Annotated in this window: 47 protein-coding genes; 28 read left to right on the top strand and 19 right to left on the bottom strand. The window is 55.8% G+C overall.

Annotated elements, in window-relative coordinates:
• Positions 1-96: 96 nt before the first annotated feature.
• Entirely contained in the window at positions 97-246 is a 150-nt protein-coding gene (locus tag HMPREF1144_RS33580) for a hypothetical protein (protein ID WP_227500434.1), read from the bottom strand.
• A gap of 392 nt (positions 247-638) precedes the next feature.
• Positions 639-1,226 (bottom strand): NAD(P)H-dependent oxidoreductase, encoded by a 588-nt coding sequence (locus HMPREF1144_RS10430; RefSeq protein WP_004097882.1) that lies wholly within the window; start codon positions 1,224-1,226, stop codon positions 639-641.
• A 115-nt stretch (positions 1,227-1,341) separates the two neighbouring features.
• Between HMPREF1144_RS10430 and HMPREF1144_RS10425 the strand changes: the two genes are divergently transcribed.
• A complete protein-coding gene (locus tag HMPREF1144_RS10425; RefSeq protein WP_009652723.1) occupies positions 1,342-1,938 on the top strand; it encodes a TetR/AcrR family transcriptional regulator in 597 nt (198 codons plus the stop codon).
• A 33-nt stretch (positions 1,939-1,971) separates the two neighbouring features.
• Here the strand turns inward: HMPREF1144_RS10425 and HMPREF1144_RS10420 are convergent, their stop codons facing one another.
• Positions 1,972-2,754 carry a DsbA family protein gene (locus HMPREF1144_RS10420; protein ID WP_004097879.1) on the bottom strand — a complete coding sequence of 261 codons (783 nt, stop codon included), beginning with the start codon at positions 2,752-2,754 and terminating at the stop codon, positions 1,972-1,974.
• Positions 2,755-2,977: 223 nt separating this feature from the next.
• On the opposite strand from HMPREF1144_RS10420, the gene HMPREF1144_RS10415 reads away from it, so the two are divergent.
• The 3 genes from HMPREF1144_RS10415 (at position 2,978) to cbpM (ending at position 5,034) form a co-directional block, all read left to right on the top strand.
• On the top strand, positions 2,978-3,658 hold the full coding sequence (locus HMPREF1144_RS10415; protein WP_009652704.1) for a TerC family protein: 681 nt from the start codon (positions 2,978-2,980) through the stop codon (positions 3,656-3,658).
• Between the two features lie 150 nt (positions 3,659-3,808).
• Positions 3,809-4,729, top strand: a complete 921-nt coding sequence (gene cbpA / locus HMPREF1144_RS10410; protein ID WP_009652714.1) for a curved DNA-binding protein — start codon at positions 3,809-3,811, stop codon at positions 4,727-4,729.
• Entirely contained in the window at positions 4,729-5,034 is a 306-nt protein-coding gene (cbpM, locus tag HMPREF1144_RS10405) for a chaperone modulator CbpM (protein WP_004097873.1), read from the top strand. Before cbpA ends, cbpM begins: the two co-directional genes overlap by 1 nt.
• 145 nt (positions 5,035-5,179) lie before the next feature.
• Here the strand turns inward: cbpM and proP are convergent, their stop codons facing one another.
• On the bottom strand, positions 5,180-6,682 hold the full coding sequence (proP, locus tag HMPREF1144_RS10400; protein WP_004097871.1) for a glycine betaine/L-proline transporter ProP: 1,503 nt from the start codon (positions 6,680-6,682) through the stop codon (positions 5,180-5,182).
• A gap of 540 nt (positions 6,683-7,222) precedes the next feature.
• Here proP and HMPREF1144_RS10395 point away from each other — a divergent pair.
• From HMPREF1144_RS10395 to phnP, 12 genes are all read left to right on the top strand, one after another.
• On the top strand, positions 7,223-7,558 hold the full coding sequence (locus HMPREF1144_RS10395; protein WP_004097870.1) for a zinc ribbon domain-containing protein YjdM: 336 nt from the start codon (positions 7,223-7,225) through the stop codon (positions 7,556-7,558).
• Between the two features lie 136 nt (positions 7,559-7,694).
• Entirely contained in the window at positions 7,695-8,129 is a 435-nt protein-coding gene (gene yjdN / locus HMPREF1144_RS10390; RefSeq protein WP_004097869.1) for a VOC family metalloprotein YjdN, read from the top strand.
• Positions 8,130-8,346: 217 nt separating this feature from the next.
• Entirely contained in the window at positions 8,347-9,072 is a 726-nt protein-coding gene (gene phnF / locus HMPREF1144_RS10385; protein WP_004097868.1) for a phosphonate metabolism transcriptional regulator PhnF, read from the top strand.
• Complete coding sequence (gene phnG, locus HMPREF1144_RS10380) at positions 9,073-9,525, top strand: phosphonate C-P lyase system protein PhnG (protein WP_004097867.1); 453 nt, start codon at positions 9,073-9,075, stop codon at positions 9,523-9,525. It begins immediately after the preceding gene.
• Positions 9,522-10,106, top strand: coding sequence for a phosphonate C-P lyase system protein PhnH (phnH, locus tag HMPREF1144_RS10375; RefSeq protein WP_004097865.1), 585 nt, complete (start codon positions 9,522-9,524; stop codon positions 10,104-10,106). Before phnG ends, phnH begins: the two co-directional genes overlap by 4 nt.
• Positions 10,106-11,170: a carbon-phosphorus lyase complex subunit PhnI gene (locus tag HMPREF1144_RS10370; RefSeq protein ID WP_009652726.1), complete on the top strand. Its 1,065-nt coding sequence runs from the start codon at positions 10,106-10,108 to the stop codon at positions 11,168-11,170. The genes phnH and HMPREF1144_RS10370 overlap by 1 nt, the downstream gene beginning before the upstream one ends.
• Positions 11,163-12,011: an alpha-D-ribose 1-methylphosphonate 5-phosphate C-P-lyase PhnJ gene (locus tag HMPREF1144_RS10365; RefSeq protein ID WP_009652725.1), complete on the top strand. Its 849-nt coding sequence runs from the start codon at positions 11,163-11,165 to the stop codon at positions 12,009-12,011. The genes HMPREF1144_RS10370 and HMPREF1144_RS10365 overlap by 8 nt, the downstream gene beginning before the upstream one ends.
• Positions 12,008-12,766, top strand: a complete 759-nt coding sequence (gene phnK / locus HMPREF1144_RS10360; RefSeq protein ID WP_009652710.1) for a phosphonate C-P lyase system protein PhnK — start codon at positions 12,008-12,010, stop codon at positions 12,764-12,766. The genes HMPREF1144_RS10365 and phnK overlap by 4 nt, the downstream gene beginning before the upstream one ends.
• A gap of 196 nt (positions 12,767-12,962) precedes the next feature.
• Positions 12,963-13,649 (top strand): phosphonate C-P lyase system protein PhnL, encoded by a 687-nt coding sequence (gene phnL, locus HMPREF1144_RS10355; RefSeq protein WP_004097859.1) that lies wholly within the window; start codon positions 12,963-12,965, stop codon positions 13,647-13,649.
• Positions 13,646-14,782 carry an alpha-D-ribose 1-methylphosphonate 5-triphosphate diphosphatase gene (gene phnM / locus HMPREF1144_RS10350; protein WP_009652728.1) on the top strand — a complete coding sequence of 379 codons (1,137 nt, stop codon included), beginning with the start codon at positions 13,646-13,648 and terminating at the stop codon, positions 14,780-14,782. The genes phnL and phnM overlap by 4 nt, the downstream gene beginning before the upstream one ends.
• Positions 14,782-15,345: a ribose 1,5-bisphosphokinase gene (gene phnN, locus HMPREF1144_RS10345; RefSeq protein WP_004097857.1), complete on the top strand. Its 564-nt coding sequence runs from the start codon at positions 14,782-14,784 to the stop codon at positions 15,343-15,345. Before phnM ends, phnN begins: the two co-directional genes overlap by 1 nt.
• A 15-nt stretch (positions 15,346-15,360) precedes the next feature.
• Positions 15,361-16,119, top strand: a complete 759-nt coding sequence (phnP, locus tag HMPREF1144_RS10340; RefSeq protein ID WP_009652707.1) for a phosphonate metabolism protein PhnP — start codon at positions 15,361-15,363, stop codon at positions 16,117-16,119.
• 33 nt (positions 16,120-16,152) lie between these two features.
• Here the strand turns inward: phnP and yjdP are convergent, their stop codons facing one another.
• Both yjdP and rpiB read right to left on the bottom strand, forming a co-directional pair.
• Positions 16,153-16,485 carry a DDRRRQL repeat protein YjdP gene (gene yjdP, locus HMPREF1144_RS10335; protein ID WP_042927480.1) on the bottom strand — a complete coding sequence of 111 codons (333 nt, stop codon included), beginning with the start codon at positions 16,483-16,485 and terminating at the stop codon, positions 16,153-16,155.
• Between the two features lie 69 nt (positions 16,486-16,554).
• Entirely contained in the window at positions 16,555-17,004 is a 450-nt protein-coding gene (gene rpiB, locus HMPREF1144_RS10330) for a bifunctional allose-6-phosphate isomerase/ribose-5-phosphate isomerase RpiB (protein WP_004097854.1), read from the bottom strand.
• A gap of 364 nt (positions 17,005-17,368) precedes the next feature.
• On the opposite strand from rpiB, the gene HMPREF1144_RS10325 reads away from it, so the two are divergent.
• The 6 genes from HMPREF1144_RS10325 (at position 17,369) to alsK (ending at position 23,410) form a co-directional block, all read left to right on the top strand.
• The gene (locus HMPREF1144_RS10325) at positions 17,369-18,256 is read left to right on the top strand and encodes a MurR/RpiR family transcriptional regulator (protein ID WP_004097852.1); all 888 of its coding nucleotides are present in this window, start codon (positions 17,369-17,371) and stop codon (positions 18,254-18,256) included.
• 60 nt (positions 18,257-18,316) lie between these two features.
• A complete protein-coding gene (gene alsB, locus HMPREF1144_RS10320; protein ID WP_009652711.1) occupies positions 18,317-19,252 on the top strand; it encodes a D-allose transporter substrate-binding protein in 936 nt (311 codons plus the stop codon).
• Between the two features lie 65 nt (positions 19,253-19,317).
• Complete coding sequence (gene alsA, locus HMPREF1144_RS10315) at positions 19,318-20,850, top strand: D-allose ABC transporter ATP-binding protein AlsA (RefSeq protein ID WP_004097850.1); 1,533 nt, start codon at positions 19,318-19,320, stop codon at positions 20,848-20,850.
• Positions 20,829-21,809: a D-allose ABC transporter permease gene (gene alsC / locus HMPREF1144_RS10310; protein WP_004097849.1), complete on the top strand. Its 981-nt coding sequence runs from the start codon at positions 20,829-20,831 to the stop codon at positions 21,807-21,809. Before alsA ends, alsC begins: the two co-directional genes overlap by 22 nt.
• Positions 21,810-21,819: 10 nt before the next feature.
• A complete protein-coding gene (alsE, locus tag HMPREF1144_RS10305; protein WP_009652717.1) occupies positions 21,820-22,515 on the top strand; it encodes a D-allulose 6-phosphate 3-epimerase in 696 nt (231 codons plus the stop codon).
• Positions 22,499-23,410, top strand: a complete 912-nt coding sequence (gene alsK / locus HMPREF1144_RS10300; RefSeq protein WP_009652706.1) for an allose kinase — start codon at positions 22,499-22,501, stop codon at positions 23,408-23,410. The genes alsE and alsK overlap by 17 nt, the downstream gene beginning before the upstream one ends.
• On the opposite strand, the gene HMPREF1144_RS32935 is transcribed toward alsK, so the two are convergent.
• Positions 23,407-23,574: a hypothetical protein gene (locus HMPREF1144_RS32935; RefSeq protein ID WP_157214909.1), complete on the bottom strand. Its 168-nt coding sequence runs from the start codon at positions 23,572-23,574 to the stop codon at positions 23,407-23,409. The two genes, alsK and HMPREF1144_RS32935, sit on opposite strands and share 4 nt — an antisense overlap.
• Positions 23,575-23,667: 93 nt before the next feature.
• On the opposite strand from HMPREF1144_RS32935, the gene fdhF reads away from it, so the two are divergent.
• Positions 23,668-25,815 (top strand): formate dehydrogenase subunit alpha, encoded by a 2,148-nt coding sequence (fdhF, locus tag HMPREF1144_RS10290; RefSeq protein WP_077598876.1) that lies wholly within the window; start codon positions 23,668-23,670, stop codon positions 25,813-25,815.
• 205 nt (positions 25,816-26,020) lie between these two features.
• Positions 26,021-26,704, top strand: a complete 684-nt coding sequence (locus HMPREF1144_RS10285) for a tetratricopeptide repeat protein (protein WP_004097841.1) — start codon at positions 26,021-26,023, stop codon at positions 26,702-26,704.
• A 36-nt stretch (positions 26,705-26,740) separates the two neighbouring features.
• Here HMPREF1144_RS10285 and gltP read toward each other — a convergent pair whose 3' ends face one another.
• Positions 26,741-28,054, bottom strand: coding sequence for a glutamate/aspartate:proton symporter GltP (gene gltP / locus HMPREF1144_RS10280; protein WP_009652722.1), 1,314 nt, complete (start codon positions 28,052-28,054; stop codon positions 26,741-26,743).
• A gap of 411 nt (positions 28,055-28,465) precedes the next feature.
• Here gltP and acs point away from each other — a divergent pair, with 411 nt between their 5' ends.
• The 3 genes from acs to actP all read left to right on the top strand — a co-directional run bounded on the left by acs (position 28,466) and on the right by actP (position 32,565).
• Positions 28,466-30,424, top strand: coding sequence for an acetate--CoA ligase (gene acs, locus HMPREF1144_RS10275; protein WP_004097835.1), 1,959 nt, complete (start codon positions 28,466-28,468; stop codon positions 30,422-30,424).
• Between the two features lie 180 nt (positions 30,425-30,604).
• The gene (locus HMPREF1144_RS10270; RefSeq protein ID WP_004097833.1) at positions 30,605-30,919 is read left to right on the top strand and encodes a DUF485 domain-containing protein; all 315 of its coding nucleotides are present in this window, start codon (positions 30,605-30,607) and stop codon (positions 30,917-30,919) included.
• Positions 30,916-32,565, top strand: a complete 1,650-nt coding sequence (gene actP, locus HMPREF1144_RS10265; RefSeq protein ID WP_004097832.1) for a cation/acetate symporter ActP — start codon at positions 30,916-30,918, stop codon at positions 32,563-32,565. The genes HMPREF1144_RS10270 and actP overlap by 4 nt, the downstream gene beginning before the upstream one ends.
• Before the next feature lie 44 nt (positions 32,566-32,609).
• Here actP and HMPREF1144_RS10260 read toward each other — a convergent pair whose 3' ends face one another.
• From HMPREF1144_RS10260 to HMPREF1144_RS10230, 7 genes are all read right to left on the bottom strand, one after another.
• Positions 32,610-33,710, bottom strand: a complete 1,101-nt coding sequence (locus tag HMPREF1144_RS10260) for a type 1 fimbrial protein (RefSeq protein WP_009652720.1) — start codon at positions 33,708-33,710, stop codon at positions 32,610-32,612.
• Positions 33,711-33,733: 23 nt separating this feature from the next.
• The gene (locus tag HMPREF1144_RS10255) at positions 33,734-34,348 is read right to left on the bottom strand and encodes a fimbrial protein (protein WP_009652713.1); all 615 of its coding nucleotides are present in this window, start codon (positions 34,346-34,348) and stop codon (positions 33,734-33,736) included.
• Positions 34,345-36,933 carry a fimbria/pilus outer membrane usher protein gene (locus tag HMPREF1144_RS10250; RefSeq protein WP_009652724.1) on the bottom strand — a complete coding sequence of 863 codons (2,589 nt, stop codon included), beginning with the start codon at positions 36,931-36,933 and terminating at the stop codon, positions 34,345-34,347. The genes HMPREF1144_RS10255 and HMPREF1144_RS10250 overlap by 4 nt, the downstream gene beginning before the upstream one ends.
• Entirely contained in the window at positions 36,887-37,573 is a 687-nt protein-coding gene (locus tag HMPREF1144_RS10245; protein WP_004097828.1) for a fimbrial assembly chaperone, read from the bottom strand. The genes HMPREF1144_RS10250 and HMPREF1144_RS10245 overlap by 47 nt, the downstream gene beginning before the upstream one ends.
• 60 nt (positions 37,574-37,633) lie before the next feature.
• The gene (locus HMPREF1144_RS10240) at positions 37,634-38,173 is read right to left on the bottom strand and encodes a fimbrial protein (protein ID WP_009652719.1); all 540 of its coding nucleotides are present in this window, start codon (positions 38,171-38,173) and stop codon (positions 37,634-37,636) included.
• A 588-nt stretch (positions 38,174-38,761) separates the two neighbouring features.
• Positions 38,762-39,451 (bottom strand): LrgB family protein, encoded by a 690-nt coding sequence (locus HMPREF1144_RS10235; protein WP_004097824.1) that lies wholly within the window; start codon positions 39,449-39,451, stop codon positions 38,762-38,764.
• Positions 39,444-39,854 (bottom strand): CidA/LrgA family protein, encoded by a 411-nt coding sequence (locus HMPREF1144_RS10230; RefSeq protein WP_009652716.1) that lies wholly within the window; start codon positions 39,852-39,854, stop codon positions 39,444-39,446. Before HMPREF1144_RS10230 ends, HMPREF1144_RS10235 begins: the two co-directional genes overlap by 8 nt.
• A gap of 103 nt (positions 39,855-39,957) precedes the next feature.
• On the opposite strand from HMPREF1144_RS10230, the gene HMPREF1144_RS10225 reads away from it, so the two are divergent.
• Positions 39,958-40,839 carry a LysR family transcriptional regulator gene (locus HMPREF1144_RS10225; protein ID WP_009652712.1) on the top strand — a complete coding sequence of 294 codons (882 nt, stop codon included), beginning with the start codon at positions 39,958-39,960 and terminating at the stop codon, positions 40,837-40,839.
• Positions 40,840-40,948: 109 nt separating this feature from the next.
• Here the strand turns inward: HMPREF1144_RS10225 and HMPREF1144_RS10220 are convergent, their stop codons facing one another.
• The 4 genes from HMPREF1144_RS10220 to soxR all read right to left on the bottom strand — a co-directional run bounded on the left by HMPREF1144_RS10220 (position 40,949) and on the right by soxR (position 45,866).
• On the bottom strand, positions 40,949-42,595 hold the full coding sequence (locus HMPREF1144_RS10220; RefSeq protein ID WP_004097819.1) for a Na+/H+ antiporter: 1,647 nt from the start codon (positions 42,593-42,595) through the stop codon (positions 40,949-40,951).
• Positions 42,596-42,742: 147 nt separating this feature from the next.
• On the bottom strand, positions 42,743-44,092 hold the full coding sequence (locus tag HMPREF1144_RS10215) for an NCS2 family permease (protein WP_004097818.1): 1,350 nt from the start codon (positions 44,090-44,092) through the stop codon (positions 42,743-42,745).
• A gap of 389 nt (positions 44,093-44,481) precedes the next feature.
• A complete protein-coding gene (locus HMPREF1144_RS10210; protein WP_004097816.1) occupies positions 44,482-45,150 on the bottom strand; it encodes a glutathione S-transferase family protein in 669 nt (222 codons plus the stop codon).
• Positions 45,151-45,407: 257 nt separating this feature from the next.
• Complete coding sequence (gene soxR / locus HMPREF1144_RS10205) at positions 45,408-45,866, bottom strand: redox-sensitive transcriptional activator SoxR (RefSeq protein ID WP_004097815.1); 459 nt, start codon at positions 45,864-45,866, stop codon at positions 45,408-45,410.
• Between the last annotated feature and the right edge of the window lie 85 nt (positions 45,867-45,951).

The following is a 45,951-nucleotide window of genomic DNA, read 5'->3' as shown; positions in this document are numbered from 1 at the left end:
CGTTTATAATTACTCGCTGTTAAATCATTACCCAAAAACGTGCTTTATTACTACCAGCTAAAAAATGCAGCGTATATTAATACGCTGCAAAAAAATTCACATAATCTTTATAGCATTATCAATCACTGCCTGCCAGCCTTCACGCGAGTATTCATTTGCCCGGCTATAGTCGGCAAAGCTATCGATTGCGCCAATAAAAAGATTATCAGTCACTTTCTTGATTTCACCTGGAGCTGAACTTTCCACGTTACTTTTCACGTAAAGTATTTTACTGTTACCGTGCTTCTTAAACTCTTTTGCTAAAGCGAATACTATATCATCAAGATTATTGCCATTACTTTTTACGACAAAAATTTTATTTTCATCAACAAGGCTTTTCTTAAATTTGCTTATCAGGTAATTAATCTTCTCTACTTATTTTTTATAAATAAGATCATTTTCCTGTTCAGAATAACGCCAGACCCAGCTATCATTTTTATTATCGCTATACATTTCAGTATGAAAACAAATATCATACTGTTGATCAAGCACCATATCCTGCCAGAATGGTGTGAGATTATCATAGATAATATATTTTTACAGGCCGGGCCCGGATAAAGCCGCCCGGCGGAAACCCAGGCTCGGGAGCGAAGCGAGCCTCAGGCAAACATCTTTCTTCCCAGCTGGCGCCCCGCCTCCAGATGCGCCTCCGCCGTTTTCAGGGCCGGCAACAGCAGCATCTGCGAACTGGCTACCGTCGCCCCGCAGTAATCAAAAATCCCGTGGACAATCTGCGCATTAAAAGCATCGGTAAATCCGTGCTTGTCATACGTTTGTTGACTCGCTGCGCCTAATGCCACCAGATGCACCCGCAGGTGGCCCAGCTTCTTCACGACATCGCCGTCGGCGGTCTCCTCATAGGCCCAGCCGTTTGAAAACACGCGGTCAACCCAGCCCTTTAACAGCCCAGGCATCGACCACCAGTAAACGGGAAAAACCAGCACCAGCGCGTCGGCGTTATCAATTCTGGCCTGCTCGGCCATCACGTCGGGCGGCGTGTCGCCGGTTTGCAGAAATGCGGCGATATCCTGCTCGGCAAATACCGGGTTAAAGCCTTCCTGCGTTAAATCCGCTATGTCAGCCGTATGCTGCGGGCCGGATTCGGCAATTCCTTGCGCAATCGCCGTCGCTACGCTGTGAGTCAGCGACGTCTTGAGAGGATGAGAAACCACGATTAATGCATGCATGACGAATACCCCAGTTGCGCTATAACGATATTGGACGTAGTCTTATATACCAACAGTAACCTACCATTAGTAAGTTACCTTTAGTATATTAATATGTCAACGGGAGAATGTTTCCATGTCTGAACCACTCGTACGTCAGCGTTTAACGCGAGAAGAGCGGCGCAAGCAGCTGATTGATGTCGCCTGGCATATTATTCGGCAAGAAGGGACCGATGCTCTGACGTTGGGTTATCTGGCGACGCAGGCAGGCGTGACTAAACCCGTGGTTTACGATCACTTTGACAGCCGTTCAGGGCTTTTCGCGACGCTTTATCGCGAATACGACCAACGCCAGACGGCGCGAATGGATGAGATACTGCGTAATACCGAACCGAATGCGGAGAAGCTGGCTTCAGCGATCGCCAACGCCTATATCGAGTGCGTGCTGCTTCAGGGGCGCGAGATGCCCAGCGTCATGGCCGCGCTGACCGGGACGCCAGAGCTGGAGAAGATCAAACAAGAGTGCATCGCCACCTTTACCGGAAAATGTCGGGACTATTTTTCGCCGCTTTGCGAGAGTGAGAATCTCAGCGAGGCGGCCATTCTCGCCATGCTCGGCTCCGCCGACGGGCTATCGGCCGCGGTAGTGAGCGGCGTCATCACGGAGCAGCAGGCTAAAGATGAGCTCTTTCAGGTGATTATGTCGATGCTGCAGCGCTGCTGTCATCGCTAAATCGCGCCCGCCCTCCGGCGGACGCGTTGATTATCAGCCGCCCGCTTTCTTGATCGCCGCATCCAGCGAGGCTTTATCCGCCAGCCCCGGGAATACGGTGATCGTCGCTTCCGTGGCGCCGGTAGTCGGCATCACGATAACGCCCGGCGTCCCGCTCAGGCCAATTTCCTGCGCCAGCTGATTGGTGCTTTCCAGTACCGGCTCAACGTCCGCCGCTTTCCCGGCATCGAAATTCACTTTCTTCGCCTGCTGCTGGATGTCGGCAGCCGTCAGCTTGCCTTCGTTATGTCCGGTGGAATAGATCCCGTTATGGTAGGTCAGATAAGCCTCTGCGCCCTTCTGCTGATAAATCTGCAGGCCGGTTTTGGCCGCTTCAAGCGAGGTTTCCCAACGGCTGCCAAAAATCGGCCACTCTTTAAAGGCAAAGCGGGTCTGCGGGTTCTCTTTAATCACCTGTTCCATTACCGGCGCCAGACGACTGCAGTAAACGCACTGATAATCAAAGAATTCAATGACCGTGACTTTACCCTCTTTCGGGCCGTAGGTTGGCGTATTTTTATCCTGGGTCAGCGCGGTCGCATTCTTCAGTACCGCCTGGGTCGCGGCGCTGGCCTGCTGCTGTTGCTGAATTTGCTGTAGCTTCTGGCTGGCCTGCAGCAGCACTTCCGGATGCGCGACTAAGTAATCCGCAGCGATTTTGCCAATACGGGCCTCTTGTTCAGGCGTAAAAGTCGGCGCATCAGCAGCGGTCGCTATAAGCGGAAACAGGGTAGCGCCGATAAAGGCAAATGTGAGTAAATTCTTATGGCCGGGCATGTAGTTAGTCCTTGCGATAGGTGAACGGCAGATGTATTTCTACGAACAAAATATCATCCTTTGCCTGCGAATCATTGCCGGACCATGCAATGATTGGTAACGATATTTTTCAATCACTCGCTGCGCGCGGTCTCTCTGTAAGATGGCCAGAGTGCCCGAACGAGAGTACGCTTCGCCCCTGCGTTTTTTCGTAGGTTCTCTTTTTTGGTTCGATGAGTTGGGTATGAATGCGTTTTTCAGTCAGTGGGACGTGGCGGTTATTCTGCTGCAAATTATTGCTATCGATCTGTTATTGGGTGGCGACAACGCGGTGGTGATCGCGATGGCCTGCCGTAAACTGCCGCCTCAGCAGCGTACCAAAGCGATTATCATCGGCACAGTCGGCGCAATAGCGGCGCGCGTGCTGCTGCTGGCCATCGCGATCTATTTACTCTCATTGCCGTGGCTTAAAGTGGTCGGCGCGCTGATGCTACTGTGGATTGGCATCAAGCTGGTGATCAATCAGGAAGAAGAGAATGATGTCAGCAGCTCCAGCAGCCTGTGGCGTACCGCGGTCACCATTACCGTTGCCGATGTCATTATGTCGCTGGATAACGTGCTGGCGGTGGCCGCCGCAGGAAAAGGCCATCTGCTGCTGGTCGCGCTGGGCGTATTGATCAGCATTCCGATTATCGTCCTCGGCAGCAAGCTGGTGCTGGCTATCCTCAACCGCTTCCCGTCCGTGGTGATGCTGGACGGTGCGCTCATAGGCTGGATAGCCGGTTCCATGATGGTGACCGATGTGACCATCGTTCATCTGTTCCCCAACGCGCCCGCCGCGCTCCCCGTGATGGGCGGAGCCATTGGCGCCGCCCTTGTGCTGCTGGAAGGGCTGCGCAGAAACCGCAGGCGCTCCAGCGAATAGCTGGCGTTCACGATTGGCCGCCGTCAATCCCGACGGCGTCAAGTTTGCGCCATTTTTCCCCCACATCCGCCCTCATTTGCCCTACGCTTAGTAAAGACACCTGATCCAGGGATCTGTAACCATAATATTGCGCATAAATGAGATAACATCATGGAATTAAAGGATTATTATGCCATTTTAGGGGTTCAGCCAACGGACGATCTGAAAACCATTAAGACCGCCTATCGCCGTCTGGCACGTAAATACCACCCCGATGTCAGCAAAGAAAACGATGCCGAAGCCAAATTCAAAGATCTCGCCGAAGCATGGGAAGTGCTTAAAGATGACCAGCGCCGCGCCGAATACGACCAGCTCTGGCAGCACCGTAACGATCCGCAGTTTGGCCGTCAGCAGCAGCATTCCCACGAGCAGAGCTATAGCCAGCAGGACTTCGACGACATCTTCTCCTCCATGTTTGGCCAGCAGACGCACCATAGCCGCCGCCAGCACGGCGTTCGCGGTCATGACTTAGAGATAGAAGTCGCGGTATTCCTTGAGGAGACCCTGGCCGAGCAGACGCGCACCATCAGCTATAAGCTGCCGGTTTATAACGTCTTTGGCATGGTCGAAAGCGAAACGCCGAAAACCCTGAACGTGAAAATTCCCGCGGGCGTCGTCGACGGCCAGCGGATCCGCCTGAAAGGCCAGGGCACCCCCGGCGAAAATGGCGGCCAGAACGGCGACCTGTGGCTGGTGATTCATATCGCCCCGCATCCGCTGTTTGATATCGTCGGACACAACCTTGAAATCGTCCTGCCGCTGGCACCGTGGGAAGCAGCGCTAGGCACCAGGGTCACTATCCCGACGCTGAAAGAGAGCATCCTGCTGACCATTCCGCCGGGCAGCCAGGCCGGTCAGCGGCTGCGGGTGAAGGGCAAAGGGCTGACCAGCAAAACCACCACCGGCGACCTGTATGCGGTGATCAAAATCGTCATGCCGCCAAAACCAGATGAGAAGAGCCGTGAGCTCTGGCAGCAGCTGGCGGATGCACAATCCAGCTTCGAGCCGCGTAAGACATGGGGGAAAGCCTGATGGCTAAGATAACAGTGACGTTCACGATTACCGAGTTTTGTCTCCACACCGGACTTTCCGAAGAGGAGCTTAACGAGATTGTCGGCCTCGGCATGATCGAGCCGCGCCAGCCGCAGCGGGAAAACTGGCTGTTTGACGATAGCGCGGTGACCATCGTTCACCGCGCCGTACGCCTGCGCAAAGAGCTGGAGCTGGACTGGCCGGGCATCGCTGTGGCCTTAACGCTGCTGGACGAGAACGCGCGCCTGAGCCGCGAAAATCAAATTTTGCAGCAGCGGCTGGCGCGCTTTCTGACGCATAGTTAAACCGTAGGCCGCACTCTTCCTGTGCATCGCCCGGTCCCTACCGGGCCTGGGCGGTCCGCGAATGACCTCAAGCCCGTAGCCGCTCAGGACATAAAAAATGCCGCCGGGGGAAGCCCGCGGCGGCATGAATTACTGGCAAAACGATTTAGTCGTTGATGCGCGGATGCTGCTGCACCAGACGAGAACGTTTTTCCTGCAGATCGGCGATTTCCTGATCGATATCTTCGATTTTATGTTCGATGTTATCGTAGTGCTCGCCGAGAATTTCTTTCGCTTCCTGAATATCCGAAGCCGCTGGCGTCGCCCCTTTCAGCGGACGATTAGCGGTCTCTTTCATCGACAGGCCGGTAATCAGACCAATCAACGCCACCACCATCAGATAGTAAGCCGGCATCATCAGGTTCTGCGTGCTTTCCACCAGCCATGCCGCCAGAGTCGGCGTCAGACCGGCAATCAGCACCGAGATGTTAAAGGCGCTGGCCAGGGCGCTAAAGCGGATGTGGGTCGGGAACATCGCCGGCAGCGACGAAGCCATTACCCCGATAAAGCAGTTCAGCACCACCGCCAGCACCAGCAGACCGGCGAAAATCAGGCCAAGGACGTTACTGTTAATCATGATAAAGGCCGGAATTGACAGCGCGAACAGCGCCACGCTACCAATCAGAATGAACGGACGACGGCCAAAACGGTCGCTGAGCATACCGATAACCGGCTGAACGAACAGCATCCCGACCATGATGGCGATGATGATCAGCACCCCGTGGTCTTCAGAATAGTGCAGGTTATGCGACAGGTAGCTCGGCATGTAGGTCAGCAACATGTAGTAGGTCACGTTGGTGGAAATCACCAGACCGATACAGGTCAGCAGGCTACGCCAGTGTTTGGTCGCAATCTCTTTGAAAGAGACTTTCGGCCCATCCTGAAGGCCCTCGCGGTCGCCCTGCTCCATTTTATCAACGTGCTGCTGGAACGCCGGCGTCTCTTCCAGCGCATGACGCAGATAAAGACCGATAATCCCTAACGGCAGCGCCAGGAAGAACGGAATACGCCAGCCCCAGTCGAGGAAGTTCTCTTCGCCCACCACGCTGGAAATCAGCACGACTACGCCCGCGCCCATGACAAAACCGGCTATCGAACCGAAGTCCAGCCAGCTGCCCATAAAGCCGCGTTTACGGTCAGGCGAGTACTCTGCAACAAAGATAGAAGCACCGGTATATTCACCGCCCACCGAGAAGCCCTGTGCCATTTTACACAGCAGCAGCAGGATCGGCGCCCAGATACCAATCGTGGCATACGAAGGAATAAGGCCAATACAGAATGTACTTATCGACATGATAACGATGGTTATCGCCAGAATCTTTTGTCGACCGTATTTGTCGCCCAGCATCCCGAAGAACAGGCCGCCTAATGGACGAATTAAGAAGGGAACCGAGAAAGTACCGAGCGCGGCAATCATCTGCACGCTGGGGTTGGCATCGGGGAAAAAGACCTTACCAAGCGCATATGCAACAAAACCATATACCCCAAAATCGAACCATTCCATCGCGTTACCCAGCGACGCTGCGGTAATCGCTTTCTTCAGTTTGCTATCATCAATGATGGTCACATCCCGAAGCGTGATGGGTTTTACTTTTTTCCTTTTAAGCATAATTATCCTCTTTTGCTCTCGCCTTGAGCGCACGAATCTCCGCCGAATGACAAGGTCATTCGCGTCATGCGTTGGGAGCGGCGAATTGCTGTGCTCCACATTTCAAGCGTAGCAGGTTTGCCTGCACTGTCTGCTGACAGTCTGTACAACCGAACCTGTTGACGCCTGCTCTGGCCATAATCAAATAAGCGGTACCGCTAATAAGTGAAGTGAATTTGCGTTCTCGCCTTTTTACCCTAACAGCGTTTAAATTTGGGATCAACTTCACAAAAATTTACCTACCCTTAAACAGAGTCATCCAAAACCAATAAGTTCAATGAATATTGGAACTTAGCGATACATTTCCGCAAATATTCTGCGTTTTTTATGAAAATAAGCCCGCCAGGCCTCACGATATATATCCTCTTTCTCCGCTGCGGTAAGTCATAAAAAAGGCCCGACAAAAGTGCGGGATTGCGCTATAATCAGCATTACTTTCGGCTATCAGCCGCCATTTAAAGGACCAACGTCCTGTTTTACCCAGTAATCGCGAGGAACGTCATGCAACTGCCACACTGCCCAAAATGCCATTCTGAATACACTTATGAAGACGGCGGCATGTTTATCTGCCCGGAATGCGCCCACGAATGGAACAATGCCGAGCCTGCGGACGATAACGACGCGCTGGTGGTCAAAGACGCCAACGGTAATTTACTCGCCGACGGCGACAGCGTCACCGTGGTAAAAGATCTGAAGGTTAAAGGCAGCTCTTCGATGCTAAAAATCGGCACTAAAGTGAAGAATATCCGCCTGGTTGAAGGCGATCATAATATTGACTGTAAAATAGATGGTTTTGGCCCGATGAAGCTAAAATCCGAATTTGTTAAAAAGAACTGATTTTATTCCCCCGACGCCCGTTGTCGGGGGGAAATATATTTTCCCGTGGTCTCCCGGAATCCTTCGCTGCCGCCTGGCTTAATTCTGCAATCCCCTTCTACGCTTAATGGAATATTCGTTACCTGAGGTAATGGTTATGCCCTTAAGTCCCTATATCGCTTTTAGCGGCAACTGCGCTGCCGCCATCGCTTTCTACCAGCAGGCGCTGGGCGCGGAGCTCATCCACAAAATCACCTGGGGTGAAATGCCGCAGAATACGCAGGACGCCGAAGATGGCTGCCCTTCCGGCCAGCATCTGGCTGCCGACGGTATCGCGCACGCCAGCCTGCGCATTGCCGATAGTATCCTGATGCTCAGCGACAGCCCCTCCAGCAACATGGAGCGCTACGCCGGATTTACCGTCGTGCTGGACTCGCAGGATGTTATTGAGGGTAAACGCTGGTTTGACGGCCTCGCCGACGGCGGGCAGATTGAGATGGCCTGGCAGGAAACCTTCTGGGCGCACGGCTTCGGTAAAGTTATCGACCGCTTTGGCGTCCCGTGGATGGTCAACGTGGTGAAAGAGCCTTAACGCTGGCCTTTTCCCCTCACCCTGTGCTCACCCCGAAAGGGAGAGAGGGCGGAGTGAGGGCATCTGTGCATTCATTCCCCCTTACCCTGTCATTCCACCGGCATCAACTCTTCATCCCCCGGTCATCATGAGTTAACCGAAATGTAACAAAAAACCGTCAGGATCGGCCCACGCTCAGAGGGAAATACTTCCTTGTCCTTAGTGAGGCTCGATTAACATGTACTTATCCAGACATCCGACCAGTTATCCAACACGATATCAGGAAATTGCCGCCAAACTGGAGCAAGAGCTTCGCCATCATTACCGCTGCGGCGACTATCTGCCCGCCGAGCAGCAGCTGGCATCCCGCTTTGAGGTTAACCGCCACACCCTGCGCCGGGCCATCGATCAGCTCGTCGAACGCGGCTGGGTCCAGCGCCGTCATGGCGTCGGTGTGCTGGTGCTGATGCGCCCGATAGATTATCCGCTCAACGCCCAGGCGCGCTTTAGCCAGAATCTTCTCGAACAGGGCAGCCACCCGACCAGCGAGAAGCTGCTGTCGGTGGTGCGTCCGGCCAGCAGCCACGTTGCCGAGGCGTTTGCTATCAGTGAAGGCGATAACGTCATTCACCTGCGCACCCTGCGCCGCGTGAACGGCGTCGCCCTGTGTCTGATCGACCACTACTTTACCGACCTGCAGCTGTGGCCGGTTCTGCAAACCTTTACCCACGGCTCTCTCCATGACCTGCTGCGCGATCGGCTGGATATCGAACTGACCCGCGTGCGCACCAAAATCAGCGCCCGCCGCGCGCAGGCCAAAGAGAGCAATATTCTCGGCATTCCCAACATGGCGCCGCTGTTGTGCGTGCGCACCCTGAATCATCGCCAGGGCGAGCAGAGCGCGACGGAGTACTCCGTCAGCCTGACCCGCGCCGACATGATTGAATTCACCATGGAGCACTGAATGCACTTTGATACCGCAACCCGCCAGCGCTGGATGTCCGTGCTGGCCCACAGTGAACCACAAGAACTGGCGGCGCGGATGCAGACGCTGCAGCTCGCGCCGCAGTATGAGCTGATTCGCGCCCCGGAGACCGGGCTGGTACAGCTGCAGGCGCGTATGGGCGGCATCGGCGACCGATTCTTCGCCGGAGACGCCACCTTAACCCGCGCCGCCATTCGCCTGGCCGACGGCACCCTCGGCTATAGCTGGATTCTGGGCCGCGACCGCCCGCACGCTGAACGCTGCGCGGCCATTGATGCCCTGATGCAGTCGCCACACCATTTTCACACCCTGATGGAAACCCTGATAACCCCGCTGGAAGAACAACGCAGCGCGCGCATTGAAGCCCGACGCGCCGAAGTCAACGCCAGCCGGGTCGACTTCTTTACTCTGGTTCGCGGAGATAACGCATGACATTACAACCCGCCTTTACCCTGGCTGTGCAGGATGCCCAGCACAGTTTCCGCCGCCTGCTGAAGGCGATGAGCGAGCCGGGAGTGATTGTCTCCCTGCAGCAGCTTCAGCACGGCTGGCAGCCGCTGAACGTCGCCTCCACCAGTCTGCTGCTGACGCTGGTGGATCACGACACGCCGGTCTGGCTCGCTCCCGCGCTGCATAACGATCTTGTCGGCCAGAATCTGCGCTTCCATACCGGCGCGCCGCTGGTTGAGCAGCCGCAGCAAGCGACCTTCGCCGTCGCCAGCGACAGCATCAGCGCCGAGCAGCTGAACGTGCTTTCCGCCGGTACCGTCGTCGCCCCGGAAACCGGCGTCACGCTGGTGGTTCAACTTGCCAGCCTGAGCGGCGGCCGGATGCTACGGCTGACCGGCGCGGGGATCGCCGAAGAGCGGATGATCGCCCCGCAGCTGCCGGAATGCATTATTGAAGAATTGACCGAGCGTCCGCATCCGTTCCCGCTGGGAATCGATCTGATCCTCACCTGCGGCGAACGCCTGCTGGCGATTCCGCGCACCACCCATGTCGAGGTCTGCTAATGTACGTAGCCGTCAAAGGCGGCGAGAAGGCGATCGTCGCCGCTCACGCCCTACAGGAACAGAAACGCCGAGGCGAGGGACGGCTTCCTGAAATCAGCATTGATCAGATTAGCCAACAGCTTAATCTGGCGGTGGACCGGGTCATGACCGAAGGCGGCATCGCCGACCGGGAGCTGGCGGCGCTGGCGCTGAAGCAGGCCAGCGGCGACAGCGTCGAAGCGATTTTTCTGCTGCGCGCTTATCGCACCACCCTGCAAAGGCTGGCGGTCAGCGAGCCTGTCGACACCGCCGGTATGCGCCTTGAGCGCCGTATCTCGGCGGTCTATAAAGATATCCCCGGCGGCCAGATGCTCGGCCCGACCTACGATTACACCCACCGTCTGCTCGATTTTACCCTGCTGGCCAACGGCGAAGCGCCGCCGCTGGCGACCGATAGCGCACCGCAGGAAGCGACGCCGCACGTCTTTAATCTGCTCGTCCAGCAGGGGCTGGCGAAGGCGGAGCGGGATACCGAGGCGCAGCCCGACGATATCACCCGCCATCCGCCGGTTTATCCCTGTTCGCGCTCTTCGCGCCTGCAGCAGCTGGTGCGCGGCGACGAGGGCTACCTGCTGGCGCTGGCCTACTCCACCCAGCGCGGCTACGGACGCAACCATCCGTTTGCCGGTGAAATTCGCAGCGGCTACGTCGCGGTGGAGATCGCACCCGAAGAGCTGGGCTTCACCGTCACTATCGGCGAACTGCTGATGACCGAATGCGAGATGGTCAACGGCTTTGTCGACCCTCAGGATGAACCGCCGCACTTTACCCGCGGCTACGGCCTGACGTTCGGCATGAGCGAGCGCAAAGCGATGGCGATGGCGCTGGTTGACCGCGCGCTCCAGGCGCCGGAGTACGGCGAAGAGGTGGCGGGCCCTGCCCAGGATGAAGAGTTTGTGCTGGCCCATGCCGATAACGTCGAGGCCGCCGGTTTCGTTTCGCACCTTAAACTTCCCCACTATGTCGATTTCCAGGCCGAACTGGCGCTACTTAAACGCCTGCAACGGGAGAATCAACGTGGCTAACGCACTGACCGGCTATAACTTTGCTTATCTCGACGAGCAAACCAAACGCATGATCCGCCGCGCCATCCTGAAAGCGGTGACCATCCCCGGCTACCAGGTGCCCTTCGGCGGTCGCGAGATGCCGATGCCCTACGGCTGGGGAACCGGCGGTATCCAGCTTACCGCCAGCGTCATCGGGGAAAATGACGTGCTGAAGGTGATCGACCAGGGCGCCGACGACACCACCAACGCGGTATCGATTCGTCAGTTTTTTAAACGCGTGACCGGCGTCGCGACCACCGAGCGCACCGAAGACGCCACGCTGATCCAGACCCGCCACCGGATCCCGGAAACGCCGCTGACTGACGATCAGATCCTGATCTTCCAGGTGCCGATCCCGGAGCCGCTGCGCTTTATCGAGCCGCGCGAAACCGAAACCCGCACCATGCATGCGCTGGAGGAGTACGGCGTGATGCAGGTGAAGCTGTACGAAGATATTGCCCGCTTCGGCCATATCGCCACCACCTACGCCTACCCGGTGAAGGTCAACGGCCGCTACGTGATGGATCCGTCGCCGATTCCAAAATTCGATAATCCGAAGATGCATATGATGCCTGCGCTACAGCTGTTCGGCGCCGGACGCGAAAAACGCATCTACGCGGTACCGCCGTATACCCCGGTTGAGAGCCTCGATTTCGACGATCATCCGTTTACCGTTCAGGAGTGGGATGAACCCTGCGCCATCTGCGGATCTCGCCATAGCTATCTTGATGAAGTGGTGCTCGACGACAGCGGCAAACGGATGTTTGTCTGCTCCGATACCGATTATTGCCGCCAACAGAGCGAGGAGCAGAAAAAATGAGTCATCCGTTACTGGCGGTGAACAACCTGACCCACCTCTACGCGCCGGGCAAAGGCTTCAGCGACGTCTCGTTTGAGCTGTGGCCGGGGGAGGTGCTGGGTATCGTCGGCGAATCCGGCTCCGGAAAAACCACGCTGCTGAAAGCGATCTCCGCCCGCCTGGCCCCGCAGCAGGGAGAAGTGCTGTATCAACAGCGCTCGCTATACGCCATGAGCGAAGCGGATCGCCGACGTCTGCTGCGCACCGAATGGGGCGTGGTGCATCAGCATCCGATGGACGGCCTGCGCCGCCAGGTCTCGGCCGGCGGCAATATCGGCGAACGCCTGATGGCCACCGGGTCCCGTCACTACGGCAATATTCGCGCCACCGCCGGACAGTGGCTGCAGGAGGTGGAGATCCCGCCTTCGCGCATTGACGACCTGCCCACCACCTTTTCCGGCGGGATGCAGCAGCGCCTGCAAATCGCCCGCAATCTGGTGACGCAGCCGAGGCTGATGTTTATGGATGAGCCCACCGGCGGGCTGGACGTATCGGTGCAGGCGCGCCTGCTCGATCTGCTGCGCGGCCTGGTCGTCGAGCTGAACCTGGCGGTGGTGATTGTGACCCACGACCTCGGCGTCGCCCGCCTGCTGGCTAACCGTCTGCTGGTGATGAAGCAGGGCCAGGTAGTCGAAAGCGGCTTAACCGACCGGGTGCTCGACGATCCCCATCACCCCTATACCCAACTGCTGGTGTCGTCGGTGTTGCAGAACTGAGTGAATGTCCACTCCCCGGTGGCGCTGCGCTTACCGGGGCTACGGATCCCGGGCCGTCTGCAAGCCGGTAGCCCGGACAGGCGCAACGCGCCGCCTCCGGGAACTCCGGTCGCGCTTCGTGAGTTAATGCATCAGGTAGCCCGGATAAGGCGTTCACGCCGCGATCCGGGGAAATTCAGGCACGATGAGGCTAAAAATGAACGCTATCCGCGTTGAAAACATCCATAAAACCTTTGTTCTGCACCAGCAGCACGGCGTCCGTCTGCCGGTACTCGCCGACGCCTCGCTGACCGTGAATGCCGGTGAATGCGTGGTGCTGCACGGCCATTCCGGCAGCGGAAAATCGACCCTGCTGCGTTCGCTGTACGCCAACTATCTCCCCGATAGCGGCCACATTCATATTCGCCACGGCGATGAATGGGTGGACCTGGTCACCGCCACGCCGCGTAAAGTGCTGGAAGTGCGCAAAACCACCATTGGCTGGGTCAGCCAGTTTCTGCGGGTGATCCCGCGCATTTCCGCCCTCGACGTGGTGATGCAGCCGCTGCTCGAACTGGGCATCCCGCGCGAAGAGAGCGCCGCGAAAGCCGCCCGCCTGCTAACGCGGCTGAACGTACCCGAACGCCTGTGGCACCTCGCCCCCTCGACCTTTTCCGGCGGCGAACAGCAGCGGGTTAACATCGCCCGCGGCTTCGCGGTTGACTACCCGATTTTGCTTCTCGACGAACCCACCGCCTCGCTGGATGGCAAAAATAGCGCCGCGGTGGTGGAACTGATCCATGAAGCCAAAGCCCGCGGCGCGGCGATCGTCGGTATTTTTCACGACGAGGCCACGCGCAACCAGGTCGCCGACCGTCTGCACCCGATGGGGATTTCAGCATGATTATCAATAATGTAAAGCTGGTCCTCGAAGACGAGGTGATTAACGGCTCGCTGGAAGTCCAGGACGGCAGAATTTCGGCCTTTGCCGAAAGCCAGAGCCGACTGGCGGAGGCCATAGATGGAGAGGGCGGCTGGCTGCTGCCGGGGCTTATCGAGCTGCATACCGACAACCTGGACAAGTTTTTCACCCCGCGACCGAAAGTGGACTGGCCCGCCCACTCGGCGATGAGCAGCCACGACGCGCTGATGGTCGCCAGCGGCATCACCACCGTGCTGGATGCCGTGGCTATTGGCGATGTGCGCGACGGCGGCGATCGCCTGGAAAATCTCGAAAAAATGATCAACGCCGTGGAAGAGACGCAGAAGCGCGGCCTCAACCGCGCTGAACATCGGCTGCATCTGCGCTGCGAACTGCCGCATCACACCACCCTGCCGCTGTTTGAGAAGCTGGTTGGCCGCGAGCCGGTGAGCATGGTCTCCCTGATGGATCACTCCCCTGGCCAGCGCCAGTATGCCGACCGCAGCAAATACCGCGACTACTATCAGGGCAAATATCACCTGACCAACGAAGAGATGGACAAATTCGAAGAGGAGCAGATGGCGCTGGCGGCGGCCTGGTCTCAGCCTAACCGGCAGCGCATCGCCGCCATCTGTCGCGAACGGAATATCGCGCTGGCCAGCCACGATGACGCCACCTGCGAACATGTGCTCGAATCGCGCCAGCTTGGCAGCGTCATCGCCGAATTTCCCACCACCATCGCCGCAGCGCAGGCGTCGCGCCAGCACGGGATGAACGTTCTGATGGGCGCGCCGAATATCGTACGCGGCGGCTCGCACTCGGGGAACGTCGCCGCCCACCATCTGGCGGCCAGCGGCCTGCTGGACATTCTCTCCTCCGACTATTATCCCGCCAGCCTGCTGGATGCCGCTTTTCGCATCGCCGACGACGAGGGCAACGCCTTTACCCTCGCGCAGGCCATTCGTCTGGTGAGCAAAAACCCGTCCCAGGCGCTGGGACTGCACGACCGCGGGACGATTGCCGAAGGTAAGCGGGCGGACCTGGTGCTGGCGCGCCGTCACGGCGAGCATATCCATATTGATCACGTCTGGCGGCAAGGCAAGAGGGTCTTCTGATGACAGGGAAACTGATTTGGCTGGTCGGCCCCTCCGGCTCCGGCAAAGACAGCCTGCTGGCGGCGCTGCGCCAGCGGGAGCATCCGCAGCTGCTGGTAGCGCACCGCTACATTACCCGTCCGCACAACGCGGGCTGTGAAAACCATATCGCCCTCAGCGAGCATGAGTTTTTTACCCGTGCCGAACAGCATTTGTTTGCTCTTAGCTGGCATGCTAACAACAATTACTATGGCATTGGCATCGAGATTGACCTGTGGCTGCACGCCGGATTCGACGTGGTCGCTAACGGTTCACGCGCCCATCTGCCGCAGGCGCAGGCGCGCTATGCCGACGCGCTGCTGCCCATCTGTCTGCAGGTTTCTCCGGCTGTGCTGCGGCAGCGCCTGGAGCAGCGCGGACGGGAGAACGAGACGGAAATCGCCCAGCGCCTGGCGCGCGCGGCGCGCTATACGCCGAACGAGTGTCTGATGCTGAATAACGATGGCCGGCTTAGCCAGTCGGTGGATGCCCTGGTTTCGCTGATTCGTATTCACGGCAACCGGCGCGAACAGCAGACTGCCTGAACGCGAGGGGAAGAGATGAGCCTGACTATCCGCTTAACCGGCACCGGCAGCGCGCAGCTGGTACCGGTTTTCGGCTGCAACTGCCCCGCCTGCCGCCGCGCCCGCGTCGACGAAGCGCATCGTCGCCGTCCCTGTAGCGCGGTCGTCAAATTCAACAACGCGGTGACCCTGCTCGATGCCGGGCTACCGGAGCTGATGACCCAGTGGCCCGCCGGCAGCTTTCAGCAGTTTCTGCTCACCCATTATCATATGGATCACGTGCAGGGCCTGTTCCCGCTGCGCTGGGGCGTGGGCGAACCTATCGCGGTATACGGCCCCCCGGATGAACAGGGCTGCGATGATCTGTTTAAGCATCCTGGCCTGCTGGATTTCAGCCATACCGTCGAACCCTTTGTAAGATTTGAACTTCAGGGATTGCGCGTTACGCCGCTGCCGCTGAACCACTCAAGGCTCACGTTTGGCTATCTGCTGGAGTCGGCCCACAGCCGGGTCGCCTGGCTATCCGATACCGCCGCGCTGCCGGAGAAAACGCTGAAGTTCCTGCTGAATAACCAGCCGCAGCTTATCATTATCGACTGTAGCCACGAGCCGCGCCCGCAGCCGCCGCGCAACCACTGCGACCTGAACACCGTGCGGGCCATTAACCAGATCATCGGCTGCCCGCGGGTGATCCTCACCCACATCAGCCACCGCTTCGATGCGTGGATGATGGAGAATGCTCTACCGGCGGGATTTGAAGCGGGATTTGACGGCATGGAGATAGCGCTGGATTAAGCGGGCGCGGCGAAAGCCGCGGGTCGTGCCGCATCAATAATCATCATCCAGCCTGCGCTGGTCACTTTCCAGCTGACGGCGGTCCCGATCAAGCTGGCGCTGGCGTTCGTCAAGTTCGCGTCGGCGATCCTCAAGCTGTCGCCGCCGGTCGTCATACTGCCGCTGGCGATCGGCGCTCTGCTGGCGGCTACCCTGATAGCGCCCATCATCATAGTCATCATCGTCAGACCGGCTATCGCCCGGATGGTAAGCATCATTAATGGCCTGCTGAATATTGCCGATCGCGTCGTCAATCATATCGGCGTGCGCCAGCTGGCTGGCGAGGGAAAGAACGCAGAAAAGCAAAGCAGTAGAGTAACGTTTCATAAAGCCAGTCTCATCGGGGGGCTGGCTCTACGTTAATCAAGGGCTATCGCCGGGAGTAGCGGAGGAATCTCAAATCCGCTGCTGTTCAATCGCGCCGATGGCGTCCACTCGCCCCTGATGTCGCCCGCCTTCAAATTCAGCAGCCAGCCAGGCATCGACGATCATTTTCGCCAGTTCAAGGCCGATCACCCGCGCGCCAAAGGCCAGAATATTGGTGTCGTTATGCTGTCGTGAAAGCTGCGCCGAGTAGGGCTCGCTGCACACCACCGCACGAATACCCGGGTGCTTATTGGCGGCGATAGAGATGCCGACGCCGGTGCCGCAGATCAGGATCCCGCCGTCGACCTCGCCGGCGGCAACGGCCTGAGCGACGGCGCTGGCATAGCGCGGATAGTCGGTACGTTCCGTGGACCATGCGCCTTTATCTACGACGTCAATGCCGCGCTGGCGCAGATGCGCAAGAATATCGTCTTTCAGGATAATACCGACGTGATCGCAGCCAAATGCAATCCTTTTCATACTTAGCCTCACCTGTTGTTAACTTTACAAGGATGACTGGCGTTGTGATTTAAACGCCTAAAAATGCCCCAGGAAACGCTGAAAACAGCATCGTCAGGCTCCTTTCTACACGGGCAAATTTTACAAATCAAGACGAAATCGTTATTTAACCTGATTTTCACCTTGCAGAAAAAGAATCGAAATAAAACAATAAAGCGCTGATTTATAATGAATTTATAAGAAATCAAGATGAAATCAACATTAACAAAACTTCACGATAAACATAACTTTATAAAAAATATAATTTTGTGAAGTTGGTAGTATCTTTTTTGTTTCGCCTGTGGTGATATAGTGTCGTCTTCATTTTATGGACAATGAGAAAGCGATGAGTCAGACAGAATCCAGTTCGCTCCCTAACGGCATCGGCCTTGCCCCCTGGCTTCGCATGAAGCAGGAAGGGATGACCGAAAACGAGAGCCGTATCGTCGAATGGTTGCTTACCCCCGGCAATCTCAGCGATGCGCCGGCAATCAAGGACGTCGCGGAAGCGCTGTCGGTTTCAGAAGCCATGATCGTTAAGGTTTCTAAGCTGCTGGGGTTTAGCGGTTTTCGTAACCTGCGCAGCGCGCTGGAGGCCTACTTTTCGCAGTCTGAACAGGTGTTACCAACCGAACTCTCCTTTGATGATGCGCCGCAGGATGTGGTGAATAAGGTGTTCAACATCACTCTGCGCACCATTATGGAAGGCCAGTCGATCGTGAACGTTGACGAAATTCACCGCGCGGCGCGCTTTTTTGCCCAGGCCAACCAGCGCGACCTGTACGGCGCGGGCGGCTCCAACGCCATCTGCGCCGACGTGCAGCATAAGTTTTTACGCATCGGCGTGCGTTGCCAGGCCTACCCGGACGCGCATATCATGATGATGTCCGCCTCGCTGCTGAAGGAAGGCGATGTCGTGCTGGTAGTCTCGCACTCCGGGCGCACCAGCGATATCAAATCAGCGGTTGAGCTGGCGAAAAAGAACGGGGCGAAAATTATCTGTATCACCCATAGCTATCATTCGCCGATTGCCAAGTTAGCTGATTTTATTATTTGTTCGCCAGCACCAGAGACGCCTTTATTAGGGCGTAACGCCTCAGCGCGTATATTACAACTCACATTATTAGATGCGTTTTTTGTTTCCGTTGCACAGCTCAACATTGAGCAAGCGAATTTAAATATGCAAAAAACTGGCGCGATTGTTAATTTCTTTTCACCCGGCGCGCTTAAATAAAAAAACCGATCCCACACTGGTGGGATCAATATTACTGTATCCTAAACTGAGAATACTGCCATGAATAAATATCTGAAACTTTTCAGCGGCACGCTCATGGGCGTAATGTTATCCACCAGCGCCTTTGCCGCCGCCGATTATGCTGTGGTATTAAAAACCTTATCCAATCCATTTTGGGTGGATATGAAAAAGGGTATTGAGGACGAAGCCAAAACGCTGGGCGTAAGCGTCGATATTTTTGCCTCTCCTTCCGAAGGGGATTTTCAGTCGCAGCTGCAGCTGTTTGAAGACCTGAGCAACAAAAACTACAAAGGTATCGCCTTTGCGCCGCTCTCCTCGGTAAACCTGGTCATGCCAGTGGCCAAAGCGTGGAAAAAGGGCATCTTTCTGGTCAACCTCGATGAAAAAATCGATATGGATAACCTGAAGAAAGCCGGCGGCAACGTCGAAGGTTTCGTCACCACCGATAACGTGGCGGTGGGGGCAAAAGGCGCGGAATTTATCATCGACAAGCTCGGCGCGGAAGGCGGTGAAGTCGCCATTATCGAAGGCAAAGCCGGTAACGCCTCCGGCGAAGCTCGCCGCAGCGGCGCCACCGACGCCTTCAAAAAAGCGAGCCAGATCAAACTGGTAGCCAGCCAGCCTGCCGACTGGGACCGCATCAAAGCGCTGGACGTCGCCACCAACGTGCTGCAGCGTAACCCGAACGTTAAAGCGATTTACTGCGCCAACGACACCATGGCAATGGGCGTCGCCCAGGCCGTCGCGAACGCCGGCAAAACCGGCAAGGTGCTGGTGGTGGGTACCGACGGTATTCCGGAAGCGCGCAAAATGGTCGAAGCCGGGCAAATGACCGCCACTATCGCGCAGAACCCGGCGGATATTGGCGCTACGGGTCTTAAGCTGATGGTCGACGCCGAGAAGAGCGGCAAAGTCATCCCGCTGGATAAAGCCCCGCAGTTTACGCTGGTGGATTCCATTCTGGTGACGAAATAGGTCTGTGCATCCCCTCTTTCTTTGGGAGAGGGGAAATCACGCAGCGGTAATAAAGGAAATTTTCTATGCTCACGCCATATATTTCAATGGCGGGGATCGGCAAATCCTTTGGCCCGGTTCACGCATTAAAATCGGTTGATTTAACTATTTACCCCCATGAAATACATGCGTTACTAGGGGAAAACGGTGCCGGTAAATCAACGCTGATGAAAGTATTGTCGGGAATACATGAACCGACCAAAGGCACCATTACGATTAATAACGTTAACTATGACAAGCTTGACCATAAATTAGCGGCCCAGCTCGGCATTGGTATTATTTACCAGGAGCTCAGCGTCATTGATGAATTAACGGTGCTGGAGAATTTATATATTGGCCGCCATCTGACGAAAAAAGTCTGCGGCGTCAACGTTATCGACTGGAAGGAAATGCGCGTACGGGCGGCGATGATGCTGCTGCGCGTCGGGCTGAAGATCGATTTAGACGAAAAGGTGGCGAATCTCTCCATCAGCCACAAGCAGATGCTGGAGATTGCCAAGACGCTGATGCTCGACGCTAAAGTGCTGATCATGGATGAACCGACCTCCTCGCTGACCAATAAAGAGGTGGACTATCTGTTCCTGATCATGAACCAGCTGCGTAAAGAGGGCACCGCCATTGTTTATATCTCGCACAAGCTGGCGGAAATACGCCGCATCTGCGACCGCTACACGGTGATGAAAGACGGCAGCAGCGTCTGCAGCGGGAAGGTCAGCGAAGTGAATAACGACGACATCGTACGCCTGATGGTCGGCCGCGAGCTGCAAAACCGCTTCAACGCCATGAAAGAGAGCACCGGCAACATCGCCCGCGAGACGGTGTTCGAAGTGAAAAACGTCACCAGCCATGACAAGAAAAAGGTACGCGATATCTCATTTAGCGTGAATCGCGGCGAAATTCTCGGTTTTGCCGGGCTGGTCGGCTCGGGGCGCACCGAGCTGATGGACTGCCTGTTTGGGGTCGATAAGCGTAGCGGCGGTGAAATTTATCTCAACGGCAAAGCGATCTCCCCCCGCTCGCCGCTGGACGCCTTAAAGAAAGGCATGGGCTACATCACCGAAAGCCGTCGGGAAAACGGCTTCTTCCCCAATTTTTCCATCGCTCAGAATATGGCGGTCAGCCAGAGCCTGAAGCGCGGCGGCTACAAAGGGGCCATGGGGCTGTTCCGCGAAGGCGACGAACGCAGAACGGCGGAGGAGCAGCGCAAGCTGCTGGCGCTGAAGTGCCATTCGGTCGATCAGAACATCACCGAGCTCTCCGGCGGCAACCAGCAGAAGGTACTGATTTCCAAATGGCTATGCTGCAGCCCCGAAGTGATCATTTTTGACGAGCCGACGCGCGGTATCGACGTGGGCGCAAAAGCCGAAATTTATAAAGTGATGCGCCAGCTGGCCGATGACGGAAAAGTCATCCTGATGGTGTCGTCCGAACTACCTGAAATTATCGCCGTCTGCGACCGCATTGCCGTGTTCTGCGAAGGGCGACTGACGCAAATCCTGACCAATCGCGACGACATGAGCGAAGAGGAGATTATGGCATGGGCACTACCACAAGAGTGAAAGGCGAGATGGGCGAGAAAAAACCGTTTAACTTCGCGCTGTTCTGGGATAAATACGGCACCTTTTTTATTCTCGCCATCATCGTCGCCATCTTCGGCACCCTGTCGTCAGAGTACTTCCTGACGACCAACAATATTACGCAGATCTTCGTCCAGAGCTCGGTCACCGTCCTGATCGGCATGGGCGAGTTCTTCGCGATCCTCGTCGCCGGGATCGACCTGTCAGTCGGGGCGATCCTCGCGCTCTCCGGGATGGTCACCGCGAAGCTGATGCTGGCGGGCGTCGACCCGTTCCTCGCGGCGCTGATTGGCGGCGTGCTGGTCGGCGGCGCGCTGGGGGCCATCAACGGCTGCCTGGTCAACTGGACCGGCCTGCATCCGTTCATTATTACCCTCGGCACCAACGCCATCTTCCGCGGTATCACCCTGGTGATCTCTGATGCCAACTCGGTGTACGGGTTTTCGTTTGATTTCGTTAACTTTTTCGCCGCCACGCCACTGGGCATTCCAGTTCCGGTGATCTTCTCGCTGATTGTGGCGGTGATCCTGTGGTTCCTGACCACCCGCATGCGCGTTGGCCGCAACATCTACGCGCTGGGCGGCAACAAGAACTCCGCTTTCTACTCCGGCATCGACGTCAAATTCCACATGCTGCTGGTGTTCATTATCTCCGGCATTTGCGCCGGGCTGGCCGGCGTGGTCTCCACCGCCCGTCTCGGGGCGGCGGAACCGCTGGCCGGCATGGGCTTTGAAACCTATGCCATCGCCAGCGCCATCATCGGCGGCACCAGCTTCTTCGGCGGTAAAGGACGCATCTTCTCGGTAGTCATCGGCGGCCTGATTATCGGCACTATCAACAACGGACTGAACATCCTGCAAGTACAAACCTACTACCAGCTGGTGGTAATGGGCGGATTAATCATCGCGGCTGTCGCCCTCGACCGTCTTATCAGTAAGTAAGGAATTTATCATGAAAATTGCTCCCTCTTTAATGTGTATGGATCTGCTGAAATTCAAAGAACAGATCGAGTTTATCGACCAGCACGCAGACTATTTTCACATCGACATTATGGACGGTCATTTTGTACCGAACCTGACCCTGTCGCCGTTTTTCGTCAGCCAGGTCAAAAAGCTGGCCAGCAAACCGCTGGACTGCCATCTGATGGTCACCCGCCCGCAGGACTACATTAGCCAGCTGGCGCAGGCGGGGGCGGATTTTATCACCCTGCATCCGGAAACGATTAACGGCCAGGCCTTCCGCCTGATCGAAGAGATCCGTCGCCACGGCATGAAGGTCGGACTGATCCTTAACCCGGAAACGCCGGTGGAGGCGATGAAGTACTACATTCATAAAGCCGACAAAATCACGGTGATGACCGTCGATCCGGGCTTCGCCGGGCAGCCGTTTATCCCGGAGATGCTGGAAAAAATCGCCGAACTGAAAGCCTGGCGCGAGCGCGAGGGGCTGAGCTACGAGATCGAAATCGACGGCTCCTGCAATAAAGCCACCTATCAAAAACTGATGGCGGCGGGTGCGGACGTGTTTATCGTCGGTACCTCAGGCCTCTTCAATCACGCCGATAAGATAGAAGACGCGTGGCAGATCATGGCAGAGCAGATCCTGACGGCAAAACACGAGGTACTGCCTCATGCAAAAACAGCGTAACGTCGTCGCGGGCGTAGATATGGGTGCGACCCATATCCGGCTTTGCCTGCAAACGGCGCAGGGCGAAGCGCTGCACTGCGAAAAGCGGCGCACCGCCGACGTAATTAGCGCCGACGGCCTGGTCAACGGTATTAAAAACCTGCTACAGCAGCAGCTGACCCAGTACGACGCCCACTGCTGCGGGCTGGTGATGGGGTTTCCGGCGCTGGTGGCAAAAGACAAGCGGACGATTATCTCCACGCCCAATCTGCCGCTGGCCGCCGACGACCTGTATAACCTGGCCGAGCGGCTGGAAGCGGCGCTGGGCTGCCCGGTGGAGTTTTCCCGCGATGTGAATCTGCAGCTCTCTTTTGATGTGCAGCAGAACGGCCTGCAGGAGCAGGAGGTGCTGGCGGCCTATCTTGGCACCGGTATGGGCTTCGCGGTCTGGCTGAACGGCGGACCGTGGACCGGCGCCCACGGCGTGGCGGGCGAGCTGGGGCATATTCCGCAGGGCGATGACGCCCTCACCTGCGCCTGCGGCAACCCCGCCTGTCTGGAAACCGTCTGCTCCGGGATTGCGCTAAAGCGCTGGTATGAACAGCAGCCGCGCGCCTATGAACTGGGCGAGCTGTTCGTTCACGCCGCGCGGGAGCCGTTTGTGCAGCAGCTGCTAAACCACGCCGCCCGCGCGATCGCCACCAGCATCAACCTGTTCGACCCCGATGCGGTGATCCTCGGCGGCGGCGTGATGGATATGCCCGCCTTCCCGCGTGAAGCCGTCATCGCGATGGTCAAAACCTACGTCCGCCGTCCGCTGCCGTATCAGGCCGTACGCTTTATCGCCGCCTCCTCTTCCGCGTTTAACGGCGCTCAGGGCGCGGCGGCGCTGGCGAGAAGCCGGTATTTAAACTAGCCCAGCAATACCTGTAAGCGCGCTGCCCCGCGATCTTCTCCGGGGGCGGTGCTGCGCGCCTGTCCGGGCTGCCCGACCCGCGTCACATCCTTTCGCGTCGACACGTCAAAACTGACGATAGGCTGTTTTTCGTCAGCATTTCGCCCAAAAAAACGACGTATCATCAGTCAATACCCACAGTGAAAACATGGCATAGAAGATGCATAGTGACGGCGCGATAGCGCGTATGCGCCAATTGATTAACTGGAGCAAGACCGATGAAAAAAGTCGTCACGGTTTGCCCGTATTGCGCATCAGGTTGCAAAATCAACCTGGTGGTCGATAACGGCAAAATCGTTCGGGCGGAGGCGGCGCAGGGGAAAACTAACCAGGGAACCCTGTGTCTGAAAGGCTATTATGGCTGGGACTTCATTAACGATACCCAGATCCTTACCCCGCGCCTGAAAACCCCGATGATCCGTCGCCAGCGCGGCGGCAAGCTGGAATCCGTCTCCTGGGATGAGGCGCTCGATTACGTCGCCACTCGCCTCAGCGCCATTAAAGAGAAGTATGGCCCGGACGCGATTCAGACTACCGGTTCGTCCCGCGGCACGGGTAACGAAACCAACTATGTGATGCAAAAATTCGCGCGCGCCGTTATTGGTACCAATAACGTCGACTGCTGCGCTCGCGTCTGACACGGCCCATCGGTTGCAGGTCTGCACCAATCGGTCGGTAACGGCGCTATGAGTAATGCCATCACCGAGATCGACAACACCGATCTGGTGTTTATCTTCGGGTATAACCCGGCAGATTCACACCCAATCGTGGCGAATCACGTGATTAACGCCAAACGCAATGGGGCGAAAATCATCGTCTGCGATCCGCGTAAAATCGAAACCGCGCGCATCGCCGATATGCACATTGCGCTGAAGAACGGCTCGAATATCGCGCTGCTCAACGCTATCGGGCACGTGATCATCGAAGAGGATCTCTACGATAAATCCTTCGTCGCCAGCCGTTCCGAAGGCTTCGAAGAGTATCGCAAAATCGTCGAAGGCTATACGCCGGAGTCGGTGGAAGAGATTACCGGCGTCAGCGCCCAGGAGATCCGCGCCTGCGCCCGCATGTACGCCAGCGCGAAATCCGCCGCCATCCTGTGGGGCATGGGTGTCACCCAGTTCTACCAGGGCGTGGAGACCGTACGTTCGCTGACCAGCCTGGCGATCCTCACCGGCAACCTCGGCAAGCCGAGCGTCGGCGTCAACCCGGTGCGCGGCCAGAACAACGTTCAGGGCGCCTGCGACATGGGCGCGCTGCCGGATACCTATCCGGGCTATCAGTACGTTAAGTTCCCGGAAAACCGCGAGAAGTTCGCCAAAGCCTGGGGCGTCGACAGCCTGCCGGCGCACACCGGCTACCGTATCAGCGAGCTGCCGCACCGCGCGGCGCATGGCGAAGTACGGGCGGCGTACATCATGGGGGAAGATCCGCTCCAGACCGACGCCGAGCTGTCCGCCGTGCGTAAGGCTTTCGACGATCTGGAACTGGTTATCGTCCAGGATATTTTCATGACCAAAACCGCCTCAGCGGCCGACGTTATCCTGCCCTCCACCTCGTGGGGCGAGCACGAAGGCGTTTATACCGCAGCGGACCGCGGCTTCCAGCGCTTCTTTAAAGCGGTAGAGCCGAAGTGGGACCTGAAAACCGACTGGCAGATCATCAGCGAAATCGCCACCCGGATGGGTTACAAGATGCACTACAACAACACCCAGGAAATCTGGGACGAGTTGCGTCATCTGTGCCCGGATTTCTACGGCGCCACCTACGAGAAAATGGGCGAGCTGGGCTACGTCATGTGGCCGTGCCGCGATGAGTCCGACGCCGACCAGGGGACCTCTTATCTGTTTAAAGAGAAGTTCGATACCCCGAACGGTCTGGCGCAGTTCTTCACCTGCGACTGGGTCGCGCCAATTGACAAACTCACCGACGAGTATCCAATGGTGCTGTCGACGGTGCGTGAAGTCGGCCACTACTCGTGCCGCTCGATGACCGGCAACTGTGCGGCGCTGGCCGCGCTGGCGGATGAACCGGGCTACGCGCAGATCAATACCGCCGATGCCGAACGTCTGGGCATTGAGGATGAGGCGCTGGTGTGGGTGAACTCGCGTAAGGGCCGTATTATCACCCGCGCGCAGGTCAGCGATCGTCCGAACAAAGGGGCGGTCTATATGACCTACCAGTGGTGGATTGGCGCCTGTAACGAGCTGGTTTCCGAGAACCTGAGCCCGATAACCAAAACGCCGGAGTACAAGTACTGCGCCGTCAACGTTGAGCCGATTGCCGACCAGCGGGCCGCCGAGCAGTACGTGATTGACGAGTACAATAAGCTGAAAACCCGCCTGCGCGAAAGCGCGATGGGCTAATCAGGCCGCCTCCCCGGAGGCGGTGCTTCGCACCTGTCCGGGCTACACAATCGGTAGCCCGGGTCAGGCGTTTACGCCGCAACCCGGGAAACAGACGGCACGGATTGTTCGAGTAAAACGTTCATATCCCCCACTCGTTCCCGTCGTTTTCTTCTCCTTCACCTGCCTTTATACTGCTCGCTATGTCCTCTACCGATAATAAAAAATGAAATACCTCTCTTTACTGCTGGTGATAGCAAGCGTCGCCGCAGGCGCCATGGAACCCGGCAGCCAGTACAAAGCGCAGGCCGAAGCGGGCGACCCGCGCGCGCAGTATTACCTGGCCGACACTTACGTCAGCTTCGGCGATTTTCCGCAGGCTGAATACTGGGCGCAGAAAGCGGCAGACAAGGGCGACGGCGATGCGCTGGCGCTGCTGGCCCAGCTCAAAATCCGCAACCCGCAGCAGGCTGACTATATCCAGGCGAAAGCGCTGGCGGAAAAATCGGTGAAAACCGGCAGCAGGGCGGGAGAAATTGTCCTCGCCCGGGTGCTGGTGAACCAGCAGGCCGGTACGCCAAACTATCCGCACGCCATCTCCCTGTTACAGCATGCCGCCCAGGATCCGGAAAGCGATTCAGCCGTCGACGCCCAGATGCTGCTGGGGCTTATCTACGCCAGCGGCGTTCATCCCCCGGAAGATGACGTAAAGGCGACGCAGTATTTTAAAGAGAGCTCTGCCCTCTCCCGCACCGGCTACGCTGAATACTGGGCCGGGATGCTTTTCCAGCAGGGGGAAAAAGGCTTTATCGAACCGAACAAGCAGAAAGCGCTGCACTGGCTCAACGTCAGCTGTCAGGAGGGGTTTGATACCGGCTGTGAAGAGTTCGACAGGATCAGTAAAAGATAAGAAAAAGCCCGGTGCGATGTCGCCGGGCTTTCTGTTTTATTGCGCCGTTTTATCAAATTTTCCCAGCACTTCACGCTCGTACGCCAGCGCTTTTTTGCGGTCAAATTTGTGCTCCCATTTGGCGATAACCAGCACCGCCAGCGCGTTGCCTACCACGTTCAGCGCGGTACGCGCCATATCGAGGATACGGTCAACGCCGGCGATAAACGCCAGACCTTCCAGCGGAATGCCCACGCTGCCCAGCGTCGCCAGCAGCACCACGAAGGAGACGCCCGGCACGCCGGCAATTCCTTTCGACGTCACCATCAGCGTCAGCACGAGGGTAATTTCCTGCCAGATGGAAAGGTCGATACCGTACAACTGGGCAATAAAGATCGCCGCAATGCTCTGATACAGCGTTGAGCCATCGAGGTTAAACGAGTAGCCGGTAGGCACCACGAAGCTGGTGATTGACGCCGGCGCGCCATAGGCTTCCATCTTCTCAATAATACGCGGCAGCACGCTCTCGGAGCTGGCGGTAGAGTAGGCCAGAATCAGCTCATCCTTCAGAATGCGGATCAGGGTCCAGATGCTCAGCCCGCACACCCGCGCCACGATGCCTAATACCACCAGCGCAAAGAACAGAATGGCGAAATAAACCAGAATCACCAGCTTAGCCAGCGGCCACAGCGAGGCGAAGCCGAAGGTCGCCACGGTCACCGAAATCAGCGCGAACACGCCCACCGGCGCATAGCGCATGACCATGTGCGTCACTTTGAACATGGTTTCAGAAATAGAACGGAATACCGTCACCAGCGGTTCGCGGTGTGTAGCGGGCAGCGAGGAGAGGCCGAGACCAAACAGCACCGAGAAGAAAATAATCGGCAGCATGTCGCCTTTCGCCATTGAGGCCACGATATTGGTCGGGACCAGCGAGAGGATCGTGCCCATCAGGCCATGCGCGTGGCTCTGCACTTCCGCCGTGGTGTTTTGATATTTCGAAATGTCCACCGCCGCCAGCTGCGACATATCGATTCCGCTCCCCGGCTGGAAGACGTTAGCCAGGGTAATCCCCAGCACGATCGCCACCGTGGTGATCACTTCAAAATAGATAATGGTCTTCGCGCCGATACGGCCCAGCTGCTTCGCATCGCCCACGCCCGCAATACCGACCACCAGGGTCGAAATGACGATCGGTACGACGATCATTTTAATCAGATGGATAAAGATATCGCCTGCCGGGGTCAGCAGGTTTGAGATTAGCCAGTCACGACTTTCGGCATGGTAATGCAGGTAACTGCCCAGAAGTATGCCCAGCACCAGAGCCAGCAAAATTTGCCAGGCCAGGCTGACTTTTGTTTTGTTCTTCACTACAGACTTCCTCGATGAAAAGCGCCATTCCGGGAGGTAATGGCGCCCACTGAAAGGGGTATGAATTGTGTTGCGTTGCTTTATAGGGTTATTTAACGCGCAATATCAGTATCATTTGCACGGCATGCTGCGCAAGTCTTTAAGAACAGCGGTTTACTCTGGTTTTATGCATAAACCCGCTAATATCCGCACCTTATGTTGCATAAGTATTTGTTATAAAAAATATTTAATATATTCATTTTCTATAAATCCACTTCAGAAATTATTTCACATCAAAGTTTCATTTGATTGCTTTTCATTCAATTTAATTATTGCGTGATCTGCCCCCCAAATAGCAAACAAAGCCGCCAAAGCCCCTACTATTAACGTTTATTTGACATATATTTAACAACCTACAGGAGAAAAAAAGCCATGAGCCAAATACATAAACACTCTATTCCCGCTAATATTGCGGAACGTTGCCTGATTAACCCGGAACAGTACCAGGCGCAGTATCAGCAGTCCGTTACCGATCCTGATGCCTTCTGGGGCGAGCAGGGCAAAATCCTTGACTGGATAAAACCCTATACGCGCGTGAAAAACACCTCGTTCGCGCCGGGCAATATTTCCATTAAGTGGTATGAAGACGGTACGCTGAACCTTGCCGCCAACTGCCTCGATCGCCATCTGGCGGAGCGCGGCGACCAGACGGCCATCATCTGGGAAGGCGATGATGCCAGCCAGAGCAAAAACATCACTTATCGCGAGCTACATCGCGATGTCTGCCGCTTTGCCAACGTCCTGCTCGATCTGGGCATTAAAAAGGGCGATGTCGTGGCTATCTATATGCCGATGGTGCCGGAAGCGGCGGTGGCCATGCTGGCCTGCGCGCGCATCGGCGCTATCCATTCGGTCATTTTCGGCGGCTTCTCGCCGGAGGCGGTCGCCGGCCGTATCATCGATTCCAACTCTCGCCTGGTGATCACCTCGGATGAAGGGCTGCGCGCCGGCCGCGCGATCCCGCTGAAGAAGAACGTCGACGACGCGTTGAGAAATCCGAATGTCAAAAGTATCGAAAACGTGGTGGTGCTCAAGCGTACCGGCGGCAAAATCGACTGGCAGGAGGGGCGCGACCTGTGGTGGAGCGATCTGATTGAGAAGGCCAGCGCGGAACACCAGCCTGAAGAGATGAACGCCGAAGATCCGCTGTTCATCCTTTATACCTCCGGTTCCACCGGTAAGCCAAAAGGCGTGCTGCACACCACCGGCGGCTACCTGGTCTATGCGGCCTCGACCTTTAAATACGTGTTCGACTACCATCCGGGCGACATCTACTGGTGTACCGCCGACGTCGGCTGGGTCACCGGCCACAGCTACCTGCTGTACGGCCCGCTGGCCTGCGGCGCGACGACGCTGATGTTCGAAGGCGTACCGAACTGGCCAACCCCGGCGCGTATGTGCCAGGTGGTCGATAAGCATCAGGTCAACATTCTTTATACCGCCCCTACGGCGATCCGCGCGCTGATGGCGGAGGGCGATAAGGCCATCGAAGGCACCGACCGCTCTTCCCTGCGTATTCTCGGCTCCGTCGGCGAACCGATTAACCCGGAAGCCTGGGAGTGGTACTGGAAAAAGATCGGCAACGAGAAGTGCCCGGTGATGGACACCTGGTGGCAGACCGAAACCGGCGGCTTTATGATCACCCCGCTGCCCGGCGCCATCGAGCTGAAGGCCGGTTCCGCCACGCGTCCCTTCTTCGGCGTCCAGCCGGTGCTGGTGGATAACGAAGGCACGCCGCTGGAAGGCGCGACCGAAGGTAACCTGGCGATTGCCGATTCCTGGCCGGGCCAGGCGCGCACGCTGTTTGGCGACCACGAACGCTTCGAACAGACCTACTTCTCCACCTTTAAAAATATGTACTTCAGCGGCGACGGCGCGCGCCGTGACGAAGATGGCTACTACTGGATCACCGGCCGCGTCGATGATGTGCTGAACGTTTCCGGCCACCGTCTGGGTACCGCCGAAATTGAATCGGCGCTGGTGTCGCATCCGAAAATCGCCGAAGCCGCGGTGGTCGGCATTCCGCATAACATTAAAGGCCAGGCCATCTACGCCTACGTGACCCTCAACCATGGCGAAGAGCCGACGCCGGAGCTGTACGCCGAAGTACGCAACTGGGTACGTAAAGAGATTGGCCCGCTGGCGACGCCGGACGTGCTGCACTGGACCGATTCGTTACCGAAAACCCGTTCGGGCAAAATCATGCGCCGCATTCTGCGCAAAATTGCTGCGGGCGATACCAGTAACCTCGGCGATACCTCAACGCTTGCCGATCCTGGCGTGGTGGAAAAACTGCTCGAAGAGAAGCAGGCCATCGCTATGCCATCGTAAACCAACGATCCCCTACCCCCTCTCCCCACCAGGGGAGAGGATATAATTACGACTCCCCAAGGATTTCAGGTAGCAGGAAAGCGGTAAACAGGCTGATTCCCGACAGTTAACTGTCGGGCGGATGAGTGTTGCCGACGACCGGCGCGTGAATGACGAAAGGGAACCTCTGGAGACGCTACGATGAACGAACAGATTTGTCAGCGGATAGAAAATAGTGCGCATTTTAAGGAGCTTGTTGCAGCCCGGCAAAGGTTTGCCGCCATCCTGTCACTGATTATGCTGGTGATTTATGTGGGCTTTATTCTGCTTATCGCCTTCGCCCCCGGCTGGCTGGGCACGCCGCTGCATGCGGGAACCAGCGTCACCCGGGGTATTCCGATTGGTATCGGCGTGATCGTCATCTCTTTCGTATTAACCGGAATATACGTCTGGCGGGCAAATGGTGAATTTGATCGGCTGACGAAGAGCATTCTCAGCGAGGTTAAAGTATCATGAAGAAAGTCCTGACGGCGCTCGCCGCCACGCTCCCTTTTACCGCCAATGCCGCGGATGCTCTCACCGGCGCGGTACAGCGCCAGCCGACCAACTGGCAGGCGATTATCATGTTCCTGATTTTCGTCGCTCTGACCCTGTATATCACTTACTGGGCGTCAAAACGCGTACGTTCGCGCAGCGACTACTACACCGCGGGCGGCAATATCACCGGTTTCCAGAACGGGCTGGCGATTGCCGGCGACTTTATGTCGGCGGCCTCGTTCCTCGGCATTTCCGCGCTGGTTTACACCTCCGGCTACGATGGGCTGATCTACTCGCTCGGCTTCCTCGTCGGCTGGCCGATTATTCTGTTTCTTATCGCCGAACGCCTGCGTAACCTCGGGCGCTACACGTTTGCCGACGTAGCGTCCTATCGTCTTAAGCAGGGGCCGATCCGCACCCTCTCCGCCTGCGGTTCGCTGGTGGTGGTGGCGCTCTACCTCATCGCCCAAATGGTCGGCGCGGGTAAGCTTATCCAGCTGCTGTTCGGCCTCAACTACCACGTTGCGGTCGTGCTGGTCGGCGTGCTGATGGTGCTTTACGTCCTCTTTGGCGGCATGCTCGCCACCACCTGGGTGCAGATTATCAAAGCCGTCCTGCTGCTGTTCGGCGCCAGCTTTATGGCCTTTATGGTGATGAAGCACGTCGGCTTCAGCTTCAATAATCTGTTCACCGAAGCGATGGCGGTCCACCCGAAAGGCGCGGCGATTATGAGCCCAGGCGGGCTGGTAAAAGACCCGATATCAGCGCTATCGCTCGGCCTCGGTCTGATGTTCGGCACCGCTGGCCTGCCGCATATTTTGATGCGTTTCTTCACCGTGAGCGACGCCAAAGAAGCGCGTAAGAGCGTGTTCTACGCCACCGGCTTTATGGGCTACTTCTATATTCTGACCTTTATCATCGGCTTCGGCGCCATCATGCTGGTGGGGGCGAATCCGGCGTTCAAAGATGCGGCCGGGCAGCTTATCGGCGGTAACAATATGGCGGCGGTGCATCTGGCGGACGCGGTCGGCGGTAACCTGTTCCTCGGCTTTATCTCCGCCGTGGCCTTCGCCACTATTCTGGCGGTGGTGGCCGGTTTGACGCTGGCGGGCGCGTCGGCGGTCTCTCACGACCTGTATGCGAACGTGTTCCGTAAAGGGGCGACCGAGCGACAGGAGCTGAAGGTGTCGAAGATTACCGTGCTGATCCTCGGCGTGGTGGCGATTCTGCTGGGCATCCTGTTCGAGAATCAGAACATCGCCTTTATGGTCGGCCTCGCGTTCTCCATCGCCGCCAGCTGTAACTTCCCGATTATCCTGCTGTCGATGTACTGGTCGAAACTGACCACCCGCGGGGCGATGATTGGCGGCTGGCTGGGTCTGCTGACCGCGGTGATTCTGATGATCCTCGGCCCAACAATCTGGGTACAGATCCTCGGTCACGAGAAGGCGATATTCCCGTATGAATATCCGGCGCTGTTCTCTATCGCCGTGGCCTTTATCGGTATCTGGTTCTTCTCCGCCACCGATAGCTCAGCGGAAGGCGCGCGCGAGCGCGAGCTGTTCCGCGCTCAGTTTATCCGTTCGCAGACCGGTATCGGTATTGAGAAGGGTCAGGCGCACTAACGATGGCTCACTCCCCGGTCGGCTGACCGGGGAATTTTCATACGCTAGTTGTAGGTAAACGTAATCGTTCCGCTCGCGTTGGCGGTTCCCGGCGTCACTTCAGAACCCGTTTTGTAATAGTTGGTCGAAAAGTACAGCGTGTTTGTCCCTGACGCCCCACCGGGGTTATTTGGATCGGTAAACACAGTGTAGCTAGCCTCAGCGCCAGAGTTTGTCACCGTCGTTCTGTTGACCGGATCAAAAACCCTGTAGGTGGTATTCGCAGATAACGGCGCGCCATTGATATTCAACTGAACCCCTACACCGGTCGCCACGTTTTCGCCAGGTGTTAGAGCAATCACCGTGTGATCCGGATTATCGCCCTCCGCTTCCGTCGCCGTAATACGCATTGTCACGTGAGTCCCTGGCTCACAGGTCAGCGCCAATGTTTGCTGGGCGGAGCCCGCTTTTCTGGAGAGATTAAATTCACTCGTTTTAACTGAGCCCATCGGGAAATTCAGCGCAGTCGAACTCGCCGTGCAGCCCATCGGCGTCAACTGGATTTTTGTCGTTCCGGTCACGTGCAGTTGGGAAATAACCATCGTTCCAGAACTATCTTTCATAGAAACGGAGGAGACGGGATCCTTCAGCGTCAGGGAGCTATTGCTGGCGATCGCGCCGCCAGTGGCGACAAGCTGCAACTGGTATGTTGGCGTATAATATGTGCCTGCCCAGTAATCAAGAAATCCGTTTGGCTTGCCCAGGTAGAAGTCCGCATCGCCGATATAATGTTGACTATAATCCGCATTGAAATCATCAGTATCACCATCATATTCCCCGGTAACATTCAGCCAAACTTTAACTCTGAGACCGATACCTGGCACGCTAGTTGTATATATTCCATTGCTAACAGATGAAATGGTATTCCCGGAAGACCATGCAAACTGAGCATATATATTACCCTGGCAGTTAGTAACCATGGTTTGCGAGCGGGTGATTTGGCCAGAGTCATAAAGAACAGTCCCAGCCGAGTAACTCCCTGCATTAATCAATATTTGTTCCGGAAGATTCGCCATCGACACATCACCATAATTGGTGCCGCTGGCACATGACCAACCATAAATTGGAAAGAGACAAACCAGCAATAGTAAAATATATTTTTTCATAAATCTCCCTGACGGAAAATAATTCACTTATATGACACATTAAAAGTGACTGTATAGGCGACATTTCCCGCCGTTATGCGCCCATTCGGTGTATACATTCTGGCGCTCATATTAAAGGAATGTCCTTCAGGGCTATCACTGAATACGTAGGTATAGCTATCGTTCGGCCCCAAAGTTTTCTGTTCATTTGCACTAAGAAGCTTTAGCCCAACGCTCTTGGCACCATAAATCAGTTCATTTTCATAAATCGAGGTATAGGTGCTATCAAATGGAGTACCATTAAACGTTATCGTGACTGAGGCCGTACCTGTTGAGCAGTTATCAAAGACAAGTGACACTGCTGTGGCTTCACTCGTCGCCCCCGGTTTTCCGGTCAGATATTGATAGGAAACCGTGCCCAGGTCGATAGCATTGGATGGTTTCACGGACACGTCACATACTGGCTCTTCAATCGTACCAGTAACATTAAAATAAACGGTATTCGCCGCATCATAAGCCCAGGCTGGCATAGTGCCGCTCAGCAGAAGCCCTGTAATCAATAATAGCGTTAGGGATTTCATCGATGGTTTAGCGTGATTTACCTGCATCGCTACCGTTCTGATTTTCTGGTTTAAATCGAATATATTGATATTCATCATCGGCAATCCGCTTCATAAAAAATAATATCATCAACTGATTTATTGGACGACAAATCATACTTGAGATAGCACTGGGTATTTTGAGCATCACCCCACTTCACAAATAGCCGACCTTTTTCCGGGAGCCCGGTAAGATAGGCTTGCCCGGCATCGCCCACAATTGAACTACGGTGCTCTTTATCATTCAGATTTTCATCATCTAGCGTCACCACGGCGCCAAAAGGCACCGCTTTATTTTTGTAGCTTACGGTGATCATGGCCTTATAGCCGATCCAGGTATCGTATTTGACTTTAACAACCGCATTACGCGTCGGTACTACCGTTTTGACAATATTATCAATTTCCGCACCAGAGACCTGCTGCTCATCAAGAGAGAGATTGTTTTCATGGTAAGGTCGTACAAAAGGCACAACGGCGTATCCGAAAGCATCGGTCGTAATATTCGTCTGCCCGCGCACTGCCACATCGCTAACGCCAGGCGCTTCGACCAGCGCCACGCTCTCACCCAGATAGCGAGAAAGGGTTACCCCGCCGGAATGGGCAACCATCCCACCGCGCAACGAGTAGTTGTAGTGCGAGCTATAGCTGTCATATCCGTATCCGGCGGCGACTTCGCCTCGTGAACCCTGATAGTTCAGATTGACATTTCCCGAGGTGCCTTTGTCGCTGGCGTTGTAGCCTTCCTGCACGTTCCAGCTCAGGGAACGGTCCGCAAAAGCCGAACCGCTCAGCCCCAGATTATGGGTCGTGTCGCCCATCCGGCTGCTGTTCATGTTGTAGCTGGCCGAGATATCTGTACCAAAAGGCACGCTCACCGTGAGTGAAATAAGATTATCGCTGGTCTGGGAACTATCGCTATTCTGGCCTGAACTCTGGACATTTCGGCTATAGGAGTAGTTAACGAAATAGGAAATGCGGCCAAAGGTATTGCTGTAGCTCACGCCCAGCGACTCCATGCGTGAATTATCCCAATAAGATTCACTGACCAGCGAGAGGGAGAGAGAACCGAACCCGGAGAAAATCTGGGAAGCCGAAGCATCAAAACGATCCTTAGTCCGCCCCGTTGAGGAACAGCACCCGCTATGCGCATTCGCCCTATCAATAAAATTCTGCAGAGAATAATAGCCATGGGTCGAATAACGATATCCGGCAACGGAGAAGTTGGTACCCGTCTGCGGAATATCTTTACTAAAGCGCACGCGATAAGATTGCCCTTCGCTGGATGACATGCGATCCGACGTTGGCGTCTCTTTTATATCCGCCCGGGACTGGGATGCATCAAAGGAGAGCGCGCCGATCGTGCCAAGGTTGAGTCCGGCACCGAGGAGAAAGTTACTGTATTTATTCTCCAGCTGCTGAAAACCGCCATACAGCGTGACGTTGCTCGATACCCCCCAGGCAATGTTAGATTGCAGGAAGTGATATTCTTTGCCGCCGGAACTCCCCGATCGCGTTTTACCACTGCTCAGGGCGTAATCTACCTGGCCCTCGCGCTGCAAAATCGCCAGCGAAGCGAAAGGCACCACAAAGCTCTGTTCACTGCCATCGGACTCTTTCACCGTCACATACAGATCGCCCGCGCTGCCGGTTGGATAAAGATCGTTTATCTCAAACGCGCCGGGGGAGACCGTGGTTTTATAGATGCTGTATCCGTTCTGATAAACCGTCACATCGGCGGTCGAGCGGGCGATGCCTTTAATGACCGGCGCAAAACCATTCATACTGTCCGGCAGCATCTCTTTATCTGAATTCAGCTGTAGCCCGGTGAAGCTAATGCTGTCGAACACGCTTGATGAAGTATAGGTTTGACCCACGATCAGCTGGCCTTTCAGGGCGTGTATGTCTCGCGCAATATAGCTGTAGACCGAGTCCCACTGGTTGCCGTCATCATTATGGTTGAGGGTACTGTAATTCCGTAAACGCCACGGCCCGACGTTCAAACCCGGCTGCAGGCTCACAAACTGGCTGGACGTCGCTTCGCCGCCGTGCCGCGGATCGGTCTTTTGCCCGGAGAGACTATAGTTGAGCAGCCCTGCGTTAATGCCCTGTTGCCATCGGCTTTCAGGGACATATCCCCGCGGATGATGCATCACCGCAACCTGAGGCACGTTAAAATCAATGCGCTGTTGTGAAAGTAATACCGTAGTTCCCCAACCGGGGATTGCGGATAGTCGGGCACAGCGGGAACCCGCAACCGTGAGCTCGGGGTAATTATTCGTTTTGACTGACCACGCTTTCAGCTGCGCGACGCTGATACAGGGTGAAGAAGCGTCACGATCTTCATTCTTTTGCGTGAAACTGACCGATTCGGAAGCAATAAATTCGTCGTTAATATAAACATCAAGGTTATATTCGCCCGGTGGCACGGTTTCCTGGGAAATATAGCTCAGGTCGACAGCCGTTGTACCGGTTTCATTAACCTCCAGCAGATGAGGATTGAAATACTCACCGGCGATAGCGGGTAACGGAATGGGAGCAAAGCAGGAAATAATAGCAACGTAGCCACTCTTCAACAAGAATGTAAAATTCTGCCCAACGTTATTGAATGATGGCGGTATATTTTGGTCCTGACATTCCATAGTCATTTATCACGCTCCATGTGATTTTCTTTTTCCCTGGTGAAGATGCGTTCGCTACCGGTATTTTTATTGTTGAGAAGGGGGCAACAAACCATGCTTCAGGGACTGATTTACCATTAACTGTTATTTCTGAAAAATTCATATATAGCGGCGAAGCGTTTTTTACTTTAATTTCTCGACCTTCAGTAGACCACTGCAGCTTTTCGGCAAAATTTTCCGGAATGGCATTTTTTAATGCCGCCGGGCGAAAAATAAGTTTAATCCGCGAGTTAATGGCAAACTGCACCATATTTTTGTCCGGCGCGCTATCCATAGCGGGAATGCCTTTAATATTCAGCCAAAACATCGACTCTCGCTCCTCGGGCAGCGGTTTACCTGAGCGAAGAATGCGCACAAACCCTTTTTCTCCCGCCTTCAGGCGAAATAGCGGAGGAGTGGTAATAAAGGAATCTTTTGCCGGTGATGCTTCATCCACAACAGCGATCCACGACTGGACAATATTTGTCACGTTATCCTTATTTTGCACAGAGACCGTCGCCGCCTTTTGCGTACCGTCGAATATCACTCGCGTCCCGCCAACCACCACACTGGCCTGCGCGACGGATATGCAGGAAAAAAAACACATCAAATAAGCTAATTTATTCATGGTAGAATCCAGTGAGGGAAAGCTCAAGGCTTTCCCTATGTCTATTTATATAATGCTTAATTAATAATAGGTGACATTATAAGTTACTGTTGTCTGCACCGGCCCTTTTGTTGGTTCAGCGGCACCCGACTTAGCCATTTTAACGATAAACGGAATGGTAGCCTCGCCAGAAGAAATATCGACATCTGAACCTTCAGTATTGTTCTTCTGTACGACCCCGGCATTATCAAAAATAGCTATTGCGACATTAGTGGCTGGAGACACTGGAGCCTGGTTTTTAAAATAATCGCTATTAAATGTATCTGCTTCACCACCAAAAGTAATTCTGGCTTTTGTCAGAGTCCCCTCTTCACCGGTAGGGCAATTGCTCAAAGTGAAAGAGAAGTTCTTGGCCGCGCTATAGGTATTAGCTTTTAAATCTGCTACCGAAACAGAGCCCATTTCAATGGAGTTGGCGCCATTGTTGATATTGGCTGTACAAGTGGTATCTGCGACCGTACCGGTAAAAGTAATTGTATTCGCTGCTTGAGCCATGGTCACCAGAGAGCAGCCAGCAGATAAGGTTAATATTTTGGCAAGTGTTTTGGCTTTTAATTTCATTGGTATTCCCCTTTTTATTAAGATTAACAATCAATCCATCAATTGTTTTATGGCATCTATTAGAGAAGGCAGCCCGATATCAGCTCAAGGTATAAGCTGATAAGGTACATGGGGAGTGAATGACCTGTATTAATATCATTAGATATAAATACAAGAGCTTAAGTTCCACATGAATCCATTCAATAATAAAAGCTCATGCCAGTAAGATATCTAAAATCGAGATTATTCTCAATCACCGTATGTGAATTATCTCAAGCTAATAACAACCCCAAACCAATCAATACAGAATATATATTATAAATAACTTTATAAAATCAAAACGTTATATATTAGACGCATTCATAAAACAAATCATTTCATATATTCATATTCTTTGGCAATATCAAAAAAAGCTTAATTTGAAATATTTACTTACAATTTAAACGGAAAGCAAATAAGGATATTACTCAAGACATACGCAGATCATCCTATAAATACGAATATTTAATTAACCATTCATCCTGGATGATAAAACGACTATTTATATATGAATAGCCGTGAGATATAGAAAAAACCTAAGTGAGTATGAATTCAATAATAAAAAGGATTTCAGAACATGCCCCATCTCACCAGCGGCGCGGCCAGCACCATCACCACTCCGGATAGCATCATCACCAGGCTGGCGACCACGCCCTCCTGAGGGCCAATCTCATAGGATCGTGCGGTACCGGCGCCGTGCGATGCCGCCCCCAATCCGGCCCCTTTTGCTATACCTTCGCGAATAGAAAGCCGCAGAAACAGTACATCGCCTACCGCCATCCCGAATACCCCGGTGACCACCACAAACAGAGCGACTAAATCTGGCTGGCCGCCCAGCGGTTTGGCCGCCGCCAGCGCAAAGGGAGTGGTAACGGAGCGTACCGCCAGGCTGCGTTGGATCTCATCCGGCAAGGTAAATAATCGCGCCAGCCACACCGAACTGGTCACCGCAACAACCGAGGCGGTAGTAACGCCAGCCGTCAGCGACATCCAGTGGCGCTTAATAATCGCCAGGTTGTCGTATACCGGCACAGCAAAGGCGATAGTCGCCGGGCCCAACAGCCACAGCAGCCAGTGGGTCTCCCCCATATAGCGTTGATAAGAGATATGGCCGAATACCAGAATCATGACCAACAGGATCGGGGTGAAAACCAGCGGCATTAGCGGCAGTTTATGGAAGCGGCGATAAAGCCGCTTGTTGGCAAAATAGAGTCCCAGGGTGACAAGAAGGCACAGGAGGCTCAGCTGAAAATCACTCATGTTTCATCCTGCTGACTTCATAGCGATACACTTTATCAACCACCCATGCCGTGGCGCCCAACACCATCGTTGTGCTCAAGCCAATCACCAGAAAGATACGCCAGCCATCGACCATCAGCAGCTGCGCATAGTTGACGACCGCCACCACCGCCGGTACGAAAAACAGCAGCATCTCCGCCAGCAGCCAGCGGGCTCCGGCGCGTACCCAGTTTAAAGGAATCACCCGGCAGACAATCAGCGCCAGCAGCATCAACATGCCGACCAGATTCGCCGGAAGCGGCAGGTGCAGCCAGTTAACTAAATATTCAGCGCAGACGAACAGTCCGGCGTAGATCAGGACCTGAACCGGTACCTGAAGACGTTGCATAACAAAGGGCGTTACGCGAGCTGGCGCAAAGGCCATGAGCGGTATTCCTGAAAAAGAAGACAGGCGTGCAGTATAGAGAGCCGCCCGGCGCGGCAGAAATGAATTAAAATCATCACAGGTATAGTCTCAGGGAATAATTATGGATATCCGCACGCTGCGTTATTTTGTCGAAGTGGTTCGCCAGCAAAGCTTTACCCGCGCGGCGGAGAAACTATTCGTCACGCAGCCTACCATCAGCAAGATGCTTAAAAACCTTGAAGATGAGCTGAACTGCACGCTGCTGATCCGCGACGGTCGCAGGCTGCTGCTGACCGATACCGGGCGCGTGGTTTTCGAGCGCGGGCAGGCCATCCTTGGTGAATTTCATCAGCTGGAGTCGGAGCTAAGCGATATTAATCATCTGCACAAAGGCGTACTGCGTCTCGGGATCCCGCCGATGGTCGGCATGCTGATGGCCGAGCCGATTAGCCGCTTTCGCCAGCGCTATGCGGCTATCGAGTTGAAAATCGCCGAGTTTGGCGGATTGACCGTGCAGCATGCGGTCAGCAACGGCGAACTGGATTTAGCCATGACGGCGCTTCCGGTTGATGAGGCCAGCGGTCTGACGACGCTATCTCTGTTCAGCCATCCGCTCTGCGTACTGACGCCGAGAACGGCACAATGGGAGGGCCTCAGTTCATTGTCGCCGCAGGCGCTCGCCGCGCATCCTCTGGTGATTTACAACGAGGATTTCGCCCTCAGCCAGCAGCTGATGCGGCTGTTTGCTCAGCATGAAGTTAAGCCGCGCATCGCCGTGCGCAGCGGGCAGTGGGATTTTCTGGCCGCCATGGTCCAGGCGGGGATTGGCATCGCGATTTTGCCGGAGCCGATTTGCCAGCGCCTCGACCCGCAGAGCTTTTGCTGGATGCCGTTGCAGAGCGATCTGCGCTGGGAGCTGGGGATGATTTGGCGGGAAGGGGTGTATATGTCGCACAGCGCGCGAGCGTGGCTGGAGTGCAGTAAGGCGTTCTGGCTGAAGTAAGTCCCCGGGTCGCGGCGTCAACGCCTGACCCGGGCTACAGATTCCCAATAGTCTGATGGGCGGTAGCCCGGACAAGGCGCCTCAGGCGCCGTCAGGGGCGAGTACGGTGTTACCGATCTTCGATAAGCAGCGCTTCCAGCAGGTCGAGGTCGTGCAGCAGCTTCTGCAGCGTCTCGTTGCTGATCTGCCGGGTGGCGCGCAGGTGGTACAGCTCACCGCGTTCGGAACGCAGCGCCGCCAGGCGGAACCGGCGTTCGAGGCTCTCCTCCAGCATCGACGTTTCAACATCGTTGCGCCCATCGACGCGACGACGCAGGTTACCAATGACCCGCGAACTGACCTCGGTCAACAGCTGATTATCGATATTCTCTTTGGTATCCGCTGCCAGACGCTCTTCCATTTTCTGAATCGCGACAATCGCCACATCCGCCGTGGCGGCCCGCGCCAGACGCTCCTCTTTGCGCTGCTGGACATGGTCGGTCGACTCGATATGGCGCAGCAGAATCGGCAGCACAATCACGCCGACGAACAGTGAGAACAAAATCACCCCGGCGGCGAGGAACACCAGCTCATAGCGCGCCGGGAAGACGTTGCCGTCCGGTAGCAGCAGAGGAATCGACAGTACACCGGCAAGGGTAATCGCCCCGCGGACGCCGGCGACGGAGGAGATCAGCAGCTCGCGCGTGGTCCACGAGCCAAACTCCATCGGTTTCTTTTTCAGGAAACGCTGGCTCAGCTTGCGCATCGTCCACAGCCAGCCAAAACGCACCAGCATCAGGGCGGCATAAATCAGGATGATATCGGTAAACAGCATCCAGGTTTCGACGTTTGGATCCGCTTCCGCGGCCACCAGCGAAGTGGAGAGAATATCCGGTAGCTGCAGGCCCAACAGCAGGAAGACCATGCCGTTAAACACGAACTCCAGCATCGCCCAGGTGCTGTTGGCGCGCAGGCGCATCGCCAGCGGCGCGCTGCGCATCACCCCGGAACGCGTAATGGTCATCCCAGCGGCGACCGCCGCCAGGATCCCGGAAAAGCCGATATGCTCCGCGATCAGATAAGAGGCGAACGGCAGCAGGAACAGCAGCACAATTTGCGTTGCCGGTTCATCGCCGCCCCAGCGGCTGAGGAAGCGCATCGAGCGCCCGTACAGCCAGCTGACCACAAAGCCCGCGAGAATACCGCCGACCGCCACCTTGAAGAACTCCACCGTCGCGCCGCCGACGGTAAAGACCATGGTGCCCATCGCCACCGCAACGGCAAACTTCAGGGAGACCAGACCGGAGGCATCGTTCATCAGCGCTTCGCCCTGCAAAATCCCCATTATTTTTTTCGGAATGCGCCCTTCGCCGACAATTCCCGACAACGCCACGGCATCCGTTGGCGACAGAACCGCCGCCAGAGCAAAAGCCGGAATCAGCGGAATACCCGGCACGATCCAGTAGATGAGGTAGCCAATACCGACCACCGTCACCACCACCAGCGCCAGCGCCAGGCCGAAAATTTCCCGTCCATGCTCGATGAACTCACGGGTTGGCGTCTTCCAGCCATCGGCAAAAAGCAGCGGCGGAATGAACAGAACCAGAAAGAGTTCGGGGTCGAATTCAACGTGCAATCCGAAGGTAGGCCAGGCCAACAGCGCGCCGATGCCAATTTGGATTAAGGGGAGTGGAACCTGAAAGGGCAGTACGCGTGTAACCACCCCGGAGAGAGAGACCACGAGGGTCATGATGAGTATGGTAAAGAATATTTCCATGTGTTCCCTGTTTGCTGCGTGTCTTTTTTTTACATCTGAGGCGTCATGTCTCGGCATAATACGCTACTCAGATTAACGCAAAAGGAAACAGGATGTGGCTTAAAAATTAAACGGGCGGCCAAAGCCGCCCGTTGTTAGCAGGAAAAGTTAAATCGCCCAACCGCCGGCGTAGAAGATAACCAGCGCCGCGGCGATGATCACCGTCCCCAGGTTTAGCTTACGCCATTCGCCGGACACCAGACGACCGATCACCAGCGACGCAAAGCCGATCATGATGCCGGTCACGATGTTGCAGGTCAGCACGATAAAGACCGCGGTAATCAGGCCCGCCATCGCGTCGACGAAATCGTTGAAATCGATTTTCGCCACGTTGCTCAGCATCAGCAGGCCGACGTACATCAACGCCGGCGCGGTGGCGTAAGCCGGCACCAGATACGAGAGCGGAGAGAGGAACAGGATCAGCAGGAACAGCACGCCGACGGTCACTGCCGTCAGGCCGGTTTTGCCGCCCGCCGCCGTACCGGCAGCGGATTCGATATACACCGCCGCCGGCGCCGCCCCGACCAGGCCGGAGAAGACGCTGCTCAGGGAGTCGGTGGTCAGCGCTTTGCCGCCGTTAATAATCTGCCCGTCTTTATCCAGCAGGTTCGCCTGGCCGGCCACCGCGCGGATGGTTCCGGTGGCGTCAAACACCGCGGTCATCACCAGCGCAAGCACGCTTGGCAGCACCACCGGGTTCAGCGCGCCCACGATATCCAGGCTACCGATCAGCGAGTTGCCTTTATCGTCGCTCAGCGACGGCATGGCGAAGATACCGGAGAAGTGAACGTTAGGATCGAAGATCAGGCCGATAATCGAGACGCCGATAATCGTCAGCAGGATACCGCCCGGCACTTTCAGTTTTTCAAGGCCGATAATCACCGCCAGCCCGACCAGCGACATAATCACCGGGAAGCTATCAAAATTACCCAGCGCCACCGGCAGACCATCCAGCGGATTTTTGATCACCAGGCCCACACCGTTGGCGGCAATCAGCAGCAGGAACAGACCGATACCAATCCCCGTACCGTGCGCCACACCCTGCGGCAGGTTACGCAGGATCCAGCTACGAATGCCGGTAGCGGAGATCACGGTGAACAGGACACCCATCAGGAACACCGCGCCCAGCGCGACCGGAATGCTGATCTGTTGACCCAGTACCAGGCTAAAGGCGGTAAACGCGGTCAGCGAGATGGCGCAGCCAATCGCCAGCGGCAGGTTCGCCCACAGCCCCATCACCAGCGAGCCGACGCCGGCAACCAGACAGGTGGAGACAAATACCGCAGCCGGTGGAAAACCCGCTTTGCCGAGCATACCCGGCACCACGATGACGGAGTAAACCATCGCCAGAAAGGTGGTAAGACCGGCAACGATTTCCTGACGCACGGTGCTGCCGCGAGCAGAAATTTTAAACCAGGCGTCCAATGAACCGCCGGTACGCGCTGAAGGCGTAGACATAGAAAACTTCCCCTGAGAATTTTTATCGTTCGTCCGAATGCGTGGTGGACCATCCACTGCCAGCTAAACGCGATCTCCTTGTGCTACATCGCAGCGCCAGGGGCCGCGAAAAAGCAAACGTTTAACTCCGCGCATACAGTACGGTGTGAAGAATGACTTTGCTCCCCTCTGTCAGCAGAGGAAATGATGAGCAAAATAAAAAGGCAAACGATTATCCAGCCTTTAGACGGGCCTTTTCAACTGAAGTTTGTCGTATTTCGCTAAATTTCGCTTATGACGTTCAGGAAATAACCAGCCGATGCGCAAACGTTATCGTCCATGCGCAATCCGGTAACATTTTTGTATTGCGCTGATAGCAATTTTCCCCGGTCATCGGCTTTAGTAATAGTTTATTCACCGGGTAAGGTGAACGGCCCCCCGCGCTCAACCGCTTTTTGCCAGGCCGGGCGCTGCTCCACGCGCTGAACCCACTGCGTCAGATAGGGTAAATTCTCCACGCCGCCGCGCGCCAGCAGCGCCATCGCGGGAAAGCTCATCTGAATATCGGCCATACTCAGCTCAGCGCCGGCAAACCAGCGCTGGCGGGAAAGGTGCGATTCAATAAAGCGGGCATGGGTGTCCACCTGGCGGTTAAGCCAGGCCTTCTGTACCCCCTTGCCCAACGCATTACCCAGCGTGCGCATACCAAACGGCACCGGCGGTTTGCCCAGGCTGGCAAACACCAGCTTCATCAGCAGCAGGGGCATCAGCGACCCCTCGGCATAGTGCAGCCAAAAGCGATATTGCAGCTTATCTTCCACCGACTCAGGTTTTAAGCACCGGGCGCTATCATAGGTTTCCTGTAAATATTCCAGAATGGCGCCGGACTCCGCCAGAATGTGGCCGTGATCCTCAACCACCGGCGATTTACCCAGCGGATGAACGCTTTTTAATTCCGCCGGTGCGAGCATATCCTTGCCACGCTGATAAGAGACAACCTGATAAGGCAGCTGCAGCTCTTCCAGCGCCCATAGCACGCGCTGCGATCGTGACTGATTGAGATGATGTACCGTTAACATGGGCCTCTCCCGCTGTTTGTTCAAATTAACTATAGGAACAGGCGGCGGATGCCGGGAATTTTTCGGCAAACTGAAGAGGCAAATTCAGAGAAAAGAGCCACACTTAAACTGTCGGCGCAAACCGGAACCTCCATCAAAGACTGCGCAATACTGAGGTGAGCCGACGTCGGGGGAAACCCTCCTGCGTACCAGCGGGATAGTGCGAAAGACCAAGACCGGAAAACAACTAAAGCGCCCTGTTGTGGCGCTTTAGTTTTTTAGTCATCCTCCAGCAATCGCGCGCCGGTCCCCTCTTCACCCAGCTTATCGCCCGGGTTGCGTAACGGGCAGTCGCGGCGCGACAGACAGCCGCAGCCGATACAGCCATCGAGCTGATCGCGCAGCGCGGTCAGGGTATGAATGCGCCGGTCCAGCTCCTCCCGCCACTGGGACGACAGCATCTTCCACTCTTTGGCGCTGAGGTTATGCCCTTCCGGCAGTACGCCGAACGCGTCGCCGATGGTCGCCAGCGGAATACCAATGCGTTGCGCAATCTTAATGATCGCCACCGCGCGCAGGACATCGCGCCGGTAGCGCCGCTGATTGCCCGCGTTGCGCTGGCTGTGGATCAGCCCTTTACTTTCATAAAAGTGCAGCGCGGAGACGGCCACGCCGGTTCTTTTTGCCACTTCGCCGGGCGTCAGCAGCATTTTGATGCGGGGTGATTTCTTTTCCATAAAGCGCTTTACCTCAAGTTAACTTGAGGAATTATACTCGCCCGCAGACAAAACGACGAATCGAGAATTGAGAGAGGCCGCTTTA

It is taken from the genome of Klebsiella sp. OBRC7 (assembly GCF_000293135.1).
GTDB classification, from domain to species: Bacteria; Pseudomonadota; Gammaproteobacteria; order Enterobacterales; family Enterobacteriaceae; genus Klebsiella; species Klebsiella michiganensis.
The sequence above is the reverse complement of the archived record's forward strand: the minus strand, read 5'-3'. Positions and strand labels throughout refer to the sequence as shown.

Bases quoted from the DNA above. Each gene is read 5' to 3' on its own strand.
- rpiB (WP_004097854.1), bottom strand. From the start codon at position 17,004: ATGAAAAGGATTGCATTTGGCTGCGATCACGTCGGTATTATCCTGAAA.
- phnH (WP_004097865.1), top strand. From the start codon at position 9,522: ATGACATTACAACCCGCCTTTACCCTGGCTGTGCAGGATGCCCAGCAC.
- yjdP (WP_042927480.1), bottom strand. From the start codon at position 16,485: ATGAAACGTTACTCTACTGCTTTGCTTTTCTGCGTTCTTTCCCTCGCC.
- soxR (WP_004097815.1), bottom strand. From the start codon at position 45,866: ATGGAAAAGAAATCACCCCGCATCAAAATGCTGCTGACGCCCGGCGAA.
- alsE (WP_009652717.1), top strand. From the start codon at position 21,820: ATGAAAATTGCTCCCTCTTTAATGTGTATGGATCTGCTGAAATTCAAA.
- acs (WP_004097835.1), top strand. From the start codon at position 28,466: ATGAGCCAAATACATAAACACTCTATTCCCGCTAATATTGCGGAACGT.
- actP (WP_004097832.1), top strand. From the start codon at position 30,916: ATGAAGAAAGTCCTGACGGCGCTCGCCGCCACGCTCCCTTTTACCGCC.
- phnP (WP_009652707.1), top strand. From the start codon at position 15,361: ATGAGCCTGACTATCCGCTTAACCGGCACCGGCAGCGCGCAGCTGGTA.
- HMPREF1144_RS10270 (WP_004097833.1), top strand. From the start codon at position 30,605: ATGAACGAACAGATTTGTCAGCGGATAGAAAATAGTGCGCATTTTAAG.
- alsB (WP_009652711.1), top strand. From the start codon at position 18,317: ATGAATAAATATCTGAAACTTTTCAGCGGCACGCTCATGGGCGTAATG.
- HMPREF1144_RS10260 (WP_009652720.1), bottom strand. From the start codon at position 33,710: ATGAAAAAATATATTTTACTATTGCTGGTTTGTCTCTTTCCAATTTAT.
- HMPREF1144_RS10220 (WP_004097819.1), bottom strand. From the start codon at position 42,595: ATGGAAATATTCTTTACCATACTCATCATGACCCTCGTGGTCTCTCTC.
- phnN (WP_004097857.1), top strand. From the start codon at position 14,782: ATGACAGGGAAACTGATTTGGCTGGTCGGCCCCTCCGGCTCCGGCAAA.
- HMPREF1144_RS10225 (WP_009652712.1), top strand. From the start codon at position 39,958: ATGGATATCCGCACGCTGCGTTATTTTGTCGAAGTGGTTCGCCAGCAA.
- HMPREF1144_RS10420 (WP_004097879.1), bottom strand. From the start codon at position 2,754: ATGCCCGGCCATAAGAATTTACTCACATTTGCCTTTATCGGCGCTACC.
- phnM (WP_009652728.1), top strand. From the start codon at position 13,646: ATGATTATCAATAATGTAAAGCTGGTCCTCGAAGACGAGGTGATTAAC.
- alsA (WP_004097850.1), top strand. From the start codon at position 19,318: ATGCTCACGCCATATATTTCAATGGCGGGGATCGGCAAATCCTTTGGC.
- proP (WP_004097871.1), bottom strand. From the start codon at position 6,682: ATGCTTAAAAGGAAAAAAGTAAAACCCATCACGCTTCGGGATGTGACC.
- HMPREF1144_RS10370 (WP_009652726.1), top strand. From the start codon at position 10,106: ATGTACGTAGCCGTCAAAGGCGGCGAGAAGGCGATCGTCGCCGCTCAC.
- alsK (WP_009652706.1), top strand. From the start codon at position 22,499: ATGCAAAAACAGCGTAACGTCGTCGCGGGCGTAGATATGGGTGCGACC.
- HMPREF1144_RS32935 (WP_157214909.1), bottom strand. From the start codon at position 23,574: ATGATACGTCGTTTTTTTGGGCGAAATGCTGACGAAAAACAGCCTATC.
- HMPREF1144_RS10215 (WP_004097818.1), bottom strand. From the start codon at position 44,092: ATGTCTACGCCTTCAGCGCGTACCGGCGGTTCATTGGACGCCTGGTTT.
- cbpA (WP_009652714.1), top strand. From the start codon at position 3,809: ATGGAATTAAAGGATTATTATGCCATTTTAGGGGTTCAGCCAACGGAC.
- phnF (WP_004097868.1), top strand. From the start codon at position 8,347: ATGTACTTATCCAGACATCCGACCAGTTATCCAACACGATATCAGGAA.
- HMPREF1144_RS10235 (WP_004097824.1), bottom strand. From the start codon at position 39,451: ATGAGTGATTTTCAGCTGAGCCTCCTGTGCCTTCTTGTCACCCTGGGA.
- alsC (WP_004097849.1), top strand. From the start codon at position 20,829: ATGGGCACTACCACAAGAGTGAAAGGCGAGATGGGCGAGAAAAAACCG.
- phnG (WP_004097867.1), top strand. From the start codon at position 9,073: ATGCACTTTGATACCGCAACCCGCCAGCGCTGGATGTCCGTGCTGGCC.
- cbpM (WP_004097873.1), top strand. From the start codon at position 4,729: ATGGCTAAGATAACAGTGACGTTCACGATTACCGAGTTTTGTCTCCAC.
- HMPREF1144_RS10415 (WP_009652704.1), top strand. From the start codon at position 2,978: ATGAATGCGTTTTTCAGTCAGTGGGACGTGGCGGTTATTCTGCTGCAA.
- HMPREF1144_RS10285 (WP_004097841.1), top strand. From the start codon at position 26,021: ATGAAATACCTCTCTTTACTGCTGGTGATAGCAAGCGTCGCCGCAGGC.
- HMPREF1144_RS10430 (WP_004097882.1), bottom strand. From the start codon at position 1,226: ATGCATGCATTAATCGTGGTTTCTCATCCTCTCAAGACGTCGCTGACT.
- HMPREF1144_RS10255 (WP_009652713.1), bottom strand. From the start codon at position 34,348: ATGATGAATATCAATATATTCGATTTAAACCAGAAAATCAGAACGGTA.
- HMPREF1144_RS10250 (WP_009652724.1), bottom strand. From the start codon at position 36,933: ATGACTATGGAATGTCAGGACCAAAATATACCGCCATCATTCAATAAC.
- HMPREF1144_RS10325 (WP_004097852.1), top strand. From the start codon at position 17,369: ATGAGTCAGACAGAATCCAGTTCGCTCCCTAACGGCATCGGCCTTGCC.
- HMPREF1144_RS10425 (WP_009652723.1), top strand. From the start codon at position 1,342: ATGTCTGAACCACTCGTACGTCAGCGTTTAACGCGAGAAGAGCGGCGC.
- HMPREF1144_RS10395 (WP_004097870.1), top strand. From the start codon at position 7,223: ATGCAACTGCCACACTGCCCAAAATGCCATTCTGAATACACTTATGAA.
- yjdN (WP_004097869.1), top strand. From the start codon at position 7,695: ATGCCCTTAAGTCCCTATATCGCTTTTAGCGGCAACTGCGCTGCCGCC.
- phnK (WP_009652710.1), top strand. From the start codon at position 12,008: ATGAGTCATCCGTTACTGGCGGTGAACAACCTGACCCACCTCTACGCG.
- phnL (WP_004097859.1), top strand. From the start codon at position 12,963: ATGAACGCTATCCGCGTTGAAAACATCCATAAAACCTTTGTTCTGCAC.
- HMPREF1144_RS10240 (WP_009652719.1), bottom strand. From the start codon at position 38,173: ATGAAATTAAAAGCCAAAACACTTGCCAAAATATTAACCTTATCTGCT.
- HMPREF1144_RS10245 (WP_004097828.1), bottom strand. From the start codon at position 37,573: ATGAATAAATTAGCTTATTTGATGTGTTTTTTTTCCTGCATATCCGTC.
- HMPREF1144_RS10210 (WP_004097816.1), bottom strand. From the start codon at position 45,150: ATGTTAACGGTACATCATCTCAATCAGTCACGATCGCAGCGCGTGCTA.
- HMPREF1144_RS10230 (WP_009652716.1), bottom strand. From the start codon at position 39,854: ATGGCCTTTGCGCCAGCTCGCGTAACGCCCTTTGTTATGCAACGTCTT.